General features: G+C 60.5%; 64 protein-coding genes and 1 pseudogene (2 of these 65 cut by a window edge). 34 read left to right on the top strand and 31 right to left on the bottom strand.

Going from position 1 to position 53,133, the window contains the following annotated elements; all coding sequences use genetic code 11:
- A protein-coding gene (locus tag NKJ80_RS08020; RefSeq protein ID WP_023669012.1) for a DUF3299 domain-containing protein crosses the window boundary here: on the top strand, window positions 1-355 show its 3' portion. It extends 215 nt beyond the left edge of the window; the window shows 355 of its 570 coding nt (coding positions 216-570); its start codon lies off the left edge, out of view; it ends in the stop codon at window positions 353-355.
- A gap of 48 nt (window positions 356-403) precedes the next feature.
- On the opposite strand, the gene NKJ80_RS08015 is transcribed toward NKJ80_RS08020, so the two are convergent.
- The 4 genes from NKJ80_RS08015 to NKJ80_RS08000 form a co-directional block, all read right to left on the bottom strand.
- On the bottom strand, window positions 404-895 hold the full coding sequence (locus tag NKJ80_RS08015) for an Lrp/AsnC family transcriptional regulator (RefSeq protein WP_023669013.1): 492 nt from the start codon (window positions 893-895) through the stop codon (window positions 404-406).
- Window positions 896-1,038: 143 nt separating this feature from the next.
- Window positions 1,039-1,656, bottom strand: a complete 618-nt coding sequence (locus NKJ80_RS08010; RefSeq protein WP_023669014.1) for a uracil-DNA glycosylase family protein — start codon at window positions 1,654-1,656, stop codon at window positions 1,039-1,041.
- Window positions 1,656-2,267: a glutathione S-transferase gene (locus tag NKJ80_RS08005; RefSeq protein WP_352497387.1), complete on the bottom strand. Its 612-nt coding sequence runs from the start codon at window positions 2,265-2,267 to the stop codon at window positions 1,656-1,658. Before NKJ80_RS08005 ends, NKJ80_RS08010 begins: the two co-directional genes overlap by 1 nt.
- A gap of 39 nt (window positions 2,268-2,306) precedes the next feature.
- Complete coding sequence (locus NKJ80_RS08000) at window positions 2,307-2,930, bottom strand: thermonuclease family protein (protein WP_023669016.1); 624 nt, start codon at window positions 2,928-2,930, stop codon at window positions 2,307-2,309.
- 75 nt (window positions 2,931-3,005) lie between these two features.
- On the opposite strand from NKJ80_RS08000, the gene NKJ80_RS07995 reads away from it, so the two are divergent.
- The gene (locus tag NKJ80_RS07995) at window positions 3,006-4,529 is read left to right on the top strand and encodes a sensor histidine kinase (RefSeq protein WP_023669017.1); all 1,524 of its coding nucleotides are present in this window, start codon (window positions 3,006-3,008) and stop codon (window positions 4,527-4,529) included.
- Between the two features lie 9 nt (window positions 4,530-4,538).
- Here NKJ80_RS07995 and NKJ80_RS07990 read toward each other — a convergent pair whose 3' ends face one another.
- The gene (locus tag NKJ80_RS07990; protein ID WP_023726598.1) at window positions 4,539-5,537 is read right to left on the bottom strand and encodes a nicotinate-nucleotide--dimethylbenzimidazole phosphoribosyltransferase; all 999 of its coding nucleotides are present in this window, start codon (window positions 5,535-5,537) and stop codon (window positions 4,539-4,541) included.
- 187 nt (window positions 5,538-5,724) lie between these two features.
- On the opposite strand from NKJ80_RS07990, the gene NKJ80_RS07985 reads away from it, so the two are divergent.
- Together NKJ80_RS07985 and NKJ80_RS07980 are read left to right on the top strand one after the other, a co-directional pair.
- Window positions 5,725-5,958: a DUF1289 domain-containing protein gene (locus tag NKJ80_RS07985; protein WP_023824914.1), complete on the top strand. Its 234-nt coding sequence runs from the start codon at window positions 5,725-5,727 to the stop codon at window positions 5,956-5,958.
- A gap of 13 nt (window positions 5,959-5,971) precedes the next feature.
- Complete coding sequence (locus tag NKJ80_RS07980; RefSeq protein WP_023726599.1) at window positions 5,972-6,676, top strand: TIGR02281 family clan AA aspartic protease; 705 nt, start codon at window positions 5,972-5,974, stop codon at window positions 6,674-6,676.
- 5 nt (window positions 6,677-6,681) lie between these two features.
- On the opposite strand, the gene dusA is transcribed toward NKJ80_RS07980, so the two are convergent.
- Window positions 6,682-7,677, bottom strand: a complete 996-nt coding sequence (gene dusA, locus NKJ80_RS07975; RefSeq protein WP_023726600.1) for a tRNA dihydrouridine(20/20a) synthase DusA — start codon at window positions 7,675-7,677, stop codon at window positions 6,682-6,684.
- Window positions 7,678-7,905: 228 nt separating this feature from the next.
- The gene (locus NKJ80_RS07970; RefSeq protein ID WP_023726601.1) at window positions 7,906-8,202 is read right to left on the bottom strand and encodes a hypothetical protein; all 297 of its coding nucleotides are present in this window, start codon (window positions 8,200-8,202) and stop codon (window positions 7,906-7,908) included.
- Window positions 8,203-8,450: 248 nt separating this feature from the next.
- Between NKJ80_RS07970 and NKJ80_RS07965 the strand changes: the two genes are divergently transcribed.
- The 3 genes from NKJ80_RS07965 to NKJ80_RS07955 all read left to right on the top strand — a co-directional run bounded on the left by NKJ80_RS07965 (window position 8,451) and on the right by NKJ80_RS07955 (window position 10,021).
- A complete protein-coding gene (locus tag NKJ80_RS07965; RefSeq protein ID WP_023726602.1) occupies window positions 8,451-8,798 on the top strand; it encodes a DUF1294 domain-containing protein in 348 nt (115 codons plus the stop codon).
- Between the two features lie 365 nt (window positions 8,799-9,163).
- Window positions 9,164-9,352, top strand: a complete 189-nt coding sequence (locus NKJ80_RS07960) for a hypothetical protein (protein WP_156931615.1) — start codon at window positions 9,164-9,166, stop codon at window positions 9,350-9,352.
- A 129-nt stretch (window positions 9,353-9,481) separates the two neighbouring features.
- Window positions 9,482-10,021 carry a hypothetical protein gene (locus tag NKJ80_RS07955; RefSeq protein WP_023726603.1) on the top strand — a complete coding sequence of 180 codons (540 nt, stop codon included), beginning with the start codon at window positions 9,482-9,484 and terminating at the stop codon, window positions 10,019-10,021.
- 23 nt (window positions 10,022-10,044) lie between these two features.
- Here NKJ80_RS07955 and NKJ80_RS07950 read toward each other — a convergent pair whose 3' ends face one another.
- From NKJ80_RS07950 to NKJ80_RS07900, 11 genes are all read right to left on the bottom strand, one after another.
- The gene (locus NKJ80_RS07950; protein ID WP_023824910.1) at window positions 10,045-10,638 is read right to left on the bottom strand and encodes a hypothetical protein; all 594 of its coding nucleotides are present in this window, start codon (window positions 10,636-10,638) and stop codon (window positions 10,045-10,047) included.
- Window positions 10,635-11,222, bottom strand: a complete 588-nt coding sequence (locus tag NKJ80_RS07945) for a L,D-transpeptidase (RefSeq protein WP_023689303.1) — start codon at window positions 11,220-11,222, stop codon at window positions 10,635-10,637. Before NKJ80_RS07945 ends, NKJ80_RS07950 begins: the two co-directional genes overlap by 4 nt.
- Window positions 11,203-12,369: a CpaE/TadZ family protein gene (locus NKJ80_RS07940; protein ID WP_023689304.1), complete on the bottom strand. Its 1,167-nt coding sequence runs from the start codon at window positions 12,367-12,369 to the stop codon at window positions 11,203-11,205. Before NKJ80_RS07940 ends, NKJ80_RS07945 begins: the two co-directional genes overlap by 20 nt.
- Window positions 12,366-13,004 carry a TadE/TadG family type IV pilus assembly protein gene (locus tag NKJ80_RS07935; protein WP_023753019.1) on the bottom strand — a complete coding sequence of 213 codons (639 nt, stop codon included), beginning with the start codon at window positions 13,002-13,004 and terminating at the stop codon, window positions 12,366-12,368. Before NKJ80_RS07935 ends, NKJ80_RS07940 begins: the two co-directional genes overlap by 4 nt.
- Entirely contained in the window at window positions 12,998-13,492 is a 495-nt protein-coding gene (locus tag NKJ80_RS07930; RefSeq protein ID WP_023753018.1) for a TadE/TadG family type IV pilus assembly protein, read from the bottom strand. Before NKJ80_RS07930 ends, NKJ80_RS07935 begins: the two co-directional genes overlap by 7 nt.
- A 5-nt stretch (window positions 13,493-13,497) precedes the next feature.
- Window positions 13,498-14,949 (bottom strand): TadE/TadG family type IV pilus assembly protein, encoded by a 1,452-nt coding sequence (locus NKJ80_RS07925; protein ID WP_023753017.1) that lies wholly within the window; start codon window positions 14,947-14,949, stop codon window positions 13,498-13,500.
- A gap of 69 nt (window positions 14,950-15,018) precedes the next feature.
- Window positions 15,019-15,300, bottom strand: a complete 282-nt coding sequence (locus NKJ80_RS07920; protein WP_023753016.1) for a hypothetical protein — start codon at window positions 15,298-15,300, stop codon at window positions 15,019-15,021.
- A gap of 4 nt (window positions 15,301-15,304) precedes the next feature.
- Entirely contained in the window at window positions 15,305-16,750 is a 1,446-nt protein-coding gene (locus tag NKJ80_RS07915) for a type II and III secretion system protein family protein (protein ID WP_023726611.1), read from the bottom strand.
- Between the two features lie 51 nt (window positions 16,751-16,801).
- Window positions 16,802-17,842: a Flp pilus assembly protein CpaB gene (gene cpaB, locus NKJ80_RS07910; protein WP_352497386.1), complete on the bottom strand. Its 1,041-nt coding sequence runs from the start codon at window positions 17,840-17,842 to the stop codon at window positions 16,802-16,804.
- A gap of 92 nt (window positions 17,843-17,934) precedes the next feature.
- Complete coding sequence (locus NKJ80_RS07905) at window positions 17,935-18,153, bottom strand: Flp family type IVb pilin (RefSeq protein WP_023726613.1); 219 nt, start codon at window positions 18,151-18,153, stop codon at window positions 17,935-17,937.
- A gap of 29 nt (window positions 18,154-18,182) precedes the next feature.
- Entirely contained in the window at window positions 18,183-18,401 is a 219-nt protein-coding gene (locus NKJ80_RS07900; protein ID WP_352497385.1) for a Flp family type IVb pilin, read from the bottom strand.
- A 528-nt stretch (window positions 18,402-18,929) separates the two neighbouring features.
- Between NKJ80_RS07900 and NKJ80_RS07895 the strand changes: the two genes are divergently transcribed.
- Genes NKJ80_RS07895 through NKJ80_RS07875 form a run of 5 tightly spaced genes read left to right on the top strand, consistent with a single transcriptional unit; the run spans window position 18,930 to window position 23,402 of the window.
- On the top strand, window positions 18,930-20,318 hold the full coding sequence (locus tag NKJ80_RS07895; RefSeq protein ID WP_352497384.1) for a TadA family conjugal transfer-associated ATPase: 1,389 nt from the start codon (window positions 18,930-18,932) through the stop codon (window positions 20,316-20,318).
- A complete protein-coding gene (locus tag NKJ80_RS07890) occupies window positions 20,318-21,289 on the top strand; it encodes a type II secretion system F family protein (protein ID WP_352497383.1) in 972 nt (323 codons plus the stop codon). Before NKJ80_RS07895 ends, NKJ80_RS07890 begins: the two co-directional genes overlap by 1 nt.
- Before the next feature lie 30 nt (window positions 21,290-21,319).
- Window positions 21,320-22,261 (top strand): type II secretion system F family protein, encoded by a 942-nt coding sequence (locus NKJ80_RS07885; RefSeq protein WP_023753010.1) that lies wholly within the window; start codon window positions 21,320-21,322, stop codon window positions 22,259-22,261.
- A 52-nt stretch (window positions 22,262-22,313) separates the two neighbouring features.
- Window positions 22,314-22,862, top strand: a complete 549-nt coding sequence (locus NKJ80_RS07880; RefSeq protein ID WP_352497382.1) for a tetratricopeptide repeat protein — start codon at window positions 22,314-22,316, stop codon at window positions 22,860-22,862.
- Window positions 22,863-22,871: 9 nt separating this feature from the next.
- Window positions 22,872-23,402: a prepilin peptidase gene (locus NKJ80_RS07875; RefSeq protein WP_352497381.1), complete on the top strand. Its 531-nt coding sequence runs from the start codon at window positions 22,872-22,874 to the stop codon at window positions 23,400-23,402.
- A gap of 18 nt (window positions 23,403-23,420) precedes the next feature.
- Here NKJ80_RS07875 and NKJ80_RS07870 read toward each other — a convergent pair.
- Window positions 23,421-23,639, bottom strand: a pseudogene (locus NKJ80_RS07870) (winged helix-turn-helix domain-containing protein); the annotation flags it as partial.
- Between the two features lie 853 nt (window positions 23,640-24,492).
- On the opposite strand from NKJ80_RS07870, the gene NKJ80_RS07865 reads away from it, so the two are divergent.
- Window positions 24,493-24,708, top strand: a complete 216-nt coding sequence (locus tag NKJ80_RS07865; RefSeq protein WP_023741144.1) for a hypothetical protein — start codon at window positions 24,493-24,495, stop codon at window positions 24,706-24,708.
- A 51-nt stretch (window positions 24,709-24,759) separates the two neighbouring features.
- Here the strand turns inward: NKJ80_RS07865 and NKJ80_RS07860 are convergent, their stop codons facing one another.
- Together NKJ80_RS07860 and NKJ80_RS07855 are read right to left on the bottom strand one after the other, a co-directional pair.
- A complete protein-coding gene (locus NKJ80_RS07860; protein ID WP_352497380.1) occupies window positions 24,760-25,065 on the bottom strand; it encodes a hypothetical protein in 306 nt (101 codons plus the stop codon).
- A gap of 93 nt (window positions 25,066-25,158) precedes the next feature.
- A complete protein-coding gene (locus NKJ80_RS07855; RefSeq protein ID WP_352497379.1) occupies window positions 25,159-25,482 on the bottom strand; it encodes an exopolysaccharide production repressor protein in 324 nt (107 codons plus the stop codon).
- A 209-nt stretch (window positions 25,483-25,691) separates the two neighbouring features.
- On the opposite strand from NKJ80_RS07855, the gene NKJ80_RS07850 reads away from it, so the two are divergent.
- Complete coding sequence (locus tag NKJ80_RS07850; RefSeq protein WP_023833470.1) at window positions 25,692-25,877, top strand: hypothetical protein; 186 nt, start codon at window positions 25,692-25,694, stop codon at window positions 25,875-25,877.
- Between the two features lie 38 nt (window positions 25,878-25,915).
- On the opposite strand, the gene NKJ80_RS07845 is transcribed toward NKJ80_RS07850, so the two are convergent.
- On the bottom strand, window positions 25,916-26,140 hold the full coding sequence (locus tag NKJ80_RS07845; RefSeq protein ID WP_023741142.1) for a DUF768 domain-containing protein: 225 nt from the start codon (window positions 26,138-26,140) through the stop codon (window positions 25,916-25,918).
- A gap of 788 nt (window positions 26,141-26,928) precedes the next feature.
- Between NKJ80_RS07845 and NKJ80_RS07840 the strand changes: the two genes are divergently transcribed.
- Entirely contained in the window at window positions 26,929-27,147 is a 219-nt protein-coding gene (locus NKJ80_RS07840) for a hypothetical protein (RefSeq protein WP_352497378.1), read from the top strand.
- 270 nt (window positions 27,148-27,417) lie between these two features.
- Here NKJ80_RS07840 and NKJ80_RS07835 read toward each other — a convergent pair whose 3' ends face one another.
- Both NKJ80_RS07835 and NKJ80_RS07830 read right to left on the bottom strand, forming a co-directional pair.
- A complete protein-coding gene (locus NKJ80_RS07835; RefSeq protein ID WP_352497377.1) occupies window positions 27,418-28,161 on the bottom strand; it encodes a hypothetical protein in 744 nt (247 codons plus the stop codon).
- Between the two features lie 490 nt (window positions 28,162-28,651).
- The gene (locus NKJ80_RS07830; protein WP_352497376.1) at window positions 28,652-28,885 is read right to left on the bottom strand and encodes a hypothetical protein; all 234 of its coding nucleotides are present in this window, start codon (window positions 28,883-28,885) and stop codon (window positions 28,652-28,654) included.
- 106 nt (window positions 28,886-28,991) lie between these two features.
- Between NKJ80_RS07830 and NKJ80_RS07825 the strand changes: the two genes are divergently transcribed.
- The gene (locus NKJ80_RS07825) at window positions 28,992-29,396 is read left to right on the top strand and encodes a hypothetical protein (protein ID WP_156937238.1); all 405 of its coding nucleotides are present in this window, start codon (window positions 28,992-28,994) and stop codon (window positions 29,394-29,396) included.
- A 189-nt stretch (window positions 29,397-29,585) separates the two neighbouring features.
- On the opposite strand, the gene NKJ80_RS07820 is transcribed toward NKJ80_RS07825, so the two are convergent.
- A complete protein-coding gene (locus NKJ80_RS07820) occupies window positions 29,586-29,783 on the bottom strand; it encodes a hypothetical protein (RefSeq protein WP_352497375.1) in 198 nt (65 codons plus the stop codon).
- An 86-nt stretch (window positions 29,784-29,869) separates the two neighbouring features.
- On the opposite strand from NKJ80_RS07820, the gene NKJ80_RS07815 reads away from it, so the two are divergent.
- The 7 genes from NKJ80_RS07815 to NKJ80_RS07780 all read left to right on the top strand — a co-directional run bounded on the left by NKJ80_RS07815 (window position 29,870) and on the right by NKJ80_RS07780 (window position 35,473).
- A complete protein-coding gene (locus NKJ80_RS07815; protein ID WP_023734669.1) occupies window positions 29,870-30,211 on the top strand; it encodes a hypothetical protein in 342 nt (113 codons plus the stop codon).
- A 59-nt stretch (window positions 30,212-30,270) separates the two neighbouring features.
- Window positions 30,271-30,474 (top strand): hypothetical protein, encoded by a 204-nt coding sequence (locus NKJ80_RS07810; RefSeq protein WP_023706890.1) that lies wholly within the window; start codon window positions 30,271-30,273, stop codon window positions 30,472-30,474.
- 1,587 nt (window positions 30,475-32,061) lie between these two features.
- The gene (locus NKJ80_RS07800; RefSeq protein ID WP_023806132.1) at window positions 32,062-32,538 is read left to right on the top strand and encodes an Hsp20 family protein; all 477 of its coding nucleotides are present in this window, start codon (window positions 32,062-32,064) and stop codon (window positions 32,536-32,538) included.
- A 74-nt stretch (window positions 32,539-32,612) separates the two neighbouring features.
- Window positions 32,613-33,122: an Hsp20/alpha crystallin family protein gene (locus tag NKJ80_RS07795; RefSeq protein WP_352497374.1), complete on the top strand. Its 510-nt coding sequence runs from the start codon at window positions 32,613-32,615 to the stop codon at window positions 33,120-33,122.
- 202 nt (window positions 33,123-33,324) lie between these two features.
- On the top strand, window positions 33,325-33,963 hold the full coding sequence (locus NKJ80_RS07790; protein WP_352497373.1) for an NADH dehydrogenase ubiquinone Fe-S protein 4: 639 nt from the start codon (window positions 33,325-33,327) through the stop codon (window positions 33,961-33,963).
- A gap of 204 nt (window positions 33,964-34,167) precedes the next feature.
- Window positions 34,168-34,665, top strand: a complete 498-nt coding sequence (locus NKJ80_RS07785; RefSeq protein WP_352497372.1) for a 2,4'-dihydroxyacetophenone dioxygenase family protein — start codon at window positions 34,168-34,170, stop codon at window positions 34,663-34,665.
- A 70-nt stretch (window positions 34,666-34,735) separates the two neighbouring features.
- Window positions 34,736-35,473 (top strand): SDR family oxidoreductase, encoded by a 738-nt coding sequence (locus tag NKJ80_RS07780; RefSeq protein WP_352497371.1) that lies wholly within the window; start codon window positions 34,736-34,738, stop codon window positions 35,471-35,473.
- A gap of 514 nt (window positions 35,474-35,987) precedes the next feature.
- Here the strand turns inward: NKJ80_RS07780 and NKJ80_RS07775 are convergent.
- On the bottom strand, window positions 35,988-36,545 hold the full coding sequence (locus tag NKJ80_RS07775; RefSeq protein ID WP_352497370.1) for a hypothetical protein: 558 nt from the start codon (window positions 36,543-36,545) through the stop codon (window positions 35,988-35,990).
- Window positions 36,546-36,838: 293 nt separating this feature from the next.
- Window positions 36,839-37,933: a mandelate racemase/muconate lactonizing enzyme family protein gene (locus NKJ80_RS07770; RefSeq protein ID WP_352497369.1), complete on the bottom strand. Its 1,095-nt coding sequence runs from the start codon at window positions 37,931-37,933 to the stop codon at window positions 36,839-36,841.
- 188 nt (window positions 37,934-38,121) lie between these two features.
- On the opposite strand from NKJ80_RS07770, the gene NKJ80_RS07765 reads away from it, so the two are divergent.
- The 6 genes from NKJ80_RS07765 to NKJ80_RS07740 all read left to right on the top strand — a co-directional run bounded on the left by NKJ80_RS07765 (window position 38,122) and on the right by NKJ80_RS07740 (window position 45,146).
- Entirely contained in the window at window positions 38,122-38,871 is a 750-nt protein-coding gene (locus tag NKJ80_RS07765) for an FCD domain-containing protein (RefSeq protein ID WP_023748427.1), read from the top strand.
- A complete protein-coding gene (locus NKJ80_RS07760; RefSeq protein ID WP_023815751.1) occupies window positions 38,868-40,487 on the top strand; it encodes a GMC family oxidoreductase in 1,620 nt (539 codons plus the stop codon). The genes NKJ80_RS07765 and NKJ80_RS07760 overlap by 4 nt, the downstream gene beginning before the upstream one ends.
- 103 nt (window positions 40,488-40,590) lie before the next feature.
- Window positions 40,591-41,571: an ABC transporter substrate-binding protein gene (locus tag NKJ80_RS07755; protein ID WP_023672664.1), complete on the top strand. Its 981-nt coding sequence runs from the start codon at window positions 40,591-40,593 to the stop codon at window positions 41,569-41,571.
- A gap of 60 nt (window positions 41,572-41,631) precedes the next feature.
- Window positions 41,632-43,176 carry a sugar ABC transporter ATP-binding protein gene (locus NKJ80_RS07750; RefSeq protein WP_023682466.1) on the top strand — a complete coding sequence of 515 codons (1,545 nt, stop codon included), beginning with the start codon at window positions 41,632-41,634 and terminating at the stop codon, window positions 43,174-43,176.
- Window positions 43,173-44,177, top strand: a complete 1,005-nt coding sequence (locus NKJ80_RS07745; RefSeq protein WP_502902193.1) for an ABC transporter permease — start codon at window positions 43,173-43,175, stop codon at window positions 44,175-44,177. The genes NKJ80_RS07750 and NKJ80_RS07745 overlap by 4 nt, the downstream gene beginning before the upstream one ends.
- Before the next feature lie 3 nt (window positions 44,178-44,180).
- Window positions 44,181-45,146: an ABC transporter permease gene (locus NKJ80_RS07740; protein ID WP_352497368.1), complete on the top strand. Its 966-nt coding sequence runs from the start codon at window positions 44,181-44,183 to the stop codon at window positions 45,144-45,146.
- A 177-nt stretch (window positions 45,147-45,323) separates the two neighbouring features.
- Here the strand turns inward: NKJ80_RS07740 and NKJ80_RS07735 are convergent, their stop codons facing one another.
- Window positions 45,324-46,724, bottom strand: a complete 1,401-nt coding sequence (locus NKJ80_RS07735) for a Do family serine endopeptidase (RefSeq protein ID WP_023707500.1) — start codon at window positions 46,722-46,724, stop codon at window positions 45,324-45,326.
- 445 nt (window positions 46,725-47,169) lie between these two features.
- Here NKJ80_RS07735 and NKJ80_RS07730 point away from each other — a divergent pair, with 445 nt between their 5' ends.
- The 3 genes from NKJ80_RS07730 (at window position 47,170) to NKJ80_RS07720 (ending at window position 49,393) form a co-directional block, all read left to right on the top strand.
- On the top strand, window positions 47,170-47,781 hold the full coding sequence (locus NKJ80_RS07730; RefSeq protein ID WP_023672669.1) for an ATP-dependent Clp protease proteolytic subunit: 612 nt from the start codon (window positions 47,170-47,172) through the stop codon (window positions 47,779-47,781).
- Window positions 47,782-47,849: 68 nt separating this feature from the next.
- Window positions 47,850-48,278, top strand: a complete 429-nt coding sequence (locus NKJ80_RS07725; protein WP_050587750.1) for a GFA family protein — start codon at window positions 47,850-47,852, stop codon at window positions 48,276-48,278.
- Between the two features lie 47 nt (window positions 48,279-48,325).
- Entirely contained in the window at window positions 48,326-49,393 is a 1,068-nt protein-coding gene (locus tag NKJ80_RS07720) for a M42 family metallopeptidase (RefSeq protein ID WP_023696168.1), read from the top strand.
- A gap of 129 nt (window positions 49,394-49,522) precedes the next feature.
- Here NKJ80_RS07720 and NKJ80_RS07715 read toward each other — a convergent pair whose 3' ends face one another.
- Window positions 49,523-50,347: an SIR2 family NAD-dependent protein deacylase gene (locus NKJ80_RS07715; protein WP_352497367.1), complete on the bottom strand. Its 825-nt coding sequence runs from the start codon at window positions 50,345-50,347 to the stop codon at window positions 49,523-49,525.
- 914 nt (window positions 50,348-51,261) lie between these two features.
- On the opposite strand from NKJ80_RS07715, the gene NKJ80_RS07710 reads away from it, so the two are divergent.
- Window positions 51,262-51,432, top strand: a complete 171-nt coding sequence (locus NKJ80_RS07710; protein ID WP_023672674.1) for a hypothetical protein — start codon at window positions 51,262-51,264, stop codon at window positions 51,430-51,432.
- A 39-nt stretch (window positions 51,433-51,471) separates the two neighbouring features.
- On the top strand, window positions 51,472-51,969 hold the full coding sequence (locus NKJ80_RS07705) for a hydrolase (RefSeq protein WP_023738740.1): 498 nt from the start codon (window positions 51,472-51,474) through the stop codon (window positions 51,967-51,969).
- 197 nt (window positions 51,970-52,166) lie between these two features.
- Here NKJ80_RS07705 and NKJ80_RS07700 read toward each other — a convergent pair whose 3' ends face one another.
- Window positions 52,167-52,991: a cyanophycinase gene (locus NKJ80_RS07700; RefSeq protein ID WP_352462495.1), complete on the bottom strand. Its 825-nt coding sequence runs from the start codon at window positions 52,989-52,991 to the stop codon at window positions 52,167-52,169.
- A protein-coding gene (locus NKJ80_RS07695; protein ID WP_023738739.1) for an isoaspartyl peptidase/L-asparaginase family protein crosses the window boundary here: on the bottom strand, window positions 52,988-53,133 show its final stretch. 754 nt of this gene lie beyond the right edge of the window; the window shows 146 of its 900 coding nt (coding positions 755-900); its start codon lies off the right edge, out of view; it ends in the stop codon at window positions 52,988-52,990. Before NKJ80_RS07695 ends, NKJ80_RS07700 begins: the two co-directional genes overlap by 4 nt.

Here is a 53,133-nt window from a genome sequence, read left to right as displayed (position 1 = left end):
ATTAGCCGGCTATGCATTGCCGGTCGACCGCGATGGCGACCTCGTCTACCAGTTCCTGCTGGTGCCGTGGACAGGCGCTTGCAGCCACATGCCGACGCCGCCGCCCAACCAGATCGTGCTGGTGACGCCGGCCCGTCCCTACAAGATGTCGCAGGCCTATGAGTCGGTTGCCGTGACCGGCGCCTTGCGGCCCGGCTTGGAGAAGAGCCAGTTGTTCATTCTCGACGGCGTCAGCATCATCCAGTCCGGCTACACCGTACGCAAAGCCGATGTGGTGGCAGTCGACACGGTGCCGGACACGATCACGCTGCCGGTCAACTCGCCCTGGAGTTTCCTCAACAAAAAGAAAAACTAAGCGCCGCCGGCTTGTGCAGCGTCACCGCCCAGTCACGGACAACCGCGCTCAGGCCGCGTTGGCGCCGGATTCCTTGTCCAGCAGCATGTAGTCGAGCGGCATTTCGGTCGTGTACTTGATCTGCTCCATGGCGAAGGACGACGACACGTCGCGGATCTCGATCTTGGCGATCAGCCGCTTGTAGAAGGCGTCATAGGCGGCGATATCGGGCACCACGACGCGCAAGAGATAATCGACGTCGCCGCTCATGCGGTAGAATTCGACCACCTCGGGAAATTCCTGGATGACTTCCGAGAAACGCCGCAGCCATTCATGGCTGTGCGAATTGGTGCGGATCGACACGAAGACGGTGACGCGCACATTGACCTTTTCGTGGTCGAGAATGGCGACGCGCCGCTTGATGACTCCCTCTTCCTCCAGCTTCTGGATGCGGCGCCAGCACGGCGTCGTCGACAGGCCGACTTTCTTGGCGACATCGGCAACCGCGAGCGTCGCGTCCTCCTGCAGGAGGCGGAGAATTTTTCTGTCGAGGCGATCCATTGAGGTGCTCCTGGTGCAGGCCGCGTTCCCTCGGGCGCGACGCGCTTTGGGAATAGATTGGCTATACTCCCTCTTATTTCGACCTTTCACAAGAAAGAAATTCTGCCGGATGGCACAAAAGCGAGTGATATCTTGCTTAAAGTCTAATCTATGCGATAGCGGATTTCCGATCTCAGAAACGGCAGCAAATCCATTTCAAACCATGGATTCTGCTTCCGCCATCCTGAGTTGCGCCATGACGGGTGTGGCAGCGGCAGCACTTTCAGGCTGGCCGGCGCATCCCAGATGGTGCGCCAGTCCTTCACGGTTTCGGTCAGCGACGGCCGGCGCGTGGCGCCCATATGCCAGGATTGCGCGTAGGAGCCGATTGTCAAAACGAGGTCGATCTGCGGCATCAGCGCCATCAGCGGCGCGCGCCAGGCCAGCGCGCATTCTCGGCGCGGCGGCAGGTCGCCGCCCTTGGCGTCCTGGCCGGGGAAGCAGAACCCCATTGGCACGATGGCGAATTTATCCGTGTCGTAGAATTCCTCGCTTGTCACGCCCAGCCAGCTTCGCAAGCGGTCGCCGGACGCGTCGGTGAACGGCATGCCCGACAAATGCACCTTTGTGCCTGGCGCCTGGCCGGCGAGCAGGATGCGGGCACTGGATGATGGCAGCAGCACCGGGCGCGGCTCGTGCGGCAGTGGCCTGCCGACCGGAGTGTCGACGCAGATGCGGCAGGCGCGGACCTTTGCCGTCAAGCGTTCGAGTTCCGCCTCCATCAGGCGGAAGCGCTCGGACGGCTCGAGACGGCGCTGTACCAGCGCAGCACGTTGGTGCACTCGTCCGGCACTTTGATGCGCGCCGGTTTCATGAAATCCATGGCGATCATGCCGGTGATATCGGCGATCGAATAGGCGTCGCCGGCGGCGAATTCGCGGTTTGCCAGTTCGGGGTCGAGCAGTTTCAGGAATTCGACCGCTTTCGCCTTGTTGGCCTCGCCCCATTGGGGGATCTGCGGAATTTCCCATTCCTTCATCGCCGGATGGATGTGGCGAAAAGCCTGGGCGACGCAGCTGAGCAGATTGAACTCCATGCGCCATTGCCACATCTCGACCTTGGCCCTGCCGAGCGCGCCTTGCCCGAACAGCGCCGGTTCGGGATGCAGTTCCTCGAAATAGCGGCAGATGGCGACGGATTCGGTGAGGATGGTACCGCCGTCGAGCTCGAGCACCGGCAGCCGCTGCAGCGGGTTGCGCGACCTGACCGGCTCCTGCTTGTGCCCCATCGCACCCATGTCGACCGGCACCAGCGGCACTGCGATGCCCTTTTCGGCGAGGAAAACCCGCACGCGCCGCGGATTGGGGGCGCGGCCGCCGTCGAACAGTTTCATGCTTATCCTCCCGATCTGGTCCTTCAACTATAGTGCTCGTCACCAGAAGCGAAACATCTCTCGCAAGGCGTCACCGACCGAAGCCAGGGTGCCGTGCTTTCTTTCGAGCGGGCCGCCGTGGTGGCTTTCGCGCCAGTCTTGCGGCTCATCGAACGTGCCGGCCCAGATGCCAACCTTGCCGGCGCGGGCAATGGCCTGCTCGGTGTCGAAATCGCCATAGGCAATGGCCCAGCCGGCCTCAACCTGGGCCCGGTTGAGATCCTTGCCGCCGGCCTTGCAATCGCCGAGCAGGCGGCCGTAGCGGTCGCGCTGCCAGCCGCTGCAGGTCACCGGATTTCCTGATATCAGCCGCACCAGCGCCTGGCGCGCCAGCCTGCCGCAGGCGTAGTCTGCGCCATCCCTACGGCAGATCTGCTGGTATTCCGGAGCGTCGATGCCGCGCATGCGGATACGTTCGGTGCCAAGAGTGAGTGAATCGCCATCGTTGACGATCGCCACCCCTTGCGCCTTGCGCGTCTCGAAACGGTCGAGGCGTGCGGCGAGCAGGATCAGCAGGCCGAGCAGAATGACCGTCAGCGCGTAATCCAGCAGCTTGCGCCACAGGCTTCGCGGCGGCGGCGGATAGTATCGCCGGCGCGGCCTTGGCGACCACGAACGGCTCATATGGCAAACAGTCTCTTAATCATTCGAACGTAGCTTAACGAATTGAGATCGCTGCGCGCATAAATCGAAGTTTCCATGCCTCTGCTACGCTCGAACACAGCGGATAAATTCATTGTGGACCGCCGGAAACCGCACCGCAACAGCGATGTGGCGCGCGCGGTGCGCAAGACGCGCGACCGTCTTTCGCAGCAGGTTGGCAATCTCGACTTCGACCGTGAACTGCTGAAGCTGCATGCCGGGACCATGGTGCGCGGCGCAGCCGTCATCCCACTGCTGGTGTTGGCGGTCGCGGCGGCCGGGCTGCTGGCCGGTGTGGACAAACAGATCAGCGTCTGGGCGCTGTTCACCCTGATCTGCTATTCGATCGTCGCCTTCATGGCGCGCCGCGTCGAGCGCACCGAAGCCGCCGAGCTCAATCCTGTTCACACCCGCAGGGATTTCCTGATCGGACATTCGCTGTGCGGCCTCGGCTGGGCGTGGTTCGCATGGCTCGGCTGCGCCACCTGCCAGATCGACCAGTTCCAGGCCGCCAAGGCGGTGGTGCTGCTGCTGGCCATGGCGGCGACCGCTATCATGGCGTCGTCCTTGCGCGGCTCTCTGCTTGCCACCTTCGTCGTTCCGGTGGCGGTCTATGCCTATGCTGAAACGAAATTTTGGGTGCCGGTCGGGACGATCATGGTCGCCCTGCTGGTCGCGGCATTGCCGTTCTTTGCCTATATCGCGCGCCATCTCAACCGCTCGTCGCTGATACTTCTGTCCTTCCGCTCCGAAAAGGACGCGCTGCTCGCCGAGGTGGAGACAGCGAAATCAATGTCGGACGAAGCTCGTCGGCGGGCCGAAGACGCCAATCTGGCGAAGTCGCGCTTCCTTGCTTCTATGAGCCATGAGCTCAGGACGCCCCTCAACGCCATTCTCGGTTTTTCCGAGGTGATGGCCAATGAGGTGCTCGGGCCGATGAGCAACCCGACCTATCGCGACTACGCCCGCGACGTGCACGATTCCGGCCAGCATCTGCTCGACCTGATCAACGAAATCCTCGATCTGTCGCGCATCGAGGCCGGCCGCTATCAGCTCAACGAAGAGCCGGTGATGCTGCTCAACATCGCCGAAGATTGCTGCCACATGATGGAATTGAAGGCGCGCAACAAGGACATCCGCATCGTCCAGGATTTCGAAAGTGCCCTGCCGCGGCTGTTCGCCGACGAGCGCGCGGTGCGGCAGATCACGCTCAACCTCCTGTCCAACGCCATCAAATTCACCGCCACCGGCGGCGAAGTTCGCGTGCGCGTCGGCTGGACGGCGGGCGGTGGCCAGTACATTTCGGTCAAGGACAATGGGCCGGGCATACCGGAGGACGAAATCCCGATCGTGCTGTCCGCCTTCGGCCAGGGCTCGATCGCCATCAAGAGCGCCGAACAGGGCACCGGGCTCGGGCTGCCGATCGTTCAGGGCCTGCTCGCCATGCATGGCGGCGAATTCGAACTTCAGTCGAAATTGCGCGAAGGCACCGAGGCAATCGCCATCTTCCCGCTCGCCCGAGTGATGGAGGAACTGCCGGCGCTGCCGACAAAGGCGGTCGCGGCGGCTCGCCGACGCTGACAGCTTGTTCTAGGCTTTGACCGCCGCCGCCATGCCCGAACTGGTAAGCGCCGCCGCCTTGACCAGACCGGCGGCAAGGGCGGCCCCTACCCCTTCGCCGTGGCTGATGCCGAGATCGAACAGCGGCCTGAGGCCGAGCCGCTCGGCGGCAAGCCTTTGGCCGGGTTCGGGCGACTGGCTGGCCAGCAGGCAATGGTCGAGCGCACCCGGGTTGGCGGCATGCAGCACGGCAGCGGCAGCGGTCGCGGCGAAGCCGTCGAGCAGCACCGGGATTTTTTGCATCCGGGCGGCGAGGATAGCGCCGGCAATGGCCGCGAATTCGCGGCCGCCGACCCGGCGCAGTGCTTCCAGGGGGTCCTTCAGAGCCGCACCATGCAAGGCGACGGCTTTATCGACTACATCAGCCTTGCGCGCCTGCATGGCCGCGTCGGCGCCCGAGGCGGGGCCGACCCAGTCGGCGCCGCTGCCACCGAACAGGGCGGCGCACAAAGCCGCCGCAACGGTGGAGTTGCCGACGCCGAGATCGCCGAGGCAAATCAGATCGGAGCCACCGGCAATGGCTTCCATGCCGAAGGCCATGGTGGCGGCGCAGCCGCGTTCGTCGAGGGCGGCGTCCTCGGTGATGTCGGCGGTCGCAATGTGCAGCGCCAGATCGAACACCTTGAGGCCAAGATTGTTGGCGACGCAAATCTGGTTGATTGCCGCACCGCCGGCGGCGCACAGCTCAACGGCGTTTGCGGTCGCAGCGACAGGGCGCGGCGAGATGCCGTGGCGGGTCACGCCATGGTTACCGGCGAAGATCGCCACTAGGGGCCGGTTCACCGCCGGCGGGGCGCGCCCGCTCCAGACAGCAAGCCAGGCGGCGATGTCCTCGATACGTCCAAGCGAGGCTTTCGGCTTGTCGGCCTTGGAAAACAGGGTGCGCACCCTGTTTTCCGCGACTGTATCGGCAGGCGGCAGGCTCGCCAGCAGATTGCGAAAGTCGTCGAAGGGCAGCGCGCTGGTCATGTCGGTCCTGATCATTCCCTGTGGTTGATCAGCGGCATAACCGCCTTGCCCGGCCGGCACAACTCCCCTCGACATTGGCGCGAAAGCGGTTGCCCGCGCCGCATTCCGAAGGGCTTGCATTGGCTTTGCCGTTGCACCATGTGGGGATGGAACGAGGGATTCCGGACGGAACCTTCAAGAGAAAGTCATGACGGCCATCGAATCCCCGTGCATCCTGGTCTGTTCGATCGACATGAAAACCGGCTTCTGCTTCGGCTGTGGCCGCACGCGCGATGAAATCGGCGCCTGGATGGGGATGACGCCGGAGGTACGCCGCAGCGTCATGGCCGAGTTGCCGGCCCGATTGGAAACGGTCGAGCGCCGGCCGCGCCGGGAAACACGCCGCAGCCGCATGGCGCGCGAGCGCGACGTCCTCTCTTGAGGCGGCAGGTCCAATGAACCGACTGTTCTGGATCGTGATGGCGGCAATCGGCCTCGGGCTGGTGCTGCTGATGATCAACAACGACGCCGGCAGCACGTTCGGCATCGAGAATTACGATTTCAGCCGTCTGGTCTGGCTGGGGGCGATCGGCTTGCTCGTCAGCGCCGGCCTTGTCCGGTCCGGCAGGCCGCTCGGCGTCATGGCCCGCAATCTCGGCACGTGGGCCCTGATCGTGCTGGCGCTCGTCGCCGGCTACCAGTACCGCTACGAGTTGCAGGATTTCGCCAGCCGGGTGACGGCGGGCCTCGTTCCCGGCAGCCCGCTGGCGCTCGGCGTCGAGGACGGCCATGCCACCGTGACCCTGGACAAGGCCGACAGCGGCCATTTCGAGGCCCGCATCACGATCAACGGCGCGCCGATCCGCACCGTCGTCGATACCGGCGCGACCAGTACAGTGCTCACCGCCGAAGACGCGCAGGCGGCCGGCTTCAATCCGGCCGCGCTGAGCTTCACCGTCCCGGTCTCGACCGCCAATGGCATGGCACGCGCCGCTTCGGTGCGCACCGACGAACTGGCGATCGGCGGCATCGTGCGCAAGAACATGCAGGTGATGGTCGCCGCGCCCGGCGCGCTCAGCCAGAGCCTGCTCGGCATGAACTTCATCGGTTCCTTGTCGGGTTTCGACGTGCGCGGCGACCGGATGATTCTGCGCGACTGAACTGCTTAAGCGGCCTTTTCAACACGGTCGAAATCGACGGCAGCGAACGCTGCCTTCAGCACATCCGGTCCGGCGCCGGGTTTCGTCGCGTCGGTGGACAGTATCTGCCGGAAGCGGCGCGCGCCCGGCAGGCCGTGGAACAGCCCGACCATGTGGCGGGTGACGTGGCCGAGCCGCCCGCCCTGCTCGATATGCCGCGCGGCGTAGTCGGCCATCGTGTCGATCAGCGCGGCAAAATCGTAGGCGCCGGCCTTGTCGCCGTAGAATGCCGCGTCGACGCCGGCCAAGATGCCTGGCGTGTGGTAGGCGGCGCGGCCAAGCATGGCGCCATCGACATGATCGAGGTGGCGAGCCGCCTCTTCGAGCGATTGAACGCCGCCGTTGATGCCGATGAATTTGTTCGATTTTCCCGCCTTGAGGCGATAGACCCTGTCATAGTCGAGCGGCGGGATGTCGCGATTTTCCTTCGGGCTCAGACCCTCCAGCCAAGCCTTGCGCGCATGCACCCACAGCGCGTCGGCGCCGGCCGCGAAAACGCCGTCGGCCAGCGCGTCGAGCGCGGGCTCCGGATCCTGCTCGTCGACGCCGATGCGGCATTTGACCGTCACCGGGATTTTCACCGCCGCCTTCATCGCCGCCACACAATCGGCGACGAGGTCAGGCACTTTCATCAGGCAGGCGCCGAACGTGCCGGACTGGACGCGGTCGGACGGACAGCCGACATTGAGATTGATCTCGTCGTAGCCGAAGCCCTCGCCGATGCGCGCCGCCTCGGCCAGCTTTTGCGGATCGGAGCCGCCGAGCTGCAGTGCCACCGGATGTTCGGTCTCGTCAAAACCAAGCAGCCGCTCGCGCGCACCATGGATGACAGCGTCCGCCACCACCATTTCGGTGTAGAGCAGCGCACGCTGCGTCAACTGGCGGTGGAAGAACCGGCAATGCCGGTCGGTCCAGTCCATCATGGGTGCAATAGCCAGTCTATGATCTTGATTTTTCAGCATTTTTTCTTTAACATCAAATCGTTAGAGCAGCCCGAGTGCACGCGAATTTACGCCAGAATACGACCCTTTTCGCCACGTTTCGATCTCTCAGTGCACACGGAGCGCACACGAGAAAATGGCCACCTACACAAAACTCTCGTCCGGTTCATGGCGTGTCCAAGTCCGTCGCAAGGGTCGCTACGTTAGCGAGACCTTTCTGCGCCGAGACGACGCCAGGCGCTGGGCAACCTAAACCGAGCGCCAAGTCGATCGCGGTGAGACGCCGACCAAGTCCGTATAGCGCGCCTGAAAACTTTCGGCGAACCCATCGACCTTCATATCGACGACATGTGCGATGTAGGCAAGTCCCCTCGCCGCTCCAAGGCCGCAGCCCTCGATATGCTCCAAAGACATCTGGGGAAGTGCAACATAGCTGCCCTTGATCGCGAACGGCTCATTCGTTTTGGTCGCGACCGGGCCGCCCAAGGTGCCGGACCGATGACGCTCGGCATCGACATTGGCTTTGTAAAACTCATTCTGGCTCATGCCGCTGCGGTGCACGGTCTGCCCGTCAAGGTCGAACCGGTTGATCTCGCGCGTATTGCCCTGAAGAGGCTTCGCGTGGTTGGAAAGGCCATCAGCGCGACAGGCGCCCGACGCAGGATGAACTCGACAGGCTCATCGGTCACTTCGTGTCACCATGACGACGTTTCAGATAGCCCATTTAGATGGACCCGTTGCCATCCGATGATTTAGCGGGCTTAGGTTATACTGGCCCGAAGGTGGAGGAGCGCATGCCGGGGCAGTTTGCAATCGGGGTCATCGGCTACGCTGTCGCGGTAAACTTGCTGGCTTACGCCACCATGTCGTTCGACAAGGCTAAGGCCAAAAACGGTGCCCAACGCATTCCAGAGTCGACGCTTCTTACACTCGCCATCATTGGCGGTAGCATCGGGACTGTGATCGCGCAAAAGACGATCCGGCACAAGACGCGCAAGGAGCCGTTCCGCTCCAGCCTCGCTCGCATCGTCCTGCTCCAAGTCCTCGCGGTAATCGCGATTGAAGTGGGATTGCTCTTTCCGGGATTGCCCGAAGCGCTCTCGCAATTACTGACATTCGGAGGCGAATTCGGGGGCCTCTAGTTTCAAGGGTGTCAAGAGCGGACGTTCAAGCGGCACCGGATCAGCGATGAATGCCGGCGCGCGCCCTACCGGAACCGACCCCGACTGCTGGCCATCAATGCGCGGCTAGCGTCAACCTTCGCGAAAAAGGGACGAGCATCGGCACCTTTCGCGAGTACGCGTCGTATTCTGGAAAGGCGGCCAAGGACAAGACGCGTACTTCGTTCAACATCCGCCGGTATTGAATGGCAAAATTCACTGCGAGGAGCCAAGAATCGCGATCGTGGTTACCCGGTAGCCAGGCCATTGGAACCAGTTCGCGAATTCGGCGTTGCGAGCGGATGATCAGAAGTTTCGCTTACGCTCTTATCCTCGTCCAGGTATCCATGGCGACCGCGCTGGCTACACAGGTATTCCTGTCGACCGCCGAGGAAGCCCGTAGCTCAGAACTCTCGCTGGCGCCGGCGCCAGGCGAAGAGGGATGCGCCAAGGCGATGTGGCCCAATATTCCGGAACGATGTCTGCAACGAGTCGAGCCGAAGGTGGTGACGCTCGTGCTCACCCAAAACAACTAATGGCGCATGCCGCTTTCTGATATGCAGCTGCCATGCGCCGCTGGCTGCGCTGCCGCGGCACCACCAACGCTCCGTTAAGCCTCGCTCAATCTCTGCAAGCTATCTTGTTGCCAGTTTGTCGAGGGTGACATGAAGCGCAAGTCGATAATGCTCTTTGCCTTCCCAGCTCTGATCCTGCTTATCTTGGCAGGGGAGCGCATGGCGACTTTCTTGCTGGGAGCATATCCGGCCAGTCCCACAATGTGGCGGTTTTGGCTTGAACTAAGGCCGCTGTCGACCATGTTCTGGCAACAGGTCGATCTTTATCTCGGGTCGTCGATGGTTTTTGATGCCTTGATGCTGGCCGCCGCGTCGACCGCTTGCTGGATGGCGTGCCGCACAAGAAGGTCGGCCGCGTTCTTCTTCCTTGCCAACCACGTCGCCCTGCTTTTCGCCGGGTTGATGATCGCTGTCACCAGCCATTCCGAAACAGCCAGCACGATCGCCTCTTTCACGGTACCCGGCGGCCTTCCGTTCCAACTAACGGTCGATTTCACCTTGAAGAACAGTCTTGTGCTGTTTCTGGGCGTGACGGCATGCGCCTACTGCCATGTCATCTTCCTCAGCGAAACCCGACAGCGGTCCGAAGCGCTGGCCGCTAGGCTCGTTGCTCTGCAGCGAGATCTCTAGGATAGCCCCACCTTTTTCCGGCGTTAGTTGATCTTCCGGTAGTAAACCTTGCCGTCGGCCTGCTCTATGCGCTGGTAGTCGGGGCTTGGGGCAGGCGCTGCAGCTGCAATCCTCCTTTTGGGCGGACGCGGTGTATCGACGACGCTGGGCTCGGTCGCGTCTTCACCATCGAGAACAGCAGGCGCCTCCGCCATGCTGCTGGTCGTGTCGACGGAAGGTTCCGCTGCGCTCGACGTGATTTCGTCATGGACAATAGGCTGGTTCTGTTCCAGCCGGGCTATGCTCCGGTTGATTTCGCCAAAGCTGCTCTGCAGTTGAGTGTCCAGTTTTTCAAATCGGCTCTGAAAACCGTTGTTGACCGTGTCCAGCCGGCCCCCGATTCGTTGTTCAAACGTCCCGAGTTGTTCCAGGCGCCCTTCCAGAAAGCGCATATCGCTGATGCCGCGGTATAGATAAACCGCGGCTACCATATTCACCAAAGTGAGCAGGGACGTGCCGATGATGACCGCGCCGATAATGCTTTTGTCGCTCGGTTTCACAACGGCAGCTTGCTCTCCGGTGCGGGCTGCTGTCCCAATCTCGATTGCCGGCATGTCCGGTTCGCTGATCATCGTCATTGAACCACCACCTTTGCGCCGATCGCGACGCGCTTGAAGAGATCGATCACATCGGTGTTGGTAAGGCGAAAACACCCCGATGTTCCGTCGAAGCCAACACCCTTGGGATCGTTGGTTCCGTGTATCCGATAGAGCGTGTCACGCCCGTCCCGAAGCAGATAGAGCGCCCTGGCGCCGAGTGGGTTGTAGGGACCGGCAGGCACCATTTGCGGCAGGTCCGGCTGGCGGGCGCGCATTTCGCGGGGTGGGCGCCATTCCGGCCATTCGGTCTTCGCCCCCACCTTGACGACCCCGGTCCAGCCAAATCCGTCGCGTCCGACGCTGATCTGATAGCGAAGCGCCTGGCCCTGTCGGGTCACCAGGTAAAGCGCTTTCTCGCCCTTGCGGATAACGATTGTTCCGGGCTGTTCTGTCGTCTCGAAGGCAACTGTCTTGCGCAGGCTGGGGCCCATTGCCGGCAGCGGCGGCCGATCCGAAAGTGCCGATCGCGCGCTGGCAAAATCCTGGACCGACATCGCCAGCGCCATGCCCATGGCGCAGACCAACCCAAGGACGATCCGATACCTATTTGGCAGCAGCGTCATCGAGCCGCTCTTTGAACATCCGCTTCAGGTCCTTGTTGAAGCGCGCACGCCCATCCACCTCGGCAGGCAGGATAGCACGGTTCAACGCATCGGTGAGGAGCGCATTGTCCAGCGCGACCGACTTGATGTGCGGCGCCTTGAAGATCTTTTCGAGTTCGCTGCGCGAAAAATGGTTGCCGAACCATTTGCGCTTGTGCTTGTTGGCGACCAGCGTGATGCTGACAGCATTGCCGCGCAACTCACGGATCTTCTTGTAGAGCCGTTTGCCTTGCCGCAGCGAGGCGACGTTGAGTTCGAAGACGATGAATATCTCATCGCTCGTCGACAGCACGGAATTGTGCCAAGGCGTCTCGATGTTCGGCAGGTCGATGACGATGTCGTCAAACCGGTAGGCGACGAGGTCCAGCAGCCGGAAGACAAAATCACTGCCCTGCGGTTCGAAAGGCAATTGCGGCCTCTCGAAGGAATAGAGCGTCAGCCCGGACGGGCGCGAGAGCTTGATGACATCCATCAGCTCGACGTCGAGCCTCTCCGGCTGGCCGATGATGCCGCCGAGGTCGAACTGGTTGAACTGGTTGAGATAGGCGCCGCAATTGGCGCTCTGGAAATCGAGGTCGACCAGACAAGTGGAAGCCGCCCGCTCTTTCGACTTCGATGACAGGAACTCGGCCGCCGAGAGAGCAAGCGTCGTCGCGCCGGCGCCGCCGCTCGCACTGATGAAGGTGATGATACGGCTTTTGGTTCCCTGGTTGCCGGTGTCGTGGAAGGTCACCGCATTGAGCAGTTCCTTGCCGTCGAGCGGCTTGTGCAGCCAGTCCGAAGCGTTCATGCGCACCAGCACACGCGTCTGCTCCGACGACAGTTCGTCCGAGACCGCGATAAGCGGCACGGTTGCCCAAAGGGCGCGCACTTCGACGATGCCCGGCCTGCCGAGCAACTCGCCATTGCCGAGGTCGAGGATGACGATGCCGGGGCGCGTGTCCGCGGGCGGCCCTTTAAGGAAGTCACCGGTCTCGGAAATCCGGACATCATAGATCGCCAGCGCGTCGAGCCGCGTCGCCACATCGCGCTTGAAATTCGCATCCGACGAGAACAGGGCGACCTGCTTGCGTTTGGTCGGTGTAACCTTGGTGTTGATGGCGTTCATGGTGTCCACGTGCTCTTCATGTCTTCGCCCGTAACCGTGCTCAGCATCGAGGGCATGGTGATGTCGCCGAACCCGAGCAGTCCGCCGAGAAAGAAGAACTGGAAAGGATGATTGACTATGCTGACCGTTATCGTCGGAACCGGCCCGCTGGGACGCGTCCAGTAGCCGAGGCCGGAGGCGGCGTATTCTATCTGAATCTCGGATTTCTGGAGGGTGGGCAGAAGAGTGACCATGCCCGCCCGCCCCCCGCCACCGCTGAAAACAAAATCGAATGAGACCTGGCTCGCTGTGAGGTCCTGACATGTGCTGCCTGTGCGGCAAACGCACGAAACGGTGCCGGCGGTATTGGCGGTGCAGATGTAGTCGTACGTGCCCGCAGGAACGGCGGTTCCCACCAGCAAGGTGTCGGAGGGTGTCTTTGCCTCCTGCGCAAGCCCACTCGCGACCGGCGTCGAAACCTGCGCCAGTCTGGCGCCCATCTGTACGGCCTTGTTGCCCGCGTTCCATTGGTACAAGAGATAGCCAAAGTCGACAAAGCCGAGCAGCAGCGTCAGCAGCAACGGCATGGCAACGGCCATTTCAACCATTGTAGCGCCGGACTGATCCGCGCCGAATTTTGTCTTAGCCGTCACCATCCGAAGACTCGCTCCTGATGCGACACGGTTATTGTGAGAGCCCCGAAGCCCAGATAGCTCCAAAGCCCTAGATCGCTGTATGGGAATGAAGTGCTGACCTCTACGACATCCACTGTGCTGGTGCTGCTGAGGTATAGTTCGGTGCCAGTGGAGACATCGACCGCGTCAGCGAAACTCTTGGTGACCGTGACCTGTCCATTGGTCCAGCCTTTTACCCTCGCGATGCTGCCGGTCACAGTGCCATTTACAGCCAGGTTCGTTCCCAGGGTAACGCAATTGGCCCAGTTGGTGTCGTTACAGCGGGCCATGTAACGTGCGCCGTCCTCTACACCAGCCTCGAGCAGAAGGCGCGTGTTCAGGATGTTGGACAATTCGAACACACCCGCCGACAAAAGCAGCATTAAGGGTACGATGAGCGCCACCTCGACCAGTGCAGCGCCGTTCTCGTCGCCTCTGAAACGCCGGGTGATTTGCCTGAGCCTGATCATCTGCTCTACCGGTAGAGCTGGGCTTCATTGCGCTGAAGCTTCTTCAGCGTATTCTGACCGACGACCGTGCTGATGTCCTCGATCTCGCCGTAAATGTCGGCGTTGGGCGCACCGCCCGCCGGTTCGGTTACGAACACGCTGGCAAAAGCCTGCACCGGCAAAGTCTGCCCACCACCTTGGACTGTGTTGGCCACGCAGTCGATGATCGCCACGTAAAGCAGTCTTCTGTCGGCACCCTGCGTCGTCGTGTTGCACTGAGGGGCAGTCGCCTCCTGCCCGCTCTTCAGGGTGGGATTGGCAGTTTCAAACTTGTAGACACAGTATCGGCTGGGATTTGCGCCGCACGAGGTAATCACCCCGGCAGTGCTGGCGTTCCCATGGTTGACGGTCCAGTAACCTGCGAAGTCCCAGCTGCCATCTCCCAGCACGCCTGCCTGCGAACAACTGCCCGACGTAAAGCAATTGTCCCGGGGAAGCGCCTTATAATTGTTCGCCTGCCCGCTGTTGGGCGCATCATAGCTGCAGTTTGACTTGCCCGCATTCTTCACAACCATGCCTTTGCGGACATTGGGCGCCGGCGGGTTAAGTGTGGGATCGGTCTTATATGGCCCGCCATTGTCGTAAATGTCGAAACGGGTGTTGATTCCGGCATTTACTGGAGGAATGTTGCCCGGGCGGGTCTTTACGCCGTTCTGACTATAGCAGGCAGGCGGGCTGGTAACCGCGAACATTTCAGTAAGCGTCTCCGTCGATTTGTCGCCCTGCGGCGATGACAAGAACCCATAGTTGCCGGGACCATATTGTGCGCTGGAGCCGCCGGTCTGCTCCTTCAGCCAAATCATCGGCTTAGTGGTTCCCGACACGGCTGTCTGGAGAGCGCCGATAGACGTATAGGGATTGCAAATGAACATCGGTGTGAACTGACACAGGGCGTTGTTAAACCCTGCCACCGCCTGCGTCTGCAGGTTCATGGTGTCATTGCTTCCGACAAAACTCGCCGGGAAGATTGTAGCAAACGCAGTGGAGTTGACAGTTACCTCAGCGAATCTCGCCACCTTCGGATCTGTGGTGCTCCAGTTCACGCCGTTTTCGTCCACGCCGGCGGCGTTGAGCCCGATGCTGTCACTGGCGGGAATGCCGGACAGGTAGGTGACGGTCAGGTCGGCGGGAACCAGCTTGTGATAGTCAGCGGTAGAAAATTTCGTGGCATTTGTCTTCAGAAGATTGTCGCGAGCCCGGTTGGCCCTGGTAATAGCGTCCGTATTGCCATCCAGCTCGGCCGCTGCCGCCAGCGCAAATGCATCGGCGCCTTTCTGCATATCGTTATGAAGACTATTGGCCCGGCTCATGTCGATCGCCAGAAGCGCGAAGCCAACGAGCACCGGCACCATGATTGCGGCGAATAGCATCGCTACGCCGCGTTGATCGTTCCAGAACGCCCTAATGGTCCCCAACATGACCTTACTCTCTGCTTCCTTTCACCGGGCCCCTCGCTCACCCGGCGCAACGCGACCGCATCCTTCTGTTCAATTCGCTCCGTTGGTCACACCCGACCCGCCGACATTGACCGTTATCGCTGGCGGCGGCGGTGGTGGCGGTGGAAATTTATAGCTCTGGGCAACAGCGGCAGCCCGCGTGCCGTCGCCTTCGATATGTGTGTTCTTCGCGTTCGGATTGAACGGATCCACCGTCTGCAGCAGCGAATTGTATTTCTGCGTGTCGCCGGCGGCGAGCGTCACTGAATCGTAGTGGTTCAGATAGTCGGCGGCGCAGCCCGATAGTGCACCGGCGCACAGAATGAGGATCAAGGCGCTATTTCTTGACATAGAGCATCTTGTCCTTCGATTTGAAGTCCAGCATGTGGCCATAGGGGCCAGTCACGCCGTCGCCCGTTTCATATTTTCGTATCATGTCCTTGTTCACTTCGAGCTGACCGAGGATGAAGAACTCCGGGTCGTTGGCCGGACGTGTCTTGTCGAATGGTGTCGCCAGCTGCTCGCCGGGCTTCACCGGCCGCACGATGTGCGGCGTGACGATGACGACCAGTTCGGTCTCTTCCTTCTGGTTGCTCGAATTGCGGAACAGCGAGCCGATGACCGGAACCTGGCCGAGCCACGGAACCTGGTTCTGCAACTTGGTGGTTTTGGTGGACAGCAGTCCGCCGACGGCGAAGCTCTGGCCGTCGCGCAATTCGACGACGGTTTCCAGCTTGCGGTTGGTGAAGATCGGGTCTCCGGCGGTGGTGAAACCGGTGAGGTCGCTCACCTCCGGCGCAAGCTTCATATGGATCTTGCCGTCGTCGAGTACGACCGGCGTGAAATTGAGATTGACGCCGAACTGCTTGTATTCGATCTGGATCAGCCCATCGGCGGTGACGCTGCGGATCGGGACCTGGCCTCCAGCGTTGAAGCTGGCCGGCTCGCCCGAAAGCGTCGTCAGGTTGGGCTCAGCCAGCGTGCGCACCACACCCTTGGCCTCGAGTGCTTCGATGATCAGATCGACCTTGATGTTGCTGTCGATGACGCGGGTGATCAGCGCCGCGAAGGGATTGGTGTTCGACAGCAGGCCGGTGATCAGATTGCCGGGCCCCAGCACCACATCATCTTCGTCGACGGCAGCAACGCCCGTGCCTGTACGGGTCGTGCCGCTGCGATTTGTGCTCTTGATCGACACACCGAGGTCGCGGCCAGCATTGCGCTTGGCTTCCAGCACGCGGACCTCGAGATTGACCTGCTGGCTATCATCCACAATGACGGAATTGATGATGGCGTCGGGACCATATTGCTGCGCCACTTCCATGATGGACGCCAGCGTGGCGCCATCCTTGACGTGACCGCCGAGCCTGACCTTGCCGTTGATCGAACCGATTTCGATGCGCGCCCTGGGCGCTACCTGGCGGATCGCCTGCGCCATGTCGCTGACATCAACGCCGACTTCGATCTGGATGACGCCGAGTGAGCGCTTCTCAGGCGAGAAGAGATTGACCGTGGTGGTGCCGGCGCCCTTGCCGATGACATAGAGCGTGCGATCGGTCATCGGCTGAGCATCGGCGATCTTCTCGTCGCCGACGACGATATCGCCCAGATTGGCGCTCACCTGAATCGTGACCGATTGCGAGATCGGCAGAAAAACACGATGGACACTGGGGTTCGAAACGTCGATGAAACGGTCAGCCGCATCGGCTGCAAGGCCCGATAGCATCAGCGCAGCCATACCGGACAACGCGGCCGCCCCCATCCTAGCCCAAAACCCCTGCATCCCCATCTCCCCAATCACTGCCGCCGGCAGCCCTCGATTACCGCGTGTCTTCTATGGTTGTCGCGGCACATCGTAGGATTCGAGCTTTACGCCGCGAAACACGCCCACTGTAACATTCTTCGGCGGTTCCGGCTGTACGTATTTTATCACTTCCTTAACGACTTCCCGGACTTCCGGCGCGGACGCCACGGCCGGAGCCGGCTTCACTTTGCCCAACTCGTCGAGGCGGCTGCCCACTCTGTCCACCGCCTGGGTCAATCCGGCAATCTTGTCGTCGGCGCGCTTGCGCTCAGCTGCGGCCTCCGCTTCGGCGGCTGCCTGCTTATCCAGTTCGGCCTGCCTTTTAGCAACATCGTCAGGCGTTTCGCCGGTCAGATCCGAGAGCGTGACGCGTTCGGTCGTCTCGCCCTTGCTGGCCGCTGCTTGGCGAAGCGCCAGCGACAATTGGCCGGCGCCCGCCGCCAGGGTCAGCTTCTGCGCATCCTTGGTGCTGGCCTCCAGCGTTACGGCCTTGACCACGGTCGGGGCGTCCTTGCTTTCATCCGCGACCTGGTCGACGGCAAGCACCTTCATGCTCTGTAACAACACATCGACAAAACTCTTGTCCGTACCGTCACTGTCGCGCACAGTGCGCGTCAGCAAGACATCGACCCGGTCACCCGGGAAGACGAATCCGGCGACGCCAAGCACGTCGTTGACGCGAATGGACACTGCTTTCATGCCTTCGCCGAGCACTGCCGAAAGCGTGGCGCGCTGGCCTGGGCCGGTGATCTTGTTGGCAAGCAGCGGTTCGTTGACGCCGATCATCTGCAGCGCCTGCTTTGCGCCTTCGCCCGCGAGCGCGTCCTTTGTTGTCTTGAATGCGCCTGCTGGAACCGCGCCCGCCGGCCAGGCGATTTCGCGCAGCTTTTCTGATGTCAGCGTGTCGCCGAACTTCAACGGCACCGCCGCCACCACGACCGTGTCGCGCTGGACGCCGTTTGCCTCGGCCATGGCGCTGCGCTGGTTGGCCAGCCAAATGTTGACAAGCACCACCGCGAGCACGCCAAACACGCCGGCGAGCACGATCATGATAAATGTATTGGCACGCATTTGACCCAAGCCCCCAGGCCACTGCGGGAACTCGCCCGCCTCGATTTAGGATCAGGCCCGGATTTTAGGATCCGGGCCTGATTTCTTGTCGATCAGCTGCCCGTCCCGGCGGCTGCATCGCAAAGTCCGCCGGCTTTGCCGTCGAGCTTGCCGCAGAGACCAGTAAAGCGCCCGGTCACCCAGCCACCGATCGCCAGAATGGCGAGAATGGCTGCACCAGCGATGATGCCAACCAAAATCGAATATTCGACCATGGCAGCACCACTCTCATCATCGCGAAACTGCCGCGTGATCGTCGTGAGTTTTTCCATGTCAGTTGTCCCGATGTCAGTTGTCCCGATCAGGTGCCGGCGCCGGTGCCCTTAATGCAGGTGCCGCCAGCCTTGCCATTCAGGGTGTCGCAGAGACCGCTGAAGCGGCCGCTGACCCAGCCGCCGATGGCGAGGATCGCCAGGATCGCCGCGCCGGCGATAATGCCGACGAGGATGGAATATTCGACCATAGCAGCGCCGTTTTCATCGTCGCGGAACTGCCGGGTCATCGTCATGAGCTTCTTCATGTCAATGTCTCCCTTTGGAGGTTGAACCCGACGAGACAGAGCCAAGGATGAACCCCATACCCAAGCATCCCCCGTCGTCTCGATCCTAGGTCGCACGAAAAAGCAGAGTCAAACGGATTAACGGTTCCTTAACCTTCCAATACCTGAACTTGCGAAATCAAAAGCCATTTGGATTGTAACAAGAGCTTGATTCGGCTGGATTTTCAACGGTCCTTAACCATTCGTTCACAATTTGGCCGCAGCCAACGCAAAACGACAGTCGTATTAGCAAATCTGCATATTCCTTTATATCTAAGGGTTTACGGGGATCTTTCACCCGCATCTCATTTGTTGCGGTATGAAAGGTCCCGTGAGGTGGAAGTTGGGGAGACGGTCAAGCGCGCGGCATCGAAATAAAACGATATTTTTCTGGCCTCCTCCTTAACTATGTTGAAAGCATTGGCCTCACGCGAGACCCTCCAGCGCTTGTGCCTCGCTTGGTTAACGTTTAGTTTCCGCTAATAAGGGCTAGCGGGGGTATAAGGGATTATGCTGGGGCGGTTTATCAAGGGACCAAGCGAGCAGCAGGCTGCGATAAGGGCCGAGCAGCCGACGGTGCTGCCTGCCGCTCCGGCCCTTTCGCCGGCCGCTGATATTGAACCGCGCGGCGATGATTTTCTGATACTCAAGGTCGAACTTCATCGGCACCTTATCGATCGGTTCAATCTGACCGCTCTTGAAAATGCCAGCAAGGACGAGATTCTGAATGAGATCCGTCCGATCGTTCGCGAGTTCGTTCGAAATCGAAGTGTGCCGCTGAACGCCCGCGAGCTCGACCAACTGACCAGTGATACAGCTGACGAAATGCTGGGGCTCGGGCCGATCGAGCCGTTGCTCAAGGACGACTCCATTACCGATATCCTGATCAACACCCACAAGCGTGTCTTCATTGAACGGCGTGGCCTGGTTGAAGAGACGGCTATCCGGTTTCGTGACGAGGCGCACCTGCTGCGCGTCATCAACAAGATCGTTTCGGCGATCGGCCGGCGCGTCGACGAATCGTCCCCGATGGTCGATGCTCGACTGGAGGACGGCTCCCGCGTCAACATCGCGGTTCGGCCGATATCGGTGGACGGCCCGCTGGTCTCAATCCGCAAATTCTCGAAGAATCCGTATTCGCTCGAACGACTGATGACGCTCAATTCAATCAAGCAGCCGATGATCGATCTGCTGCGGATTGCCGTTCAGGCGCGCAAGTCGATCCTGGTTTCGGGTGGCACCGGCAGCGGCAAGACGACCTTGCTCAACGCGCTGTCGAGCTACATTCCTTCCAGGGAACGCCTGATCACCATCGAGGACGCGGCGGAACTGCAATTGCAGCAGCCGCATGTCGGTCGGCTCGAAACACGGCCGCCGAATGTCGAGGGCAAGGGCGAGGTCCGTCAGCGTGAGTTGGTCAAGAACGCACTGCGCATGCGGCCCGACCGCATCATCGTTGGTGAGGTGCGTGGCGAGGAAGCCTTCGACATGCTGCAGGCCATGAATACCGGCCATGAAGGCTCGATGACCACCATCCATGCCAACACACCACGAGACGCCATCTCGCGCCTGGAGCAGATGGTCGGCATGGCCGGCATGCCGATGACACACGAATCCATCAGAGCTCAGATTGCCTCGGCCATCGACATCATCGTGCAGACGCAGCGTCTTTCGGATGGGGGCAGACGGGTCATTTCGATATCGGAACTGACCGGCATGGAAGGCAATGTCGTTCAGCTTCAGGAAATCTATCACTTCGTCAGACGCGACGTCACTGCGGACGGTGCGATTATCGGCGATTTTCGAGCAACTGGTGTCCGTCCGCGTTTCTCATCGGAGGCGGCGACGCTCGGACATCACTTTGGCAAGGACGCCTTCAATCCGCAGGTTCCGCTCTGATGCTGTCCGGCCAGCCCTTGCTCTATTTCATCTATACGGTGGCGGCAGCGTCAGTCATTCTCGCCGCTGAGGCCCTGTATCTTTCTTATGCCAGTCGCCGCTCGCGCGCCGGAGCGGTCAATCGCCGGTTGAAGCGCCTTGCTGACGAAGTTCCGGCCGAGCAGACCCTGCAACGACTGCTGCGCGAGCGTGGGCTGACAAGCTCCGGTGACTTCCTTTTTGGTCTAGTGGGTCTGAATAGGCTCTACACGCAATCCGGCATCACAGGGAATCCCGTGACTTTCGCGGCGACATTCATTGTCGTTGGGCTTGCCCTGGCAATGGTTCTCTCATTGTTCCTGGGTGTCTCGACCCTGATATCGTTCATCATTTTCCTGGTGATTGGGCTTTTGCTGCCAATCCTTGTTCTGCGACGCGCCCGAAACAAGCGTATCCGGAAGTTCGCCAGGCAACTTCCGGATGCGCTGGACATGATCGTGCGCTCGCTGCGGGCTGGACATCCCGCCACGGTGGCAGTTGGTCTCGTGGCCCGGGAGATGCCCGATCCTCTCGGCACCGAGTTCGGCATCGTGTCCGACGAAATCACCTTTGGTCTCAGCATGGAGCAAGCGGTGCGGAAGCTGTCTCAGCGTGTCGGCTTCGAAGGCCTTCATCTGCTGTCAGTGTCACTGTCGATTCAGGCAAAAACAGGCGGCAATCTGACGAATATCTTGCACAATCTCTCATCGGTGCTGCGTGAAAGGCATAAGCTTGGGATGAAAATCAGAGCGCTTTCAGCGGAAGGTAGAGTGTCAGCATGGATCATCTCGCTATTTCCAGTCGTTATGTTCTTCGTTCTACTGGTTCTTGCGCCAGCGTACTATGGCGATGTTTTGGGTAATCCAATAATTATGCCTGTATTCGTGATCTTTGGGACATGGGCGCTTCTTGGTGATTTCATCATGTATAAAATGGTCAACTTCGACTTCTGACGGGAGGTAAGAATAAACATATTAACAAATATGCCTGATGTGGGCCTTCTTGTCTCCCTTGCCGTCTTTATGGCGGCGGTGGCGCTTTTCCTTTTCGGCGCTCTTGTTTTCTTGCCCGCGTTGCAGACACGAAAGCTGGTCGCACAAAGCCTGACAGCCGAGGGGATCGTCGATCGCCGGTCAATGCTCGGCCTTGAGCAACAGGCTAAAGTCTTGGCCCAGCGACCCATCGAGGCGTATTTCCGGTCCGTAGAGAAAGAGCGGGACGAGCCCAATGCCCTTGAGGCGAAGCTTTTTCGCGCCGGCTTTTATCAAGCAAGCGCTCCTTTCATATACACCTTGTCACGATTTGGAGCGGTTTGTGTCGGCTTCTCGTTGATGTATGCGCTTCTATCTCAAGTGCTGCCCCCTGATTTGCCCGCGTTTGTGACCCTTGCCGGGTCCGCTTTGTTCGGGCTTGCTTGCATCGTTATTCCGAGCATCATGCTCGATCGTTTCGAAAATTCGCAGAAGCGAATCTACCGGCGCGGCTTCCCCGATTTCATGGACATGATGATCACCTGTGCCGATGCCGGCATGAGCCTGGAGGCCGCTGTCGAACGGGTGAGCCAGGAACTGGTCGCGACCCACAAATGGCTGGGGATACAGCTTTCGATCATGACGTTGCAGCTGCGCGCGGGTAAACCGTTGCGAGAGGCTTTGCGTGAACTGGCGGACCGCATCGGCCTGGATGAGGCGCGAGCTTTGGCTGTGTTGTTTCGTCAATCGGAAGAACTCGGCACCAGCCTTACGGATGCGTTGCGCGTCTACAGCGATGAAATGCGGTCACAGAGAATCCTTCAAGCGGAAGAGCGTGCGAATGCGCTGCCGGTCAAGATGATGATCCCGTTGGGTATCTGTATCTTCCCGGTGGTGCTAATGATCGTCCTTCTGCCTGTTGTTATTCGGATGCAGGCCATTTTCAATCATTAACCTATATGCTTTGGTTCTAATAAACCGAGTCGAAGGAACCCTGGGGAACGAAATGACAGGGCCAATACGTCTCACCGCCGCAGCCAGCGTGTTGCTTTTCGTGCTCGCCGGTTGCCAGTCGACCGATAGCAGCTTGGGTGTCGTTCGCACCAACGAGCCATCGAAAGGCGACGTAACGTCCTTTGGCGATGCTTTCGACGGGCTGAAGACGGTCGGCGACGTCGAATACTATGCCTCGGACCAGGCCGTCGCCGAGGCCAAAAATCAGTTCCGTACAGAAAATTACGGCAATGCCGGCGCCCTGTTCTTCAAGGCGACGCAACTGGCCCCCAATGATGGTGGCGCCTGGATGGGACTGGCCGCCTCATGCGACCGGATCCACCGCTTCGACCTCGCCGATCGGGCCTATGGCCGAGCCTTCAAGCTGGTCGGCGCGACGCCCGAATATTACAACAATGTCGGCTATTCCTACCTGCTGCGCGGCAAGCTGCAGGACGCACGCGCGAATTTCCTCAAGGCCTACGAACTGGCGCCCAACGATCCGACCGTGGTCAACAATCTGAAGCTGCTGTCATCCAGCGTGCAGAACATAGAGCGGTAGAGCCCCAGCATGTTGCTTGCCGCGTCGCTGCTGCTGAAGGTGCTCGCCGTTCCGCTTCTCGCGAGAGTTGCATGGCTGGACTTCACGACACAGAAAATATCCAATCGTGATGTGCTGCTGCTGTTGTGCCTGGGAATCGGATCGATGCAATTTATGTCGATTCAGGCCGGGTCATGGTGGGACATGGGTCTGAGCTTCATTGTGGGCTTTGCCCTGTTTGTCGTGCTCTTTCCCTTCTGGGTCTTGCGCAAGGTCGGGGCCGGAGACGTCAAGCTTATAGCGGTGGTGCCGTTCCTGGCCGGCGGGACCGACCTCGTGTTGTTTACCTTGCTGTTGCTGGTCTTTGCGCTCATCACGGCAGCGGTCGTGAAGAATCCCTTCATGCTGCCTGCCGGTGCCTTTCGGCTTTACGCCGAGCATCTCGATCGCAAGGGTGTTGTTCCGTTCGGCGTGCCGATCTCAATCGCGGCGATCTGCTCGATCGTATTCCACATCGTCAGCCGACTAACGGGCTATGGCGGTATTGAGAATTTCCTCTGATGCGCAACGGGCTAGCCCCTATTCCACGCTGAGCCGATACCCAATACCGCGCACCGTCTGCAGCCAGACCGGATTGGACGGATCGCGCTCGATCTTGCGGTGCAGGGGGTTGATCTGGAGTCGATGGTGCGCTCGCCGACTTCGGAATCGTCACCGGCGAGTTCATAACGCCGCATGGTTTTCGCCGACCCGTGCGGCGAAGACCGCCAGGGTCTCCTGCTCGCGGCCGCGCGCCCGCCACCCCGCCTCAGTTCGCGCCTGGACAGCGTGCCATGCGTTCCCCAGCGCTCCTAACGACATTGGCACGATCATCGAAGATCGCTTCAATGGCAGGTTCCAGATCGAAAAAAGGAAGAGAAGAAGAATCTGTGCGCTCTCTGCACACAGTCTCCCAAATTATCTGCTTTTGCAGGAGTCGCCTGGTGGTGATCTGCCTCGGGAGCCGGCGATCGGCGCGGAGGCGACCATTCCTGGCAAAAAAATTTCCGGCTTCGCATGACCTTCCGCCGCAACACGGACAAGCCGCTGCCGGCAAGGGGCTGAGCAATAAAAAGCCCGCCACCGCGAGGCAGCGGGTTCTCTTTCGGAAATGATGAGCTGCCTTTTACGGCCGGCCTTCATGGGGCGGGGTTGCGGATGCCTCTGGCCGGACATTCGACGTCATTGAAGCGAGGCACTCTTCCAGACGTTCCAGCCGCGCCTTCTGGCATCGCAGTGTGTGCGCGACGTCATGCAGCCTGGATTTGCCCTGAGAGTTGGCGGCAGCGATCAAGTCTATTTGTAGCCGACTGATCTCGCTCCGCAGATCGCGAGCGTCAGCTTCCATCAGACCCCTGATCCATCCAGCCCCGCGCATTCCAGCACACCATCCACCGAGCCCTGCGTCGCACGATAGCAGCGAGTTTGCTAACAACCATGCCATGAACCTTCTCGAATTTTATGCATTGCTAATATATAAAAGGCCCGCCACCGTCAGGCGTCCGGGCAGTTTTTGCCCCGTCGGATCGGACTGTGAGGTTTGTCACGGACGCATCGACGTATCGGCGTAGGCTACGTGCAGTTTCCTGCAGGGGTAAAGGGAGTGGTCCCGATGCTTGTGAACCTTCCTATGCTTGTGAATCTTCGTCTTGTCGCAGTTGGTCCCCTTGCCGATTGGGTCCGTCATCGAGCCGAGCAGAAGGCGCTGTTGAAGGCGACGGACGAGTTGAGCAAGTCACCAGACGACATGCTCAGCGACATCGGGATTTCCCGTGACGACATCACGACGTTTGCGTTCCGCAGCCCGGCGTCGAGACGTTGGGGCTGAGCAACAAAAAAGCCCGCCCACCGTGAGGCAGCGAGCCAAATTATTCAAGAATTAAACTGGATCGTTCCAGGTTCCGTAGCGCGGGAAGCGCGGCCGGTAGCCGAACACCCGGCCGAGGATGCGAATGCAAGAAGATGGCCCTCGTCCGCACACCAGGGAATCGAGAAGGAACGTCTCGTGCAGACTTCCCTTGGCGGCAAAGCGGCCCCCATAGCCTCGCCCGTGATTGTTGCGCCAGCTCATGGTTTGCGGATGACCGCCTCCAAACATGGCGACCACAACGCACCCGTCCTCCAGTTCCGCGTCTGGATCAATGATAAGGCTTTCAGCCCGAAGCTCGGGGTAGGTGTCTGTCACCGCAAACACGTTGTAGGCCCACTTGCTGGCGGCACTGCGAGGCAAAACTGCTGCCCCAGGGTCACGTGACCGTGCCGAGACGATCGCGGGCTATCAGATGCCGTCGACGTTCTGTTGAGCCGCGACCGAAATTCGACTAGTCGAGTCAGCCGCTTCCGATGATCGCCAGTATATCAAGCAAACGACCAGCCCGGCGTACCCGACTTGCAGAACGATCAGCGCAAGGACCGCACAGCCGAGCGCGGTCCAAATTGAACCGGCTTCGATGTAGGTCCAGATCGCCACAATGATCGCAGTGGCAGACATGCCGACCAGAAACTGTGGAAAATACATTCCTCCGCGTTTCATTAATTTAGCGATCGCGCAATTAGCCGATTCTAAAATATCGCTGCAGCATGATGTCGCATCGGCTAGCACTTACCCATCCACAGAAATGGTCGCTGCAGTCTTTGGGTGTGGGGCCGCACCGGCCACCGCGCGCGAAGATAGAGCCCCCGCGCTGCCTAGATATAGTCATATTAGCAATCACGCCATTAACCATGTAGGCGCTCCCAAGCCAAAACTCAGGGAATCCCTCTTGAAGGCTCAAACGAGAGGACAAGCTAATACCGTTGAGAGTCGCGGGCATGGACGACGGTATGGGCGAGCATCTTGGGGTTTTCGACCTTGACGCTTTGCGCAAGGCTTTCCTCGAGTTCGTAGAAGAGCATAAAACCACGGATCATCCTGAGTGGGGCGAACTCGCCAAGCTGTTCCTCGAAAATCAACGAGAGCGGCACCAAGAACCGGACCCTGCCCAGCCGGAGGGGTGAACGCACCAGCGCTGTGTGACCGGACCGGCGCAGAAGCCTCAGGCTAAGTCCACCCTTTCGGCGACACGACGATTCACTTCGATAATCAATTCGAAGACGCTTTCAAGCTCGCCGTTGATCTCGTCGGCAGGAATCCCGGCCTTCTCGGCAGCTGTCATCAACTGGTCTTTCAAGTCGCCAACCGAGATGGGGTCTCCCCGCGCCACAATGGGCAGTTGTTTGGCTACCCACTTATCGAGAAACCTCAGGCCACGGACGCTCATTTGTTAGCAACCTCTCATCCTTGACACTGCACCCGCCCGCGGCCGGGTGACACCCGATCGCATAAGCGTGACGATTCCCTCCTATGACTTCCCGTATGCGGTTGTCGATTCGACTTCGAAGGCCGTGATCGGCCAGATATGGAATTAGTCGGCCCGGTCACGCGACAAGGTAACCGTCAGCCTGCGGCCACTGGTGACTGTCGACGCCGAGCACGTGCGCGTTGTTGAGAGCCATGTGGGGTCGCCACGGCGAAAAAAGCCGATTGTTGACAAAGCCTAACGGCGCTGCTTGAGGAGATCAAAGGCCTCGTCGCAGGGGCAGCCGCCGGAAAGAATGGGATTCGGGCCGCTTTGGATTATTATGCGGTTCCCGAGCCAGCACGGCGACAAGTACCGAGCAGTCGAGTTCCTCGTTGAACGAAAAGTGCGGGTCGGCCTCTGGCAAGATCTGAGCCAAGCGTAGCGATTTCAACCTGGCTGTCTTGGCGGCACGTTCTGTGCATTCAACCTCATTGATCGCTTTCGCGGACCGCACTGCACCTCGGCGTTCTCCCAGCCAACACATTTCCTGGTAGCCTCATTCTCACCTCCCCCCAACGCAAATTTCTACATTCGGATGAACCATGTCGCCCTTCATTCTGATGAAGCCCAAGCTGAAGCAGCGGACCAGATGGCCCGCGATTGTGGGCTCGCACCGCCCGGCGAGGTGACGCGAGCCCGGCCGAGTTTTGCGGGACCCTGGACAAGGACAGCGCCGAGTGGCTGGGTCGGCGCTCCTCGATTTCCTCATGGAAGGCAAACACCCAGAAACACCAAAGATGACTGTTGAATCGGCCGCTGACGCCGCCAGAGGCCGCGACCAAGTTCTAACCGCCATTTTTGAAGGCATAGCAACAGCCTATCAAGCCACGCTCTATGAAAACAATGATCCTTTGGACAGTTGCGCGACCTTTGCAGAGACGGCACTAGCGTCGCTGGAGTCGACTGGCTTCAGAGTGGTGCGTTAAGCCACCTTTGCTGCCTGCACGGTTTCGGGCGAACCGTGCAGGTTGCCCAATGGGGCGACAGTGGAACAAACTGAGGATTCACATTCCCGGAGTTCCGATTTAGAATCATTCCATGGAAACGGTGTTCGATGATATCGCCAACGCCTCAGAGAGCCCCGCTCAGACGTGTGGCGCCCAGTCCGCGCCTTCGCCCTCGATCTTGCCGCCAAGCTGTTCCTTGGCCTCGCTGTCGGCCTAGGCGTTTGCTTTGGAATGGCGCTGGCTGGTTAGCTATCTCGCTGCGGCCGGCTGAATTGCGACAGCAGCAAAATCTGCCGTTGAGTTTCCCGAAAACGTAGCAGTCTCTGATTCAGCGGAGGTCGAACTTGTTGATGCATGGATGCCAAGGAAATCCTTTCCACAAAGGGCACTAAAATCTTCGGTGACATTGCTCATGGACCCGGAGGTGGTGCCGGAAGCGATGAGCGAGATAAAAGCGATGCCATCGGCTGGAATGGTGATGGTAATCCTGTCGCCGCTTTCTGCAGCTATCGCGGCAGGTATCTCAGAAGCTCCAACCACTCTGTAAATCTGCGCCGTGACAGACGGGTTGCCGCCATCAAAAGTGAACCCGATGTCGGTCGACGTTGTGTTTTCCAATATGTCGCCGCTGCCGGCTGATATGAACCAGATCTCGGAATTGGCGCTTGAGGGCACATCATGACTGCGCACCAGGCGCCTTGCCCGAAGGTCGCCGACAGTTACGGTATCTAGCGTCCGCAACTCCCCGAAAAACTTCCATGAGACTTCGAGCCAGATATCCCTACCGGTAGCAACAGCACCAAGGTTTTTCGAGGGCGCCTTAACCGTGGGGCCAGGGACGAGCCCCCCAGTATTAAAGGCCGAGACAGCCGAGACCATGATCGGTGACGAGCGCCGTAAATTCTGAAAGCCAATGATCGCCGCCGTGATCGCCAACGCCGCCAGGACAAGGGCAATCGCTATCCAAACAACTGACCGGCGTCGATTTCGCATCGTTGCCCCAACCCTAGGGGAAATATCAACGTATTAGCAACTGCTTGTATTTCTCGTGAACCAGGATCATTCTGCTGCACGGAGGCCACCAGTAACGATGGAAAAGGGGAACGTCATGGAATCCGTTTGCTACGCCCAAAGCTCGATCTGTTTGCTGTCGCTCTTAGTCAACACCACGATGGCGCTTATTGTTTTGACGCCATTCGCAGCGACGCGCCTGCTGGTGTTGAGGATGCGCGCGGACTCGGGCCGAAACCTTCAACTCGCCTAAGGCGCCGTGGGCAAACCACGTTACCGAGGCGCAGATCATGCGAATATTTCTGTTGATCCTTGCCGCTGTCGCCGTGTTCTACATCTGGGACAACGTGGCGAACAAAGGGCTGTACACTGCCCAGATTGAACGCAGCGTGGGTCTAGTCGCAGGCTTCAAACTCATAAACTAGCGCATCGCGATTGGTTGCACATCATGGCCAGAAGGTTGCCGCAACCATCAGACTGCACCGATGTGGGCCATGAGATCGGCAATGACGGTGTCCCTCTCGGGTGCGCTCGGTACCGTCGAGAACGTTGCAAGCTCAAAAAACTTGCGGTCGAGATAGCCGCCAACCGATTTGCCGAGGCACATCTTGCGCGTCGTCAAATCGTTGATGGTATTACCCGACGCAACGGACGCCTCGATGCCGCCATTGACGGAGAATAGAGGCTCCCGCCTTCGTGGCGCCATGTCGTCACCACAGGCACGCCGGTCGAAATGGCAGTACTGGGAACCTGCCAAGGGTACGACACGAAATTCGATCCTTGGCCAATGGGCCCCGGGATAGAAGTGCCATTTGCAAATAACCAGCGTCGTCACCCCACAGGATGTCATTGTTAGCGGCGTTGCCTGCGCCAGTGTTGTTGGTGTTGTTGGTGTTGATGGCATCGATGTAGCCCGAACAGATCACAAAGCCGGACGACAGCCTCACGAAATTGGGGATGCTCGCGCCTATCAGTTGGCTGGTGATGCCGTTGAAATCGGCGCATGTCCGGCTGATTGGACCTGCAGTTGTAACGGCCGGCTGCGCACTGGTGACCCCAATCTTCTCGAAGTGCCGGCCGCCGCCGGTCTGGTCCTTGAAGGAATCGGTGCCGGGCGTCGGAATCTTCGCCGTGGAAGGGTTGTCGATGTTGGCTTCGATCTTCAGTGCTTCGAGCCTGCCGCTCAGACTCCGCCGAGCGTCGGTTCTTTGCGGTAGGCATTTTCCGCCGCGACGAATTCCGAGGTCGGTCTCGGGAGCTTCAGTGCTGATCTGAAGTAAGCGGCGCTGGCCGTTTTCGAAGAGCGAGATATCTTGGCAGCGATGTTCATTGCCATTATGTCCATCGCAAACGCGATGCGTCCCGTCGCGTTTGTCACGTTTGCCGAAAATATTCCCGCCTAGCCGCTACCTCGGCTTTCCATTTGCCGCCGACGCGCCGGCCGAAACCTTTCCGATCTTCTGGCCGAGAGCCTCGGCGGCAACCGCCGTCTCGACCCAATCTCCAGAACTCCGATCCTCGAACTCCGTTTCGATCTCAGCGACGAGCGCCGCTATTTGCGCGAGTTGGCGTCTGATCGCTGCGAGTTTGCGCACGGTGCTCATGGGCACGTCTCGATCGATGCCGGAACCAAAGTCGTTGAGCAAAGTTTCCTTACCGAAGGGCGTTTTAGGTTTTTGGAGAACTCGAAATGAAGACCATCATCCTTGGCGCATTGGCGCTTTGCTTGGCTGCGCCTGCGGTCGCGTCCGCAGAAGAAGGCATCGTCGTCCAGACCCAGCGACATCACCACCGCCATTATTGGGACGACAACAATAACGACCGTGTGGTCATCTATCGGAACGGACACCGTCTCCATCGCCGCCATCATGGCGAGCAGGCGTTTTACGACAATGGCGAGCGCGCCTGGCGCCGGCATCATCACCGGTCCAGCGACTTTGTGGTCACCGGATCGATCAACCGTCCGATGCATCACCGCCGTCACGTCGTCATTCAGCAGGACGACAACAACGATTATGACACCGACTATTGATCGCAGTCTAACGGCCCGGCCTTCGACGAGAGCCGGGCACCGGAGGGAGGGGTTTCGCCATGACGATGCTGTTTCAATCCTTGGACTTGGACGGTCACAAGCGCAGCGAGCTTTACCATGCGGCGCGGTTGTCGATGCTCCAATGTCGTGTGTTGACGCGCTTCGATCGGGTCGAAGAGGCTGCCGATAAGGTGCAAGCAGCGGCTGAGTTGTTCGCTGAGGCGGCTCGACCTGTCGGAAGCACTCAAACGCTCGGTATGTGAGCGCCAAGTCGGCGGCGGAACCGGCAGGCGGCAACGCGCGTTGCCTTTGCATGGTCGACTATCTCAAATCGGTACTGAAGGAACTGTGTCCTGCCTGGCTCATGCGGAAGGCGGGCGTCGTAGACGTTCGCCCTGTTGAGCAGCAGCCAGCCATAAGCGATCTAATAGGTGCGGCGCCGCCGACGCGATATCGTGGGCCGGTGCGGTCCGAGCCTCCCGACCACAGGCTTAACGAGTCCATAAGCAAGCGCAATTCGGGCTGACCCGCGACGCAGAAAGTTCGAAAAGCTTCCAGGACCCCCAACAAACTGGACGACGCAAACGACGCAAACTGGACGCCGCAGACAACAATCAGGTTCACGGACATCCTGGTGAGCATTCGCATTGGAGCGGATAGTATCGTCGGCAAAAGAGGGTCCGAAAAGGCCTTTCGGCAGCTCCCTCGTAGGAACGAAAAAAGAAGAGAAGCGGAACTTGCGTGTGCAGTATTTGCACACGACCCCTCATAAACATTTGATTTGATTTTCAGCATCTGTTTAACATCAGAACCTTAGAACCTGCCGCACACGCTGCGTCAGCAAGACCTTCCTGCAACGCGACGTTGCGCGGCGCCGGGGCACCGACACCAAGTCGATCGCAGTGAGACGCCGACAAAGCCCTGTTAGCGCGCCTGAAGCCTTCGGCGAACTCATCGACCTCCATATCGACGACATGTGCGATGTAGGCAAGTCCCCTCGCCGCTCCAAGGCCGCAGCCCTCGCTATGCTCCGAACATCTGGGGAAGTGCAGCATCGCCACCCTCGATCGCGAACGGCTCGTTCGCATCGGTCGTGATCGAGCCGCCCAGGGTGCCGGACGATGAGTCTCGGTATCGACATCACCTGGGAAAGTCGTTGAGCGTCGTTCCTGGATGATCTGCCTGGTCGTGATCGCGACAGCCGCTGGCGAGAGCCGCCAAACACGCATGAGATTGTCTGAAGCGGAGGAGCGTCCATGGAAGGACCTATTTCGAGCTATTTTGCATCGATTGAACCCGTGGGCCCCTGACGTTTTTCTGGACCGCTTGCTGCATCCGGCGCGGCATTTCAAACATCCCCACGACGTTTTGGCCGATGTTGCCCTGGACGCTCAGGAGAAGCGCGCCATTCTTCGTCATGGGCATCGGATGCCTGCGCCGTAGAATCCGTGCCAGCGCTTCGCATGCTGCCGCGAGCGGGTGAACCGGTCAGCTTCGACACGATCATGGATGCGTTGCAACAGTTGGATCGATCGGATGAGCGTGCCGGTCCTGACTGCAGTGACAGCGCGGCAGTGGCCGCGTTCATACCATTCGTCGATCGGATTTAAGGGCGACGTAGTTGTTCTTGCACCATGGACCCGTCGGCGAGTGACCCCGCCGGCGGGAGGGGTGTGGCATCGGTGCGTTCGCCCAGATTGCCGATGAAAATTTTCCTATTCTTCCTCTTGAAGGTGCACGTCGCGATTCTAAATTGATGGTCGCCGGCCGCCCAATGGGGCCGGCAACACAGGGAGGCGGCAAGGCTCTTGGCGCCTTCTTGTCCATGTTGCTCAAAGGAGGATGTGGCTATGAAGACAAACCTCGATTTTACCCCTCTATACCGGTCCAGCATCGGCTTCGACCGCATGGTCGACATGCTTGAAAGTGCGAGCCGTGTGGCCTCGTTCGACAACTGGCCGCCCTACGATATCGCCAAGGTTGATGATGATCAGTATCGCATCACGATGGCGGTCGCCGGTTTCTCGCAGGACCAGCTGACCGTCACCCACCAGCCCAACATGCTGGTTGTGAGCGGGTCGCAATCCGGCGATGAGAACGGCCGGCATCTGTACCGCGGCATCAACGGGCGCGCTTTCGAGCGTTGGTTCGAACTGGCCGATCATGTCAAAGTCCAGGGCGCCAGCCTTGAGAACGGGCTGCTGAGCATCGATCTCAAGCGCGAGGTTCCCGAGGAGATGAAACCGCGCAAGATCGAAATCTCCAGCGGGGCTCCCATGCCGAAGATCGAGGCGCCCAAGGTCGAGACCGACAAGCTGGCCGCCTGAGCAATCCACCATGAAGGCTTTCGCTTGAGCCGGGCGTCCCGCCCGACTCAGAGACCTACGAAAGGAGAAAGACAATGAGCGTACGTGACTTGATCCCATGGGGCCGGGGCAACGGAAACTCGGCGCCCAGTCTCTTCCCCGACGGAGATCGAGACCCCTTCGTCTCCCTCCACCGGGAGGTAAACCGGCTGTTCGATGACGCCTTCCGCAGCTTTGGCGCCAGACTGCCGGCCTTCGGTCCCTCTTTCGCCGCCAGTTGGCCGAGTGTCGAAATCTCCGACACGGACAAGGAAGTCCGCGTCACGGCGGAAATACCTGGCCTGGACGAGAGCGACATAGAAGTCCTGCTGGAAAATGGGGCGCTCAAGCTTAAAGGCGAGAAGCGTTCCGAGACCGAGGACAAGGACCGGCAGTTCTCCGAGCGCTTCTACGGTCGCTTCGAGCGCCTCATTCCGCTCGGCTACGAGGTCGAAGAAGACAAGGTCAACGCCACCTTCAAGAACGGGGTGCTGACCGTGACGTTGCCCAAGACCGAGCGGGCGCAGGCGAAGGCCAAGCGGATCGCAATCAACCGGAAGAACTGACGGATGCAGTATGGGTGGCGGCCCTTACGGCCGCTGCCCGTGCGACCCTTCATAACGGGAGGGACAGGCAATGGAGACAGTTCAAAGCAGCGACAACATCAGGAACCCAACCAAGACGTCCGTCCGGCCGGACAATGACAATCGGCCTCGTCTAGACGGGCCGGCTTTGTCAATGGGACGGTCAGTGTTTCCGGAGGGCGCAGTGGCGCGGATCTACCAGCCCTGCCGCTCGGCCATGACCTCGGCAAAGCCCCACAGGGACTGGCGATTGGTCTTCGAACGCCGCACAGCCCCGTTCATCGAGCCGCTGATGGGCTATACCGGTGGCCGGGACACCCTGACCCAGGTTGAACTGAACTTTCCGACGCTGGAAGCGGCGATCCGTTATGCCGAGCGTCAAGGCCTCAATTACGTGGTGCAGGCGGCACCTCCTGCTTCCCCGGCCAAGATCAGGAGACAACATGTATCGGAGGAAAAACAGGCCTTTTCCGACCTGGTTTGGCAGCGGCTGCAGTTGGCTTGGCTCCAGGCAAGTCACGGCTATGGCGCCGGTGCACAGACAGCGCACATACAGACGGCGCTTTCGGAGCCCGAGACATTCTACGCCTCTCCGATGGAGGTCGTGGACGACCCGGTGCTCGCACCCGACGAGAAACGCGCCGTGCTCAAGAACTGGGGCTGGAACGAGTATCTGATCGACCTGGCCACAGCCGAAGGCATGCCGGAAAATGCACGCCCGTCGCGATTGGACGAGGTCGAACTCGCCTTGCTGGCCTTGGAAGTCCGAAACCGGGGCTTCCAGACCAGGACCAGCCCGGTGCACTCCCGGATAGCCGCATGATAAGGCAAGAAGGAACCCACGGATCGTCTTCGACGCCCAACGGACCATCCTGAACCTCTTCCCGCTTGCGGTCGCGGCAGCGGGCGGGCGAGCGCCGACAACTTTCCCAATGCGTGGGCGCCCGATTGCGCCTCGGCAGAACTCGGCCGAGTTGTTAGGATCGCGCTGATATGGACGCTCCAATGAATGGCGACAGAGGTTCCTATGTATCAATCCTTCAACGGCTCCGCCCATCCCCTGGCACCGAAAGAGATCGCGATCGCTGCCGTCCCCGAAGACGAGCGTGTCTGGGTCCCACAGGCGGAGGGCGTGTGGTTCCGACCACTTATGCTCAACACAATGCAGGGGCAGTGGTGCAATCTGCTCCGCGTACGCCGGGCCGGGATATTAAGCCGTCATCTGCATCCGGCCCCCGTGCATGGATATGTGATCAAGGGGCGTTGGCACTATCTTGAACACGACTGGGTGGCAGAGACCGGATCTTACGTTTTCGAGCCGCCCGGTGAAATCCACACGCTCACGGTTCCAAGCGACGTGCCCGAGATGATCACCTTCTTCAACATTTCCGGCTGCATGGTTTACCTGGACAAGGATAACAAGCAGATTGGTTTCGAGGACGTTTTCACCAAGATCGACATGTGCAGAAATCGTTATGCGAGCGTGGGTCTCGGTAAGGATTTCGTCGATCAGTTCGTGCGGTAGACATCCGCCCGTTTGTCTTCCGCGCCGATGAGTTCGCGCTCCGCCACAGAGGCGAAACGAGGAGATCTTGGTGACCGATTCCATATGGGCCATGCCCTTCTTCGCGGGCAAGACCGTCGTCATTACCGGAGGCACGACAGGCATCGGAAACGGCATCGCCATGGCGTTCGCCGGGGCCGGGGCAATCGTCCACGCGACGGGGGCCACGGCCGCCGAGGTAGCGGCCGCTCGTGCATACGGCACCCCCGTCTCGTATTCAGTACTCGACGTCCGGGACATGACTGCGGTCGAAGGATATTCCAGTCAGTTCACATCCGTTGCAGCGCTCGTAAATTGCGCAGGGGTAAACCTGCGCGCCGCCGAATTCACTGTCCAGGGTTTCGAAACGGTGGTCGATATCAATCTCACCGGCTCCATGCGGAGTGCGAGCGCGTTCCGAGGGGCACTCTCGAACGGGGGCGCCATCGTCAACATCGCCTCGATGTTCGCGTTTTTCGGCGCGGCTCATGCGCCGGCTTACGCCGCATCCAAGGGCGCCATCGTGCAACTTACCAAGTCGCTCGCCATCGCCTATGCCGGGGATGGCATCCGCGTAAACGCATTGGCGCCTGGCTGGATCGAGACCGCCATGACCGCCGCGCCACGGGCCGATCCAGCTCGCAACGCGGAATTGATGAAACGCACTCCGATGGGTCGCTGGGGTACGCCGGGCGACCTGACTGGCCCCGCCTTGTTCTTGTGTTCGCCGCTCGCGGGGTTCATCACTGGGGCAATTTTGCCGGTTGACGGTGGCTATCTCATTGCGTGAGGCGTTGGCTATGCTGCGCGACCGATCTCCAAGCCTGTGTCGTCGAGATCAAGATCGAACGCGACCAATCGACCATGCCTGACCGCAATTGCCGCCACCAACTCCGCAAGCTCGCCATCCGTATGCTCGCAAAAAGCTGCCTGTTTCCTGACAATCGTGACCGCATCCCGGGTCGATACGACAGAGAACGGCCTCCGGGATCTCACGAATGATTCCGCAACCTCCGCGACGGATGAAGCTCGGTCAAAATTATCTTGCATAGTTGCACCTCTGTACGACGCTAGCCCAAGCTCGGCCCGCGCAAATTGTTCCCATTGGCCTAATGCAGCCTGGTTGGCATCCGGCTTGGGCTGCTTGTGTGCGAAGGCCGGGAGCAACGCGACATGGCCGTCGCCGTGCCTTGGACAGTGGGCTGGACGCATTCGTCTCCACTCAACGAAAGGTCACGCCATCGGCCAGCCCTCGCTACATGCTTCAAATGCGAACACGAGCCCGACGCTAGAGACGAGGAGGATCAGATGTGTCCAAGCCGCTCGCCAAAGTTTCCGATCCTCGGATCACCGCAGTTCCCGCGCAACAAGTCGCCGGGAGACCTGTTTGCTCGCGTTGATTGCGGTCGACTGACTCCTGGCTCATTCGCCGCCTCGCCGGCTGGCTCCGGTCGGCCGGCCTCGTCCGTCTCCGTCATCGCTGGCCGGCGAACGATCCAATCCACCAAACCGGCTTCGGTCTGCTCGCAGGCCACGAATTCGCGCACCAGACTTCGCGCCAGCTCGCGCCATTGACACTCGGGCACGTTCATCTCCGCGATCAGATCTCGGCATGCAGCGCGTATGATGTCGGCATCGAAGGCTGACACGGCGACAGGACCACGGTCTGTATTCTTTGCTCGAGGAGTGTCGTCGCCCTGACGTTCGCGAAAGCGCCTCAGCACCTCGCGCGATGTGGCGATCGCTTGTCGGGTTTGACTCATAGCCTCGTAAAATCCAACTTCGCGGACCGGTGAGCGGTGCCGTGATAGAATGAAGTCCTCCATAACCGCATGCGCAGTGTCCGTACGCGTTGCAACCATCGCCGCCTCCCTGCAGGCGCACCCAATGCTTGCAGCTTCTGCCGGTGTTCGGGCGGCCGCCTGCATTTGTCGTGTCGCTGCTATGATCGCGTGAGTTAAAGCCGGTGAAGCGTCGCTGCAATTACAAATGTAAGTGTGGCATCCGATAAGTGGTATGCCCGCTGGCTGCGGCGGCGGCGAGTTCGTTCTTCAGACGGTCGAAGTCTTCCTCGGCGAAGCGCTCTCCGCGTTGCCGGAACGAGGAATCAGGATCCGGACAAAATGCATGCGGCCGTGCCGCCGTTCAGGGGGCGCTATTGGCGAAAATCCGCCAATTCGCGCCAGTCGAAGACAACGCCCACTCCAGGCTCGTCGGGTGCTATCGCCAAACCATCCTGAAGCCTAAGCGGTTCGGTGGTGTAAAGGTCAATATCGAAACTATGCGCCTCCACCCAGCCGGCATTTGTCTGACCTGCAACGAGACTGACATGAAGTTCCTGCATCCCGTGACTGCAGACCGGAATGCCAGCCTTGCGTGAGAGCGCTGCCACGCGCAGCCAGCCTGTGACCCCGCCGCAGTTGGAGGCGTCGGGTTGGATGTAGCTGAGATTCGACCAAGCGAAGGCATGCTCGAACTCCTCGATGACATGCAGGTTTTCTCCCATTGCCAAGGGCATTCCGGTCGCCTTGGCAATGCTGGCGTAACCCTCATAGTCGTCGGGTATGATGGGCTCCTCGAACCACAGCAGATCGTAGGCGGCGAATGCTCTCGCTGCCTCGATCGCTCGCGGGACGTCCAGCGCGTAGTTGGCGTCAACCATAAAGGTGACATGAGGGCCGATGCGCTCGCGAACTGCCTTCACCCGGGCCACATCCTCGGCAAGGTCGTCCTTGCCGACCTTGATCTTCACCCCGGTGAAGCCGGCATTGAGATAGGAACCGATGCTGGCCAAAAGCTGATCGAGGGTGAAGTTTAGGTCGATGCCGCCGCGATAGGCCTTGGCGCTCTTCCCGGCCCCGCCCGCCATCTGCCAAAGCGGCAGGCCGCTACGCCGGCCCTTGAGGTCCCATAATGCGATGTCGATCGCCGAGATCGCGAAAGAAGCGATGCCGCCGCGCCCGACATAGTGGATGTGCCAGAGCATGCCGTCGTAGATCGTGTCGATTTGGGTTGCGTCGCGTGCCTTGAGGAACGGCGCGAGGTCGTGATCGATCATTGCCTTGATCGCATAGCCGCCCCTGCCGCCGGTGTAGGTGTAGCCTGTGCCCTCGGTGCCGTCGGCAAGCCTCAGCGTGACGGTGACCAGCTCGAAATGCGTGTGCGCGCCGTGCTTGGCATCGGTCATCACCTCACGCAGTGGGACCCGGAACAGCCGGGTCTCGACTTCCTTGATTTCGGTGCGGCTCATGCTGCGCTCCATTCAGGCTTTTTCATCGGACCATAATTGCACCGGCAGCGCTGACTGGCAACAATGTGGCTCATCTTTCAGCGATTCTGAAGCCAATCAGTCATTTTTGGTCCTACAAAAGCATCAATCCGCTTGTGCTTTGGTCCGATTTACCTTCTAATAACAGGACCATCTGGGAGGAAAAAGGCTTGCTGGATACGGAAGAGCGTCCTGAGATGCCCGCGGCTATTCTCGCCGCCCGCGCGGCCGACGCGATGGTGGCCGGCATAGAGGCCGACATCACGTCCGGAAGGCTTGGCGACGGCAGCTACCTGCCGGCCGAGCGCGAACTGATGATCGAGTATGGTGTAGGCCGGGGCGTTGTGCGTGAGGCGATTGCGCGCCTGGCCAGCCGCGGCCTGGTGGAAGCGCGTCCGCGGTTCCGGCCCGTGGCGCGCCGGCCTGGCCTGGATGCCGCGCTCGGCGCCCTCGACGGCATCGTAGGACATCTGCTGAGCGACCAGGCGGGCGTGAAGAACCTCTACGACATGCGCGTCTTCCTCGAGGCGTCGCTGGCGCGCAACGCCGCCATCCATGCCCGCAAGGATGACATCGCAGCCCTGAGGGCGGCGCTGGCGATGAACGAGGCGGCGATCCCGGATTCCGAGAAATTCTATGCGACGGACGTGGCGTTCCACGCAGCGCTCTATGATATCGCGCGCAACCCGGTGCTGCCTGTCGTGCACAAGGCATTTACCGCCTGGCTGTCGCCGCATTGGATGCGCATGCCACGGTCGCCCGAGCGCAACCGCGTGAATTTCCTCAGCCATCGTGAAATCTGCACGGCCATCATTGAGCGAGATCCTGACGGCGCCGAGCGGGCGCTGCTCAACCACCTCTCGGCGGCCTGGGAGTATGTCCGCGGTACATTCGAAAGCCGTGAGGCGCCGGAAGCATGACGCAGTCCTACGACCATATCGTGGTGGGCGGCGGAGCGGCCGGCTGCGTCGCGGCGGCAAGGCTTGTCAAAGCGGGACGGCGAACCCTGCTGCTGGAGGCCGGCCATTCCCATCATCATCCCTTGCTCGACATGCCGCCCGGCATCTTCAAGATGATCAACGGCTCGAAATTCATGCGCTATCACCGCACCGAGCCGCAGGCCCATCTCGACGGCCGCGTCCATGAAATCTCGCAAGGCAACGTGCTGGGCGGCGGCACCTCGGTCAACGCCCAGGTCTACATGCGAGGCCGCTCGGCCGATTATGAGGAGTGGGACGAACTGCTGCGCGGCAACAATGCCGGCGTGCGCTGGAACTGGCAGGCGGTGCTGCCGCATTTCACCGGCATGGAGGGAAACAACCGCCTCGGCGGCGAACTGCATGGCAGCGAAGGTCCGCTGCTGGTCTCGGATCCAGGCCACATCGATGATGTTTCCCGTTGGTTCGTCCAGGCCGTCCAAGGCCTTGGATTGCCGTACAACCATGACTTCAACGGACCGTCGCAGCGCGGGGTCGGCTTCTACCAGTTCATGAACCGGCGGGGAAAGCGGAGCAGCGCCGCCTATGCCTTCATCGAGCCGCTGACGAATGATCCCAAGCTGACGCTGAAACTCAATTGCACAGTCAGCCGGCTGCTGATCGAGAACGGTCGGGTCACCGGCGTCGTCTATTCGGATGCGTCGGGCGCCGAGCATACCGTCCATGCGGATGCCGACGTGATCGTCTCGTCCGGTGCCCTCGTCTCGCCGAAACTGCTCATGCTGTCCGGCATCGGCCCCGCCGAGGCGCTTGCCGGGCACGGCATTTCCTGCGTCGCCGACCTGCCCGGGGTCGGCGAAAACCTGATCGACCATCCGGAGGTGCCGATCATCGCCACCGCAAACGGCCCATACGGCTATTTCAGGCAGGGCCAAGGCTGGAGGATGATCAGGAACGGCCTGCATTTCAAGCTCTTCGGCACCGGCACGATCCTGTCAGCGGGGGTGGAGGCCGGAGCCTTCGTCAATCCGGCCGATCCGGAGGGCGAACCGACGATCCAGGCCTTCTGCGTGCCGCACGTCTATCTGGACCGCGATATCCTGACCTTGGTCGAGAACACCTATGGGCTTACCGTGACGACAGTGGTGGTGAAGCCAAAGTCGCGCGGTTTCGTAAGGCTGCGTTCGGCGGATCCGAAGGACATGCCGATCGTTTCGCCGAACCTGCTTAAACATCCCGACGACATGAGGGAAATGATCTCCGGCCAGCGTTATTTCCTGCAGGCTTTTCAGACCAAGCCGCTCGCCGATCGGGTCAAGGCCATTGCCGTGCCAAGCCAGGATGATCTCAGCGACGAAGCCATGACAAAGCATTGCAAGCGCTTTGTGAAGACCAACTACCATCCGGCCGGGACATGCCGGATGGGCTCGGACAGCGACCGGATGGCGGTGCTGGACGCGGCGCTGCGCGTGCGCGGAATAGACAATCTGCGGGTTGCCGACATGTCGGCCTGCCCCAACATCAATGCCGGCAATACGGCGGCGCCCGCCATGATGCTGGGCGACCGCTGCGCCGACTTTATTTTGGAGGCGGCATAGCGCCGGATCCAGCTTGCCGACGGCGTCATCGCCGAAGCCGTCTGGGCCGATATCGTGAGGAAATTACACAGTCGCTGAAAGCGACAATAAAGGAGGAAAGAGCATGATCATTACCCGTCGAAAACTACTGGTTGGCTCCGCCGCCGGCGCGGTCGCGCTGACACTCGGCTCACGCGCCTTCGCGGCGCTCCCGCCACTCGCCAAGAAGGACAAGTACAAGGTCGGTTTCGCCCAGACGGAAAGCAACAATCCGTGGCGCCTTGCCGAGACCAAGAGCATGCAGGACGAAGCCGCCAAGCTCGGCCATCAGCTGGTCTACACGGATGCCGCCGGTTCGTCGGCCAAGCAGGCCTCCGACGTGAACTCGATGATCGCGCAGGGCGTCGACGCAATCTTCCTGCCGCCCCGCGAAGACAAGCCCCTGGTGCCGGTCATTCTTGCCGCGCGCGATGCCGGCATACCGGTGTTTCTGGTCGACCGCGACGTTGATCACACCATGGCCAAGCCGGGCGAGGATTATGTCTGCTTCATCGGTTCGGATTTCATCGAGGAGGCGACCCGCGTCGGCGAATGGCTGGTCAAGAACGCCAATGGCAAGTCGAAAATCATCGAGCTGGAAGGCACGACCGGAGCCTCGGCCGCTACCGACCGCAAGAAAGGCTTCGACGATTTCATCGCCAAGCACTCGCAGTTCACCATCCTGGCATCGCAGTCCGGCGACTTCGCTCGTGACAAGGGCCGGCAGGTCGCCGAGACGCTGCTTCAGGCGCACCCTGATGCGGATATCATCTACGCGCACAATGATGAGATGGCGCTGGGCGCCATCGCCGCTTTGGAAGCAGCCGGCAAGACCCCGGGCAAGGATGTGCTGATCTTGTCGATCGACGGCGAGAAGGAAGGCGTCCAGGCGATCATTGACGGCAAGATCGGCGCTATCTGCGCTTGCAGCCCGCTGTTCGGGCCGAAGGCCTTCGCAACGATGGCCGACTATGCGGCCGGCAAGAAGATCCCGCCGTTCATCAAGAACGAGGATGCCTTCTTCGACGCCACGAACGCGAAGAAAGACTTCGATATTGCGTTCTGATATCCACTTTCTTTCCAGTTGCCCTACCCGCTTCGGCGGGTAGGGTTTGGGAGTTTGACGATGACCGCTCAGCCGGACCAAGCCGCGCTGCTCCTGGACATGCGTGACATCCAGAAGCGTTTTGCCGGCATCCCTGCCCTGGCCGATGCCTCGCTCCAGGTTCTTCCGGGCGAGATCCACGCACTCATCGGCCAGAACGGTGCGGGCAAATCGACGCTTATCAAGGTGCTCACCGGCTATTACCGCCGGGATGCGGGGCAGGTGCTGTTCGAACGGAAGCCGTTCGAAGTTGGGTCTCCGCATCAGGCGCAGGTCAGCGGCATCAGCACCATCTACCAGGAGATCAATCTCGTACCGCTGCGCTCGGTGACCGAGAACATCTGCCTTGGACGCGAGAAGCGCCGCCGCGGCCTGCTCGACTGGAGCGCGATGCATGCGGAAGCCGAGCGCCTGCTCAGCCGCTTCTCGATCGGCATCGACGTGCGCCGCCCGCTCAGCGATTTCAACACCGCCACGCAGCAGATGGTGGCGATCGCCCGCGCCATCGGCTTTTCCGCCCGCCTCGTGATCATGGATGAGCCGACCTCCTCGCTGGACGAGCGTGAAGTCTCGGTCTTGTTCAGCGTTATCCGTCAGCTCAAGGCCGACGGCGTCTCCGTTCTGTTCGTCAGCCACAAGCTCGACGAGTTGTATGAGGTCTGCGACCGGGTCACGATCATGCGTGACGGCCGCACGGTGCGAAGCGCGGCGATGAGCGACATCGGCAAGCTGGAGCTGGTCGCGGCCATGCTCGGCCGCGACGTCGCAGCCGTCGAAGGCCATGCGACCGCGTTCGGTGAACGCGATCGGTCGAGGATCGGTGATGTGCTGTTTACCGCGCAAGGGCTGGCGGCCGGCCAGTTGGTGCGTGACGTGAGCTTCGACCTGCGCCGCGGCGAGATCGCCGGCTTTGCCGGCTTGCTCGGCGCCGGCCGCACCGAAACAGCCCGCCTCGTATTCGGCGCCGACCGCCGGAGCGCAGGCGAGATGACGATGGAGGGCGCGTCCTACCATCCCGCACGTGCCGCTGATGCCATCGCCGCAGGGATGGGCTTCTGCACTGAGGACCGCAAGGCCGAGGGCATCGTGCCGGAAATGACCGTCGCGGAGAACATAACACTGGCACTGCTGCCGAAAATCAGCCGCAATGGCATCCTGAACGAGGCCCGGCAGAAGGAGATCGTCGAGCGCTTCATTCGTGAACTCGACATCAAATGCTCGGGGCCTAACCAGAAGGTCCGCGAGTTGTCGGGCGGCAACCAGCAAAAGGTGCTGCTTGCCCGCTGGCTGGCAATGAACCCGAAGCTGCTCATTCTCGATGAGCCGACGCGCGGCATCGATGTCGGGGCCAAGGCCGAGATCCAGCGCCTCATCCGCAAGCTTGCCGATGACGGGCTCGGCGTGCTGATGATCTCCTCGGAACTCGAGGAAGTGATGGAAGGAGCCGACCGCATATTCGTGCTGCGCGAAGGAGTGAGGGTGGCCGAACTGGAAGGCCAGGCAGCCAACGAGGAGGACGTGCTCGCGGCGATGGCGCATGGCGGCGCGGCGAAGGAGGCAGCGTGAGCGATCTGGCCACACCATCCGCAGCCAACGACGCTGGAAACCGCCGCTTTGATGTGTTCGGTTTCCTGGCGCGCTACGGCACGGTGATCGCGCTTGTGCTGCTGGTGGTCTTCAACCTTGCCTATACGCGCAATTTCGCGACGCTGCAGACACTCAACGTCAACCTAACCCAGGTCTGCACGATTGTGATCGTCGCGGTGGGGATGACCCTGGTGATCGCCACCGGCGGCATCGACCTGTCGGTTGGTTCGCTGATGGCGATCTCCGGCGCATTGGCGCCGATGATCTTCATGGGCACGATCTTCCCGGTCGGAAACATCTATCTGGCGGTAGCCGTCGCGATGGTTGCCTCGATCTTCGTCGCCGGCCTGTTCGGGTTGTTCAACGGCTGGTTGGTCTCGCGCTTCCGCATCCAACCGATCGTCGCAACGCTCGTGCTGTTCATCGCCGGGCGCGGGATCGCGCAGGTCATGACCAACGGCAATCTGCAGACCTTCCGCGTGCCGCAATTCCAGTGGATCGGACTTGCCCGCCCGCTCGGCATTCCCGCGCAGGTCATCATCATGGCCGTGCTGGTTGCGGCGGCCGCTTGGGCCCTTCACCGCACGGTGTTCGGGCGAAGCATCCTGGCTGTCGGCGGCAATGAAAAGGCCTCTGAACTGGCCGGCATCGCCGTATCGAGGATCAAGCTCGCCGTCTATGCGATCAGCGGCCTGTGCGCGGGGCTGGCCGGTCTCGTCGTCATTGCGATCAACTCCTCCAGCGACGCCAATCTCGTGGGGCTGGGCATGGAACTCGACGCCATCGCGGCGGTCGCGGTGGGCGGCACGCTGTTTAGTGGCGGAAAGGCCACAATCATCGGCACCCTGCTGGGCGCACTGACCATCCAGTTGGTGCGCTACACGCTGCTCGCCAATGGCGTGCCCGACGCCGCTGCGCTCGTCGTCAAGGCCGGCATCATCGCATTCGCCGTCTGGCTGCAGCAGCAACACCGGGTGTAATCCATGAACAGCGCCAGACTGGTTCGCATCATCGGCACTTACGGTGTCGTCATCGCGCTTGCAGCCCTCGTCCTGTTCGGATTCCTGCGCTACGACCGCTTCCTCGGCCTCTTCAACGTGATGAGCGTTCTGCGCTACAACTCGATGTTCGCGCTCGTCGCGCTCGGCATGTGCTTCGTGATCATGACCGGCGGCATAGACCTGTCCGTCGGCTCCGTCGCCGCCTTGGGCAGCGTCGCTTCCGCCCTGGCGAGCCCGCACGGCATCGCGGCAGGCCTTGCAGCGGGCGTTGGCGCCGGCCTGGCAGCCGGGCTGATCAACGCGCTCCTGGTTACGCGCGGAAACCTGATGCCATTCATCGCCACGCTTGCCACCATGCTGGCCGCAAGCGGCTCGGCGCTGCTTCTGGCCGGCAACCAGACCGTTTCGGTGTCTTATGATTCGGGTTTCACCGCCATCGGCCAAGGGAATTTCTGGATTTTCCCGATTCCGGCAGTCATCGCCCTGGTTGCCTATGCCGTCGGCTCAGTGGTCCTGAACTACACCAGCACGGGACGGACGGTGCTGGCCATCGGCGGTGGCGAGGATGCCTCGCGGCTGATGGGGCTGCGCACTGACCGCGTCAAATTTCTCGTCTATGTCGCAAGCGGGTGCCTGGCCGGGCTCGCCGGCGTCGTCCTCGCTTCTCAGTTCGGCGCAGGCCAGCCGATCGAGGGCGTCGGCTGGGAGCTGTTTGCCATCGCAGCCGTGGTCGTGGGCGGGACGCTGCTGACCGGCGGCTCGGGCTCGGTGTTGACCACGCTGGCCGGCGTGCTGTTGCTCGGGATCCTTTTCAACGTCCTGAACTTCGAAAACGGCATGGGTTGGATTTCGCTGTCAGCCTACTGGCAGTCGGTGATCCGCGGGCTGTTTTTGCTCGTCGTCGTCCTTCTCCAGGCACGGCTTACGGCAAGGCGCGAAACTGCCTGAGGATGGCGAGCGCCTTCGAGCACGATGGCGCTGCAGAATCAGTGCGCGTTGCGCACCCGGCCGATGAGCGCATCCCGCAGACTTTCTGCGGCGATGCTTCCCCGGTGCACCTGGGGTCCGACACCCTTGGAGCGGGATCCGCAAGCGGATCCTGGTGCAGTCACATGGCCGTCCTGGTCATTTCCCGGCGACCGCCACGAACACGGACTGCCCCTGCCTTTCCAGCCGAAACAGGATGGGCTTGCTCTGCCGGCGAGAGTTCGCCCATTCCTCGACGATATCCGAAGGCTCCGTCACGCGGCGATTGTTGGCCGATATGATGACATCGCCGGGCTGCAATCCGCTCCGGGCGGCAAGGCCATCGGGAACCACTTCCACGACGAAGACGCCGGTTGTTCCTGATTTGATGCCTAGCTGCTGACGCGCCTGATCCGGAATCGGGCTGAGGGATAGGCCGAGGCCTTCGGCCGCCGACTTCTTGTCGGGAACAGCGCCGGTCTTCACCTCCGCATCCTTGCGCTCACCGATGACAAGCGCGATCTCCTGGTCCTTTCCGCCGTTACTCCGTGTCAGAGTGGCCTTGCTGCCAGGCTTCTGGCTAGCCGTCGCAAGCGTGAGGTCATGGACACCCTCAATGCCCTTGCCGTTGAACCGGGTGATCACGTCACCCGGCTTCAAGCCGGCTTTCTCCGCCGGGCTGCCGGGCTCGACCGAAGCAACCAGCGCGCCCTTGTCATCTTTCATCCCGAGGGCCTCAGCCAGCGACGGCGTGATGTCCTGCAGGCGGACCCCGATGAAGCCACGCTCGATCCGGCCGGTTCTGATCAACTGGTCGGCGATGCTTTGGGCGGTGCGCGATGGCACCGCAAACCCGATCCCGATGCTGCCGCCGGACGGCGAGACGATGGCGGTGTTGACGCCGATCACCTCGCCACGTGCGTTGAACAGCGGACCGCCCGAGTTGCCTCGATTGATCGACGCGTCCGTCTGGAGAAAATCGTCATACGGCCCGGCTTGAATGTCTCGCGAGCGGGCCGAAAGAACGCCGACAGTGACAGTCCCTCCGAGCCCGAAGGGACTGCCGATCGCGATTGTCCATGCGCCCGGCTGCATTGCATCCGAGTCACCCCATTTGGTCGTGGTCATGTTGGGCCGCGGGTCGACCTTCAGCACCGCTATATCGGTGGCGGGGTCACGGCCGACCAATTGCGCCGGCGCCGTTTCCTTGTCGGAAAATACGACATGGATCTCTGTCGCATCGGCAACGACATGGTTGTTGGTGACGATGTAGCCGTCGGCACTGATCACAAATCCGGAGCCAAGCGCCTCCCTCACCTGCGGCTGAACGGGTCCGAGGCCCTGGCCGTCGAACGGACTTGTAAAGTCGCCCGCCGTCGTCTGGTCCTGGACAACCTCCCGGGTCGTGATCGCGACCACGGCCGGCAATTTCTGCTGGATGATCGCTGTGAAGTCGGTCGGGGTATCCTGGGCCAGGACAGGCGCCACGCCACTGGCCGAGAGCATCAGCGCAACCGCGATCAAGCGCGTTGCAAATCGTCTTTGCATATCGTGAGACATTGCTGGACCTCCTGCCGGACAGCCCCGGCCGCTCGGCCGCGCCGCGCGGAGCCGGTGCTCCGGACGCTAGAACTGCCAACAAAGCTGTTTGTTTCAGCCCCCCGGAAAAATGGCACGGCCAGGAAAAATAGCCCGACCGCGGGGGTCCGGAAGGCAGCAGCCGGGAACCATTGAGGCCGTTGAGTTCAACCGTCCACAGGACTGGTCCCGGACGTGGCAGAAATCAGCAAAGCGACTGCGTCAGCTCCGGCAAATGCCCGATATGCCGATGGAGCCAACCTAGCGGCTGAGGTGCCTCTACCGGGCCTGGTGCGAAAAGGATCTGCAATGAAAGAGGGAGCTCCACAGCCGCCGAGAGACGCGGCTGTGATCACCACCGCTCGAACTCCCTCAAGGGAACAAAAGGGTACCAACTAAGTTCGGCCCCCATAATGAGGATGCCTATATGGACCTGTTGCCCCAGTCAGCCGAACACACCGTCTCCCCGCCGCCCGCTCCAGACCTTCACCGGCTTTTGTTCGATCCAAACTTGCGTATACACGGCTTGATTGATGACACTGTCGTCACCAAAGCCTTGGACGATTTGAAAGCCGTGCGTTCCGGGGAAGACGATCTCTACGTTGAAATCGACACGCCCGGAGGCGACGCCGACGGCGCGCGACGTCTAGCTCTAGAGTTCAAACTTTTTCTGAAACACTCGGGCCGCAACGGCTACATCATTGGCAAGAATACGGTTTACTCTGCCGGGGTAACGGTCCTTGCCGCTTTCCCGAAAGCCTGCAGGTTCCTTTGCCCGCAAGCAGTCCTGCTGATTCATGAAAGAAGGCTTGAGAAAGACTTGGTTCTGAATGGACCAATTCGAAGCTGTCTTCAGATCGTTCGCGAACAACTTGCGCTGTTGGAAACGGCAGAGCGACTCGAGAATGAAGGGTTCGCCGATCTCGTCCAAGGTTCTCGAACATCGCTGGAAGAGCTGCGCGACCATGCCCTGAACAGCTGCTACCTGATGGCAGCAAGAGCTTTGGAGCTAGGCCTTGTTGAAGACATTGCCCATTAACTTGATGCCTCGATGCAAACAGCAGAGCGGAGTCCAACACGCTTCCCTCACTCATGTCGGCGGCGACCATGAACGACGAGGTTGACAAGATAGAGCGGACCGGCGGCTGTCTTTGCGGGTCTGTGAGGTATGTTGTTACCGGCGCGCCGTTGCGCGTTGGCTTGTGTCATTGCCAGGATTGCAAGCGAACCAGCGGCAGCACCTACAGTGCCTTTGCCGTGTGGCCGCGGTCGGCTTACCAGTGCAAGGGCGAGCTTGCGGCGTTCAACGGCAGAGGTTTTTGTCCGGCATGCGGGTCGCGCGTGGTGAATCTCCGCGACGACGAAGCCGAGATCATGACCGGCACTCTCGACGATGCGCCAAACGACCTTCTCCCGACATACGAGCTTTGGACCCCCCGGCGCGAAGCCTGGCTCCACAACCTGCCTTGGGCTGACCAATTCGCGGGCGATCGCACCGAAGAAGGCCAAAATTGGCGCGAAGCCCGACGAGTATGACCATGCTCGAATGGCCCTCCACCCCGTGAACCGTGAAAGTCAGCTTGATGCGCGATGAATCACTCAAGTTCTTGAAGGAAATTGTGGCGACCCCGTCGCCGAGCGGCTTTGAGCAACCCGTAGCGGAGCTTTTCCGCGAGTATGTTCGTCCCTATGCCCACAGGTTGACGACGGACGTCATGGGCAATGTCACGGCGATCATCAATCCTGAGGCGTCTATGCGCTTCATGTATGCCGGGCACATGGATGAGGTCGGCTTCATCGTCCATTACATCGACGATGACGGCTTTCTTTTCTTCAGCACCATAGGTGGAACGGACGTTGCCACTGAAATCGGCCAGCGTGTCTGGGTGCACGGCAAGGAGCCGATCCTGGGCGTCGTAGGTCGCAAAGCAATCCAGACCTTCAAAGCCTCTGACACGTCTCAAACTCCCTCGCTGATGGAACTATGGATCGATATCGGCGCGAGTTCGCGAGAGGAAGCGTTGAAGGTCGTAGAGGTCGGCAGCGCGGTCACTATCCACGGCGAGTTTGCGGCGCTACAGGCCAACCTTGCTGTCGGACGAGCGTTCGACAACAAGGTTGGCCTCCTCATCGGCGCCGAGGTCCTGCGCTGCCTCTCCGAGGAGGGAGGCGTTCACCCCGGCGTGGGCCTCTATATCCTGGGTACGGTTCAAGAGGAAATTGGGTCCCGAGGCGCGATGACCTCAGCGTTCAACATCGCACCTCGAACCGGCCTCGCAATCGATATGGGCGTGGCGATGGACTATCCGCGCGCTCGCGCCGAGGATCAGGGCAAACTGGACCTTGGGAAAGGGCCGGCAATCACTCAAGGCGCGAACACCAACCCGGTGGTGTTCAATCTGCTGAAGTCGGTGGCCGAGAAAGAGGGCCTACCTTATCAGCTTCAGGCGGTGGGCAGCTCAAGCCCTACCGACGCGCGTGTCATGCAGCAGAACCGAGGCGGCGTGGCAAGTGGAGTGCTCTCGGTGCCTTTGCGTTACATGCATACCCCGTCCGAAGTTGTTTGCCTGGATGATGTGCAAACGACGATTGACCTTGTTTGTGCATATTGCCGGCAATTGACGCCGGAGATCGACTTCACGCCAAGATGATCGCGGCGGGATTGATTGTGGAAGTCCTAGCTCCAACAGTCGCTGATCTGGTGCCTGTCGGCCACCGCCTGGTGCGTCGGTCACCGCGCACCTGAGAAAACCCAACTGCAGTCCACTGGGGAGCGCGCCTCAGGTCACCCCCACCGCTTCCACCAAACGCCTGAGGAAGTCCGTCAGACCGGCTTCAGGATCATCACCTGCGCCAACGAGCACCGAAATACCCCAGCGCCCAAGCACGGCCTCCTCCACAGGGTTGCGGCTGGGCATGAAGATGAACGAAGGGGGACGATCTTTCTCATATCCAGACCGGTGCCAGGTCTGCCAAAGCCGGTGCAACAGCAGCCGGATGTTTGGATCGGAGAGGCTATAGCCAATGAACAGGATCGTGCTGCCGAGAGCATCGGAGCGAAAGCGGACATCAAGGGGAGAATTGAAGGACAGGCGGTCAAGATAGTCGGTTTCGGTGAGGACAAGGGAAGAGTCCTCGTCAAAGTCGCCGTGAAATTTCACGATGTGCGTTACGCCTCGACGGGCCTGCGCAACGTGCCGTCCGTTGGCCACTTTCACGTACTCTCGACCGTGGATTTCAAAAGCGAGTTCCAGGTTCCGGTCATAGTTCGTCGTATAGATGACGGGAAAATCGAGCGTCACGATGAGTCGGTGCAATTCCGATTTCTCAATCCGTTCCTTGGCGACAGACCAGTTTCTGTCCATCCAACTGCGAAGTGGTCCGATACTGCCATGCTTGATCCGATAGTATTCGGCCAAGGTCTGAAAACGATCGCGTCGCGTGGAAAATTCATCGTCGACGCCGAGCTCCTTTGCCATTCGCTCGATGAGTTTCTCCCAAGACGGAAGTCCGACGCTGATCGATACCCCCGCCCCCACAAACAAAATTGCGCTGCGATGACGAATTGCATTGGCGAGCGAATCTATAGGATCATCATCGTTCATGGATAGGTCCTCCGAAGCCACTCGCGTGGGCCGGACCTAAGGTGCGTGCCCCGGTGCGGGGATCGTGGACGCGGCTCCCCAATTCGAGCCAGCGTGCTCCGCCCTCATCGACGAAATCGGGTCGACCACGCACCAGCCAGCCCAGAGGGGGCGGCCCTTGCAGTCCTGCCGAGCCGCTTGCCACCCGAACCGAGGTAGCGGCCGCGAGGACACTGGCTGTGAACTGGAACCGGCGGTGTTGCGGTTTACTGGCCACGTTGATTCAGTTCTGCGCCAGCCATATTGCGCAAAACTCTATCGAGTTTCGCATTCACCAAGAGGTTGCGCCGCTTCGCGCCGATAAAGATGGCGAGAGAGTAAATCATTGTAAGAACAGAGATCATCGTCATTCCGGCCTAAACATCAGCGGCCGGAGATGTTCCATGCGCCCGGAAATATTCCAGTGCAGGTGTTTTTAAATCGCCGAAGCTACGCGCTCAATGCGCGGTTGGTTTCGTGTCCAGGGCGGACGAATTAGCGCAAGGCGGTATTCATCCTCCTACATCGGCGGCGGACTGAAGCGAAATGCTGGTTGTGTCCCCCAGAATTGCAATGAAACGCCGATGCTTTGCATGCGGCCCGGAACAAATGCTCGCTTGCACAGTTCGAGCCATGCAGCGGTCGACCCCCGCGCTGCAAGATCGGTAGCCCGATCGCCCGCGCCGGCCCCTCCCACGGCGCGGGCTTTCGTTTGAATTCACGCTGTCGGGGTTGGAGTCGCTCCGCCGGTGTCGCGAGCCGGCTGATATACGCGCTGTCTGGGGCTCGCGCGGTGTCGGCGACATCGGCATTCGCGCAGTCCGGCAGGTCAGCCCATGCACGGGAACAACGCGGCACTGTGATGGTTTGGTGGCCTCGGAAGGTGGCAGAGAACGATGGGCAAAAAGCCCAAACAGCACGCAAAATCCACGGCGGATCGCGAAAAGGCGATCGAGGCGCTCTACTTCGCGCGCAAGTGCGGCCTTACGAAGGAAGAGGCACTCAAGATGCTCAGGGAAGCCCCGATCGGGATCGATGATGAAGCCGAAGAGCGCTCCGGCAGTTAGAGGCGACCGCCAATCGCGCATCGCAGCCGGCCGCGGCGCATGATCTTCTTCACTTCCGATACGCATTTCAACGATCCGCGCATTCTGCGCCTCGACCGGCGTCCCTTCGCCTCGTTGGTCGAGCATGACCAGGCGCTGGTTGCGTTTTGGAACGAAACGGTTGGCCCGAACGACGAGGTCTGGCACCTCGGCGATTTCGCCAAGGGTCCAGCCGAGACCGTCTCTTCACTGCTGTCGTCTCTTAACGGGTCCAAGCACCTGATTATTGGCAACAATGACAGCGCCGCCACCATCGGCGACCCGGCCTGGGCGAGCGTGCACCACTACATGGAGCTTCTTGTCGAGGGCCGCTTGCTGGTTCTGTGTCACTATCCTTTTCGCACCTGGAACCAGATCGGCAAGAGATCGGTAAACCTGCACGGTCATTCGCACGGTCGTCTGAAGCCGATGACGCGCCAGCATGATGTCGGCGTCGACGCCTGGGGGTTTCGTCCGGTAACCTTTGCTGCCATTCAGGCCAGTCGCCGGCGGGGTTAGCCCGGCAGAACGCCGGGCGAGCGAAGGTCTCAGCTTTGCGGGATTCGAGCCGACGAGAGGCCGTCTGTAATCCTAGCCGGGCCTGCCACAACGCGACAATCCTGGTTGGGCGACTTCAAATAGGAGAACTGCTTCATATATGCGGTTTTCGCGGTACGCGGACCGCGCCACACCATCAGCTTGAGTGCGGCGAAGTCTTAAGGAATCCCCACCGGTCGTCGCAGCGCGAGATCGAACGCATCGCCTGAGCTCAGCACGTGAACCCTCAGATCATGGATGGAAAGGGCGGCATCAGGCTCACCTTCCGCGATGTTGGAATGGGTCACGCCGGCTGCATCGACCAGATAGACAGCGCCGCTGCCGATGACCTTGAACATCTCGCCCTTCACCACGATCGCCGTGTCTTCATCGATGCCGATGCCGAGGACGCGCGGGTTCTGCGACACCGCCCCGATGAGCCGCCCAATGCGGCCCCGTTCCGCAAAGTGCTGGTCGATGATGACATTCGGCAGCAGGCCCAGTCCCGGCGCCATCCGAATGTGGCCGATCCGAAAGGACGCTGCGTTCGGCCCCTTCACCATCATCGTGTCGCTCATGACCGACGCGCCCGCGGAGGTGCCGGCAATGACGCCTCCGGCTTCATAGATTTCGTGCACCCGCTCGTCGATGGGCGTGTCGCCGATCTGGCTGGTGATCCGGAGCTGGTCGCCGCCGGAGAAGAACACCGCACTCACGTCTGCGAGCGCACTTATTTTCTTTTCATGAGCTGCCTCGAGGCGGTCGTTGACGTAGAGCTCGATGACATCCTTGATGCCCAGTTCACCGAAGGACCTCTGATACTTCTCGAGATAGCCATCCGGCTCATGAGACGCGATGGTGGCAAGCACCAGGCGGCCGTTCGGAACCAGGCTCGCCACCTCCTTCAAGATGACACGATCGCCATCATGGTCCTCGTGGCCGCCGATGATGACGAGCGTTCCGGCTTTACCGTTCGAGGATCGTTTTTTCTTCTTGTCGGTCATTTGTCCACGTCTTTCTTGCGCAGGAAAACGTGTGGGTGGTTGTCCTCGCTGGTCATGAATGCGACTGCGAACTCCCTGCTGTTATGCGCCCATCCAGACACGCCGGTCGCGGTAAGCACGATGGCTCCGGCTTCGCCGCCGA

Origin of the sequence: Mesorhizobium sp. M0030 (assembly GCF_040323695.1) — a bacterium.
Taxonomy (GTDB): Bacteria; Pseudomonadota; Alphaproteobacteria; order Rhizobiales; family Rhizobiaceae; genus Mesorhizobium.
The sequence above is the reverse complement of the archived record's forward strand: the minus strand, read 5'-3'. Positions and strand labels throughout refer to the sequence as shown.

Excerpts from the sequence above, each read along its gene's own strand:
- NKJ80_RS08010 (WP_023669014.1), bottom strand. The coding sequence starts at position 1,656 with ATGGAGGCGGAACTCGAACGCTTGACGGCAAAGGTCCGCGCCTGCCGC.
- NKJ80_RS07775 (WP_352497370.1), bottom strand. The coding sequence starts at position 36,545 with ATGGTTGCAACGCGTACGGACACTGCGCATGCGGTTATGGAGGACTTC.
- NKJ80_RS07945 (WP_023689303.1), bottom strand. The coding sequence starts at position 11,222 with ATGACGCTGCTGCCAAATAGGTATCGGATCGTCCTTGGGTTGGTCTGC.
- NKJ80_RS07900 (WP_352497385.1), bottom strand. The coding sequence starts at position 18,401 with ATGAAGAAGCTCATGACGATGACCCGGCAGTTCCGCGACGATGAAAAC.
- NKJ80_RS08005 (WP_352497387.1), bottom strand. The coding sequence starts at position 2,267 with ATGAAACTGTTCGACGGCGGCCGCGCCCCCAATCCGCGGCGCGTGCGG.
- NKJ80_RS07950 (WP_023824910.1), bottom strand. The coding sequence starts at position 10,638 with ATGACGATGATCAGCGAACCGGACATGCCGGCAATCGAGATTGGGACA.
- NKJ80_RS08000 (WP_023669016.1), bottom strand. The coding sequence starts at position 2,930 with ATGAGCCGTTCGTGGTCGCCAAGGCCGCGCCGGCGATACTATCCGCCG.
- NKJ80_RS07725 (WP_050587750.1), top strand. The coding sequence starts at position 47,850 with ATGAACGACGAGGTTGACAAGATAGAGCGGACCGGCGGCTGTCTTTGC.
- NKJ80_RS07700 (WP_352462495.1), bottom strand. The coding sequence starts at position 52,991 with ATGACCGACAAGAAGAAAAAACGATCCTCGAACGGTAAAGCCGGAACG.
- NKJ80_RS07960 (WP_156931615.1), top strand. The coding sequence starts at position 9,164 with ATGGCGACCGCGCTGGCTACACAGGTATTCCTGTCGACCGCCGAGGAA.
- NKJ80_RS07935 (WP_023753019.1), bottom strand. The coding sequence starts at position 13,004 with ATGGTGACGGCTAAGACAAAATTCGGCGCGGATCAGTCCGGCGCTACA.
- NKJ80_RS07830 (WP_352497376.1), bottom strand. The coding sequence starts at position 28,885 with ATGGCGCCACGAAGGCGGGAGCCTCTATTCTCCGTCAATGGCGGCATC.
- NKJ80_RS07905 (WP_023726613.1), bottom strand. The coding sequence starts at position 18,153 with ATGGAAAAACTCACGACGATCACGCGGCAGTTTCGCGATGATGAGAGT.
- NKJ80_RS07930 (WP_023753018.1), bottom strand. The coding sequence starts at position 13,492 with ATGATCAGGCTCAGGCAAATCACCCGGCGTTTCAGAGGCGACGAGAAC.
- NKJ80_RS07845 (WP_023741142.1), bottom strand. The coding sequence starts at position 26,140 with ATGAGCGTCCGTGGCCTGAGGTTTCTCGATAAGTGGGTAGCCAAACAA.
- NKJ80_RS07980 (WP_023726599.1), top strand. The coding sequence starts at position 5,972 with ATGAACCGACTGTTCTGGATCGTGATGGCGGCAATCGGCCTCGGGCTG.
- NKJ80_RS07730 (WP_023672669.1), top strand. The coding sequence starts at position 47,170 with ATGGACCTGTTGCCCCAGTCAGCCGAACACACCGTCTCCCCGCCGCCC.
- NKJ80_RS07755 (WP_023672664.1), top strand. The coding sequence starts at position 40,591 with ATGATCATTACCCGTCGAAAACTACTGGTTGGCTCCGCCGCCGGCGCG.
- NKJ80_RS07875 (WP_352497381.1), top strand. The coding sequence starts at position 22,872 with ATGTTGCTTGCCGCGTCGCTGCTGCTGAAGGTGCTCGCCGTTCCGCTT.
- NKJ80_RS07990 (WP_023726598.1), bottom strand. The coding sequence starts at position 5,537 with ATGACCAGCGCGCTGCCCTTCGACGACTTTCGCAATCTGCTGGCGAGC.
- NKJ80_RS07865 (WP_023741144.1), top strand. The coding sequence starts at position 24,493 with ATGCTTGTGAACCTTCCTATGCTTGTGAATCTTCGTCTTGTCGCAGTT.
- NKJ80_RS07840 (WP_352497378.1), top strand. The coding sequence starts at position 26,929 with ATGGAAGGCAAACACCCAGAAACACCAAAGATGACTGTTGAATCGGCC.
- NKJ80_RS07785 (WP_352497372.1), top strand. The coding sequence starts at position 34,168 with ATGTATCAATCCTTCAACGGCTCCGCCCATCCCCTGGCACCGAAAGAG.
- NKJ80_RS07760 (WP_023815751.1), top strand. The coding sequence starts at position 38,868 with ATGACGCAGTCCTACGACCATATCGTGGTGGGCGGCGGAGCGGCCGGC.
- NKJ80_RS07770 (WP_352497369.1), bottom strand. The coding sequence starts at position 37,933 with ATGAGCCGCACCGAAATCAAGGAAGTCGAGACCCGGCTGTTCCGGGTC.
- NKJ80_RS07820 (WP_352497375.1), bottom strand. The coding sequence starts at position 29,783 with ATGAGCACCGTGCGCAAACTCGCAGCGATCAGACGCCAACTCGCGCAA.
- NKJ80_RS07940 (WP_023689304.1), bottom strand. The coding sequence starts at position 12,369 with ATGAACGCCATCAACACCAAGGTTACACCGACCAAACGCAAGCAGGTC.
- NKJ80_RS07915 (WP_023726611.1), bottom strand. The coding sequence starts at position 16,750 with ATGCAGGGGTTTTGGGCTAGGATGGGGGCGGCCGCGTTGTCCGGTATG.
- NKJ80_RS07815 (WP_023734669.1), top strand. The coding sequence starts at position 29,870 with ATGAAGACCATCATCCTTGGCGCATTGGCGCTTTGCTTGGCTGCGCCT.
- NKJ80_RS07740 (WP_352497368.1), top strand. The coding sequence starts at position 44,181 with ATGAACAGCGCCAGACTGGTTCGCATCATCGGCACTTACGGTGTCGTC.
- NKJ80_RS07965 (WP_023726602.1), top strand. The coding sequence starts at position 8,451 with ATGCCGGGGCAGTTTGCAATCGGGGTCATCGGCTACGCTGTCGCGGTA.
- NKJ80_RS07720 (WP_023696168.1), top strand. The coding sequence starts at position 48,326 with ATGCGCGATGAATCACTCAAGTTCTTGAAGGAAATTGTGGCGACCCCG.
- NKJ80_RS07810 (WP_023706890.1), top strand. The coding sequence starts at position 30,271 with ATGACGATGCTGTTTCAATCCTTGGACTTGGACGGTCACAAGCGCAGC.
- NKJ80_RS07955 (WP_023726603.1), top strand. The coding sequence starts at position 9,482 with ATGAAGCGCAAGTCGATAATGCTCTTTGCCTTCCCAGCTCTGATCCTG.
- NKJ80_RS08015 (WP_023669013.1), bottom strand. The coding sequence starts at position 895 with ATGGATCGCCTCGACAGAAAAATTCTCCGCCTCCTGCAGGAGGACGCG.
- NKJ80_RS07735 (WP_023707500.1), bottom strand. The coding sequence starts at position 46,724 with ATGTCTCACGATATGCAAAGACGATTTGCAACGCGCTTGATCGCGGTT.
- cpaB (WP_352497386.1), bottom strand. The coding sequence starts at position 17,842 with ATGCGTGCCAATACATTTATCATGATCGTGCTCGCCGGCGTGTTTGGC.
- NKJ80_RS07800 (WP_023806132.1), top strand. The coding sequence starts at position 32,062 with ATGAAGACAAACCTCGATTTTACCCCTCTATACCGGTCCAGCATCGGC.
- NKJ80_RS07895 (WP_352497384.1), top strand. The coding sequence starts at position 18,930 with ATGCTGGGGCGGTTTATCAAGGGACCAAGCGAGCAGCAGGCTGCGATA.
- NKJ80_RS07715 (WP_352497367.1), bottom strand. The coding sequence starts at position 50,347 with ATGAACGATGATGATCCTATAGATTCGCTCGCCAATGCAATTCGTCAT.
- NKJ80_RS07850 (WP_023833470.1), top strand. The coding sequence starts at position 25,692 with ATGGACGACGGTATGGGCGAGCATCTTGGGGTTTTCGACCTTGACGCT.
- dusA (WP_023726600.1), bottom strand. The coding sequence starts at position 7,677 with ATGCTGAAAAATCAAGATCATAGACTGGCTATTGCACCCATGATGGAC.
- NKJ80_RS07890 (WP_352497383.1), top strand. The coding sequence starts at position 20,318 with ATGCTGTCCGGCCAGCCCTTGCTCTATTTCATCTATACGGTGGCGGCA.
- NKJ80_RS07710 (WP_023672674.1), top strand. The coding sequence starts at position 51,262 with ATGGGCAAAAAGCCCAAACAGCACGCAAAATCCACGGCGGATCGCGAA.
- NKJ80_RS07880 (WP_352497382.1), top strand. The coding sequence starts at position 22,314 with ATGACAGGGCCAATACGTCTCACCGCCGCAGCCAGCGTGTTGCTTTTC.
- NKJ80_RS07835 (WP_352497377.1), bottom strand. The coding sequence starts at position 28,161 with ATGCGAAATCGACGCCGGTCAGTTGTTTGGATAGCGATTGCCCTTGTC.
- NKJ80_RS07750 (WP_023682466.1), top strand. The coding sequence starts at position 41,632 with ATGACCGCTCAGCCGGACCAAGCCGCGCTGCTCCTGGACATGCGTGAC.
- NKJ80_RS07705 (WP_023738740.1), top strand. The coding sequence starts at position 51,472 with ATGATCTTCTTCACTTCCGATACGCATTTCAACGATCCGCGCATTCTG.
- NKJ80_RS07985 (WP_023824914.1), top strand. The coding sequence starts at position 5,725 with ATGACGGCCATCGAATCCCCGTGCATCCTGGTCTGTTCGATCGACATG.
- NKJ80_RS07995 (WP_023669017.1), top strand. The coding sequence starts at position 3,006 with ATGCCTCTGCTACGCTCGAACACAGCGGATAAATTCATTGTGGACCGC.
- NKJ80_RS07925 (WP_023753017.1), bottom strand. The coding sequence starts at position 14,949 with ATGTTGGGGACCATTAGGGCGTTCTGGAACGATCAACGCGGCGTAGCG.
- NKJ80_RS07970 (WP_023726601.1), bottom strand. The coding sequence starts at position 8,202 with ATGAGCCAGAATGAGTTTTACAAAGCCAATGTCGATGCCGAGCGTCAT.
- NKJ80_RS07885 (WP_023753010.1), top strand. The coding sequence starts at position 21,320 with ATGCCTGATGTGGGCCTTCTTGTCTCCCTTGCCGTCTTTATGGCGGCG.
- NKJ80_RS07795 (WP_352497374.1), top strand. The coding sequence starts at position 32,613 with ATGAGCGTACGTGACTTGATCCCATGGGGCCGGGGCAACGGAAACTCG.